The sequence below is a fragment of the Streptococcus sanguinis genome, from assembly GCF_019929145.1.
Lineage (GTDB): Bacteria > Bacillota > Bacilli > Lactobacillales > Streptococcaceae > Streptococcus > Streptococcus sanguinis_U.
In genome coordinates, this window is record NZ_JAHZOW010000003.1 from 173,015 (window position 1) to 216,594 (window position 43,580).

General features: G+C 43.1%; 45 protein-coding genes, 1 tRNA gene and 3 pseudogenes (1 of these 49 cut by a window edge). 9 read left to right on the forward strand and 40 right to left on the reverse strand.

Features of this window, described 5'->3' with window-relative positions:
- Nucleotides 1-2,621 carry the 5' portion of a Cna B-type domain-containing protein gene (locus K1I94_RS08360; protein WP_223315039.1) on the reverse strand. The gene continues 2,062 nt to the left of window position 1, outside the view, so the window shows 2,621 of its 4,683 coding nt (coding positions 1-2,621); its start codon is at nt 2,619-2,621; the stop codon falls past the left edge of the window.
- Nucleotides 2,622-2,815: 194 nt separating this feature from the next.
- Between K1I94_RS08360 and K1I94_RS08365 the strand changes: the two genes are divergently transcribed.
- Nucleotides 2,816-2,898, forward strand: a tRNA-Leu gene (locus K1I94_RS08365).
- Between the two features lie 15 nt (nt 2,899-2,913).
- On the opposite strand, the gene K1I94_RS08370 is transcribed toward K1I94_RS08365, so the two are convergent.
- The 5 genes and pseudogenes from K1I94_RS08370 to K1I94_RS08390 all read right to left on the reverse strand — a co-directional run bounded on the left by K1I94_RS08370 (nt 2,914) and on the right by K1I94_RS08390 (nt 6,469).
- Entirely contained in the window at nt 2,914-3,321 is a 408-nt protein-coding gene (locus K1I94_RS08370) for a hypothetical protein (protein WP_223315040.1), read from the reverse strand.
- A gap of 56 nt (nt 3,322-3,377) precedes the next feature.
- Nucleotides 3,378-4,250: a 16S rRNA (adenine(1518)-N(6)/adenine(1519)-N(6))-dimethyltransferase RsmA gene (gene rsmA / locus K1I94_RS08375; RefSeq protein WP_223315041.1), complete on the reverse strand. Its 873-nt coding sequence runs from the start codon at nt 4,248-4,250 to the stop codon at nt 3,378-3,380.
- Between the two features lie 20 nt (nt 4,251-4,270).
- Nucleotides 4,271-5,125 (reverse strand): annotated as a pseudogene (locus tag K1I94_RS08380) (SDR family NAD(P)-dependent oxidoreductase).
- An 11-nt stretch (nt 5,126-5,136) separates the two neighbouring features.
- Entirely contained in the window at nt 5,137-5,706 is a 570-nt protein-coding gene (gene rnmV, locus K1I94_RS08385) for a ribonuclease M5 (RefSeq protein WP_398578212.1), read from the reverse strand.
- Nucleotides 5,699-6,469 (reverse strand): TatD family hydrolase, encoded by a 771-nt coding sequence (locus tag K1I94_RS08390; protein ID WP_223315042.1) that lies wholly within the window; start codon nt 6,467-6,469, stop codon nt 5,699-5,701. Before K1I94_RS08390 ends, rnmV begins: the two co-directional genes overlap by 8 nt.
- A gap of 235 nt (nt 6,470-6,704) precedes the next feature.
- On the opposite strand from K1I94_RS08390, the gene K1I94_RS08395 reads away from it, so the two are divergent.
- Genes K1I94_RS08395 through K1I94_RS08405 form a run of 3 tightly spaced genes read left to right on the forward strand, consistent with a single transcriptional unit; the run spans nt 6,705 to nt 8,826 of the window.
- Nucleotides 6,705-7,181: a DUF2975 domain-containing protein gene (locus K1I94_RS08395; protein ID WP_223315043.1), complete on the forward strand. Its 477-nt coding sequence runs from the start codon at nt 6,705-6,707 to the stop codon at nt 7,179-7,181.
- A gap of 8 nt (nt 7,182-7,189) precedes the next feature.
- Nucleotides 7,190-7,408: a helix-turn-helix domain-containing protein gene (locus K1I94_RS08400; RefSeq protein WP_002899126.1), complete on the forward strand. Its 219-nt coding sequence runs from the start codon at nt 7,190-7,192 to the stop codon at nt 7,406-7,408.
- Between the two features lie 2 nt (nt 7,409-7,410).
- Nucleotides 7,411-8,826, forward strand: coding sequence for a DUF4153 domain-containing protein (locus tag K1I94_RS08405; RefSeq protein WP_223315044.1), 1,416 nt, complete (start codon nt 7,411-7,413; stop codon nt 8,824-8,826).
- 130 nt (nt 8,827-8,956) lie between these two features.
- Here K1I94_RS08405 and K1I94_RS08410 read toward each other — a convergent pair whose 3' ends face one another.
- Both K1I94_RS08410 and K1I94_RS08415 read right to left on the reverse strand, forming a co-directional pair.
- On the reverse strand, nt 8,957-9,517 hold the full coding sequence (locus K1I94_RS08410; RefSeq protein WP_002916579.1) for a DNA-3-methyladenine glycosylase I: 561 nt from the start codon (nt 9,515-9,517) through the stop codon (nt 8,957-8,959).
- 11 nt (nt 9,518-9,528) lie between these two features.
- Nucleotides 9,529-9,993 (reverse strand): pyridoxamine 5'-phosphate oxidase family protein, encoded by a 465-nt coding sequence (locus K1I94_RS08415; protein ID WP_223315045.1) that lies wholly within the window; start codon nt 9,991-9,993, stop codon nt 9,529-9,531.
- A 24-nt stretch (nt 9,994-10,017) separates the two neighbouring features.
- Here K1I94_RS08415 and K1I94_RS08420 point away from each other — a divergent pair, with 24 nt between their 5' ends.
- On the forward strand, nt 10,018-10,635 hold the full coding sequence (locus tag K1I94_RS08420) for a helix-turn-helix transcriptional regulator (RefSeq protein ID WP_223315066.1): 618 nt from the start codon (nt 10,018-10,020) through the stop codon (nt 10,633-10,635).
- A gap of 61 nt (nt 10,636-10,696) precedes the next feature.
- On the opposite strand, the gene rpmH is transcribed toward K1I94_RS08420, so the two are convergent.
- The 16 genes from rpmH to K1I94_RS08500 all read right to left on the reverse strand — a co-directional run bounded on the left by rpmH (nt 10,697) and on the right by K1I94_RS08500 (nt 24,305).
- Nucleotides 10,697-10,831: a 50S ribosomal protein L34 gene (gene rpmH / locus K1I94_RS08425; protein ID WP_002893904.1), complete on the reverse strand. Its 135-nt coding sequence runs from the start codon at nt 10,829-10,831 to the stop codon at nt 10,697-10,699.
- 138 nt (nt 10,832-10,969) lie between these two features.
- Complete coding sequence (locus K1I94_RS08430) at nt 10,970-11,602, reverse strand: ribonuclease P (protein ID WP_223315046.1); 633 nt, start codon at nt 11,600-11,602, stop codon at nt 10,970-10,972.
- 49 nt (nt 11,603-11,651) lie between these two features.
- Nucleotides 11,652-12,677, reverse strand: a complete 1,026-nt coding sequence (jag, locus tag K1I94_RS08435) for an RNA-binding cell elongation regulator Jag/EloR (RefSeq protein WP_223315047.1) — start codon at nt 12,675-12,677, stop codon at nt 11,652-11,654.
- Between the two features lie 21 nt (nt 12,678-12,698).
- Nucleotides 12,699-13,514 carry a YidC/Oxa1 family membrane protein insertase gene (locus K1I94_RS08440; protein ID WP_223315048.1) on the reverse strand — a complete coding sequence of 272 codons (816 nt, stop codon included), beginning with the start codon at nt 13,512-13,514 and terminating at the stop codon, nt 12,699-12,701.
- Nucleotides 13,498-13,857, reverse strand: coding sequence for a ribonuclease P protein component (rnpA, locus tag K1I94_RS08445; RefSeq protein WP_002917781.1), 360 nt, complete (start codon nt 13,855-13,857; stop codon nt 13,498-13,500). The genes K1I94_RS08440 and rnpA overlap by 17 nt, the downstream gene beginning before the upstream one ends.
- Before the next feature lie 148 nt (nt 13,858-14,005).
- Nucleotides 14,006-15,391 carry an argininosuccinate lyase gene (gene argH, locus K1I94_RS08450; RefSeq protein ID WP_223315049.1) on the reverse strand — a complete coding sequence of 462 codons (1,386 nt, stop codon included), beginning with the start codon at nt 15,389-15,391 and terminating at the stop codon, nt 14,006-14,008.
- A gap of 14 nt (nt 15,392-15,405) precedes the next feature.
- Nucleotides 15,406-16,605, reverse strand: coding sequence for an argininosuccinate synthase (locus K1I94_RS08455; RefSeq protein ID WP_223315050.1), 1,200 nt, complete (start codon nt 16,603-16,605; stop codon nt 15,406-15,408).
- 174 nt (nt 16,606-16,779) lie between these two features.
- Nucleotides 16,780-17,415: a DUF6287 domain-containing protein gene (locus K1I94_RS08460; RefSeq protein WP_011837576.1), complete on the reverse strand. Its 636-nt coding sequence runs from the start codon at nt 17,413-17,415 to the stop codon at nt 16,780-16,782.
- 89 nt (nt 17,416-17,504) lie between these two features.
- The gene (gene gltX / locus K1I94_RS08465) at nt 17,505-18,962 is read right to left on the reverse strand and encodes a glutamate--tRNA ligase (protein WP_002916599.1); all 1,458 of its coding nucleotides are present in this window, start codon (nt 18,960-18,962) and stop codon (nt 17,505-17,507) included.
- A gap of 106 nt (nt 18,963-19,068) precedes the next feature.
- Nucleotides 19,069-19,848, reverse strand: a complete 780-nt coding sequence (locus tag K1I94_RS08470; protein WP_002893923.1) for an alpha/beta hydrolase — start codon at nt 19,846-19,848, stop codon at nt 19,069-19,071.
- 73 nt (nt 19,849-19,921) lie between these two features.
- Complete coding sequence (locus K1I94_RS08475; RefSeq protein WP_223315051.1) at nt 19,922-21,589, reverse strand: ribonuclease J; 1,668 nt, start codon at nt 21,587-21,589, stop codon at nt 19,922-19,924.
- 769 nt (nt 21,590-22,358) lie between these two features.
- The gene (locus K1I94_RS08480; protein ID WP_002893927.1) at nt 22,359-22,562 is read right to left on the reverse strand and encodes a CsbD family protein; all 204 of its coding nucleotides are present in this window, start codon (nt 22,560-22,562) and stop codon (nt 22,359-22,361) included.
- 76 nt (nt 22,563-22,638) lie between these two features.
- On the reverse strand, nt 22,639-23,229 hold the full coding sequence (locus K1I94_RS08485) for an Asp23/Gls24 family envelope stress response protein (protein WP_002907890.1): 591 nt from the start codon (nt 23,227-23,229) through the stop codon (nt 22,639-22,641).
- A 17-nt stretch (nt 23,230-23,246) separates the two neighbouring features.
- Nucleotides 23,247-23,417, reverse strand: a complete 171-nt coding sequence (locus tag K1I94_RS08490; protein WP_223315052.1) for a DUF2273 domain-containing protein — start codon at nt 23,415-23,417, stop codon at nt 23,247-23,249.
- Between the two features lie 11 nt (nt 23,418-23,428).
- Nucleotides 23,429-24,010: an alkaline shock response membrane anchor protein AmaP gene (gene amaP / locus K1I94_RS08495; RefSeq protein WP_002926221.1), complete on the reverse strand. Its 582-nt coding sequence runs from the start codon at nt 24,008-24,010 to the stop codon at nt 23,429-23,431.
- A 55-nt stretch (nt 24,011-24,065) separates the two neighbouring features.
- Complete coding sequence (locus K1I94_RS08500; protein WP_002920347.1) at nt 24,066-24,305, reverse strand: GlsB/YeaQ/YmgE family stress response membrane protein; 240 nt, start codon at nt 24,303-24,305, stop codon at nt 24,066-24,068.
- 293 nt (nt 24,306-24,598) lie between these two features.
- Here K1I94_RS08500 and K1I94_RS08505 point away from each other — a divergent pair, with 293 nt between their 5' ends.
- Nucleotides 24,599-26,080: a M protein trans-acting positive regulator PRD domain-containing protein gene (locus K1I94_RS08505; protein WP_223315053.1), complete on the forward strand. Its 1,482-nt coding sequence runs from the start codon at nt 24,599-24,601 to the stop codon at nt 26,078-26,080.
- 150 nt (nt 26,081-26,230) lie between these two features.
- On the opposite strand, the gene K1I94_RS08510 is transcribed toward K1I94_RS08505, so the two are convergent.
- The 12 genes from K1I94_RS08510 to K1I94_RS08565 form a co-directional block, all read right to left on the reverse strand.
- Entirely contained in the window at nt 26,231-26,989 is a 759-nt protein-coding gene (locus K1I94_RS08510; RefSeq protein WP_002905458.1) for an ABC transporter ATP-binding protein, read from the reverse strand.
- Entirely contained in the window at nt 26,986-27,852 is an 867-nt protein-coding gene (locus K1I94_RS08515; protein ID WP_002899165.1) for an ABC transporter permease, read from the reverse strand. Before K1I94_RS08515 ends, K1I94_RS08510 begins: the two co-directional genes overlap by 4 nt.
- A gap of 97 nt (nt 27,853-27,949) precedes the next feature.
- On the reverse strand, nt 27,950-28,447 hold the full coding sequence (locus tag K1I94_RS08520; protein WP_002893938.1) for a beta-class carbonic anhydrase: 498 nt from the start codon (nt 28,445-28,447) through the stop codon (nt 27,950-27,952).
- Nucleotides 28,448-28,610: 163 nt separating this feature from the next.
- A complete protein-coding gene (locus K1I94_RS08525; protein ID WP_002893940.1) occupies nt 28,611-29,096 on the reverse strand; it encodes a GNAT family N-acetyltransferase in 486 nt (161 codons plus the stop codon).
- 290 nt (nt 29,097-29,386) lie between these two features.
- The gene (locus K1I94_RS08530) at nt 29,387-30,082 is read right to left on the reverse strand and encodes a TIGR00266 family protein (RefSeq protein WP_125401782.1); all 696 of its coding nucleotides are present in this window, start codon (nt 30,080-30,082) and stop codon (nt 29,387-29,389) included.
- A 113-nt stretch (nt 30,083-30,195) separates the two neighbouring features.
- Nucleotides 30,196-30,912 carry a TIGR00266 family protein gene (locus K1I94_RS08535; protein ID WP_002916623.1) on the reverse strand — a complete coding sequence of 239 codons (717 nt, stop codon included), beginning with the start codon at nt 30,910-30,912 and terminating at the stop codon, nt 30,196-30,198.
- A gap of 115 nt (nt 30,913-31,027) precedes the next feature.
- A complete protein-coding gene (gene radA, locus K1I94_RS08540; RefSeq protein ID WP_223315067.1) occupies nt 31,028-32,395 on the reverse strand; it encodes a DNA repair protein RadA in 1,368 nt (455 codons plus the stop codon).
- A gap of 5 nt (nt 32,396-32,400) precedes the next feature.
- Complete coding sequence (locus K1I94_RS08545; RefSeq protein ID WP_223315054.1) at nt 32,401-33,033, reverse strand: methyltransferase domain-containing protein; 633 nt, start codon at nt 33,031-33,033, stop codon at nt 32,401-32,403.
- Nucleotides 33,034-33,085: 52 nt separating this feature from the next.
- Nucleotides 33,086-33,601, reverse strand: coding sequence for a histidine phosphatase family protein (locus K1I94_RS08550; protein WP_223315055.1), 516 nt, complete (start codon nt 33,599-33,601; stop codon nt 33,086-33,088).
- Between the two features lies 1 nt (nt 33,602).
- A complete protein-coding gene (locus K1I94_RS08555; RefSeq protein ID WP_223315056.1) occupies nt 33,603-34,046 on the reverse strand; it encodes a dUTP diphosphatase in 444 nt (147 codons plus the stop codon).
- 84 nt (nt 34,047-34,130) lie between these two features.
- Complete coding sequence (locus K1I94_RS08560; protein WP_223315057.1) at nt 34,131-34,580, reverse strand: 8-oxo-dGTP diphosphatase; 450 nt, start codon at nt 34,578-34,580, stop codon at nt 34,131-34,133.
- Nucleotides 34,581-34,845: 265 nt separating this feature from the next.
- The gene (locus K1I94_RS08565) at nt 34,846-35,535 is read right to left on the reverse strand and encodes a gamma-glutamyl-gamma-aminobutyrate hydrolase family protein (protein ID WP_002893948.1); all 690 of its coding nucleotides are present in this window, start codon (nt 35,533-35,535) and stop codon (nt 34,846-34,848) included.
- 228 nt (nt 35,536-35,763) lie between these two features.
- On the opposite strand from K1I94_RS08565, the gene K1I94_RS08570 reads away from it, so the two are divergent.
- Nucleotides 35,764-37,737, forward strand: coding sequence for a peptide ABC transporter substrate-binding protein (locus tag K1I94_RS08570; protein ID WP_223315058.1), 1,974 nt, complete (start codon nt 35,764-35,766; stop codon nt 37,735-37,737).
- A 116-nt stretch (nt 37,738-37,853) separates the two neighbouring features.
- Here the strand turns inward: K1I94_RS08570 and K1I94_RS11405 are convergent, their stop codons facing one another.
- From K1I94_RS11405 to K1I94_RS08580, 4 genes and pseudogenes are all read right to left on the reverse strand, one after another.
- The gene (locus tag K1I94_RS11405) at nt 37,854-38,642 is read right to left on the reverse strand and encodes an ABC transporter ATP-binding protein (protein ID WP_398578214.1); all 789 of its coding nucleotides are present in this window, start codon (nt 38,640-38,642) and stop codon (nt 37,854-37,856) included.
- Between the two features lie 135 nt (nt 38,643-38,777).
- A pseudogene (locus tag K1I94_RS11410) lies at nt 38,778-39,509 on the reverse strand (ABC transporter permease); the annotation flags it as partial.
- A pseudogene (locus tag K1I94_RS11415) lies at nt 39,485-39,623 on the reverse strand (ABC transporter ATP-binding protein); the annotation flags it as partial. The pseudogenes K1I94_RS11415 and K1I94_RS11410, both read right to left, overlap by 25 nt.
- Nucleotide 39,624: 1 nt before the next feature.
- Complete coding sequence (locus tag K1I94_RS08580; protein WP_223315060.1) at nt 39,625-41,331, reverse strand: ABC transporter ATP-binding protein; 1,707 nt, start codon at nt 41,329-41,331, stop codon at nt 39,625-39,627.
- A gap of 159 nt (nt 41,332-41,490) precedes the next feature.
- Here K1I94_RS08580 and K1I94_RS08585 point away from each other — a divergent pair, with 159 nt between their 5' ends.
- The gene (locus K1I94_RS08585; protein WP_048773874.1) at nt 41,491-42,513 is read left to right on the forward strand and encodes an NAD(P)H-dependent glycerol-3-phosphate dehydrogenase; all 1,023 of its coding nucleotides are present in this window, start codon (nt 41,491-41,493) and stop codon (nt 42,511-42,513) included.
- 16 nt (nt 42,514-42,529) lie between these two features.
- Nucleotides 42,530-43,435, forward strand: a complete 906-nt coding sequence (galU, locus tag K1I94_RS08590) for a UTP--glucose-1-phosphate uridylyltransferase GalU (RefSeq protein ID WP_002893959.1) — start codon at nt 42,530-42,532, stop codon at nt 43,433-43,435.
- The last annotated feature ends 145 nt before the right edge of the window (nt 43,436-43,580 follow it).

Here is a 43,580-nt window from a genome sequence, read left to right on the forward strand (position 1 = left end):
TCAGCTAGCAGATTAACTGTGATAGAAGCTGGACGTTTGCCATCTTGGTTATCGCCATCTTCCCAAGTCTTGCTTCCAGACACAGTCGTTGTCTCTGGAGTGTAAGAATTAGTGATGTTGTAACCATCTACTTTACTAGTATAACCTGGTACAGCTTCCTCACTTACGGTATAAGTGATTTCTTGACCTGCTGCATACTTAGGCAGAGCCTTGGACTCATACTTCCATTCGTTAGCAGAAGTCACATTTTGCTCATCAACAACCGTATCACCATTCAGAATTTTAACCTTAACAGAAGCTGGACGCTTACCATCTTGGTTTTCCGCATCATCCCAGACTTTCTGACCAGAAATCTTGACCGTTTCTGGAGTGTAAGAGTTGGTGATGTTGTAGCCGTCCACCTTGCTCGTGTATCCTGAGACAGCTTCTTCGCTTACAGTGTAGGCAATTTCTTGGCCAGCTGCATATTTAGGAAGAGGATTGGATTCATATTTCCAACCGTTGGCAGCCGTCACTTCCTGTACATCGACAATATCTTGGCCTTTCAAGATCTTGACTCTAACAGCATTTGGACGCTTGCCGTCTTGGTTTTCCGCATCATCCCACTTCTTTTGACCGGAAATCTTGATGGTTTCTGGCTTGTAAGTGTTGGTCACCACAAAGCCGTCAGCAGCATTGCCAGTTACCTGAGATTGATAGTGAGGGACCGCGTCTTCTTCCAGAGAGTAAACGACTTCTTGTCCTTTTTCATACTTGTTCAAGTTAGTAAACTCAGTTGACCACTGATCAGCTTCGGTCAGAGTTCGATTCGCAACTTCTGATTTCTGACCACCAACTTCTTTATAAAGTTTTACAACAACATTGGCAGGACGTTTGCCGTCTTGATTTTCAGCGTCATCCCATTTCTTGCTAGCTTTGATAGCGATTTTCTCTGGCGTACGACTATTGGTAACAGTGAGATTTTCCTGATTTACTTCTGGAGCATCATATCCATCAAGCTGATCTTCACCGATTGTATAGGTGATTTTTTGACCGCTTGCATCAAAGATTGGTAAATCAGTTGTCTGAGCTGTCCACTCTGCATCTGTACTTCCACCAGTTACGGTCACTGTCTTATCAGCTAACTTTTGACCGTTAGCGTAGACATCTACAGCAATAGAAGCCGGACGCTTGCCATCCTGATTGTTTTCATCTTTCCAAACTTTCCTGACTGTCAGCTTTTTGCTGGCATTTGGATCCACCGTATTCTTGACTGTCTTAACCGCTCCATCAGCCTTGATAGTCACTTTCATCGGATTGCTGTCCAGTACATAGCCTTCCGGAGCTGTTACTTCTTCTACTGTGAATTGACCTTTCTTGATTTCTTCACTTGAAAAAGGCTGTGTAGAAACCCGACCGTTAGCATCTGTCGGCGGCAGAGTAATCTCTTCACCGCTAGGAGTTGTCACCTTAAAGACAGCACCTTCCAGCATTTTGCCAGTCTTAGAATCTTGCTTGTAGAGAACCAGACTGTTGCTGATATCCGCTGTAATGACACCGCCTTCTGTAATCCGGCTACTACGCTCTATTGTAGAACTCGTCTGACCAGGTCGATCATCTCTGAATGGCAGTTTTGTATTATCAACTTCCATCTCAGCCGTATTGGATACCAATGAACCATCAGCTGGTGAAGTTGTCATATAGTTCAACATAAAGGCACGATTGCCTGGGTTATTGATGGTTAGAGTAAACTCTGTATAAGTGTCATTATAGGCAACCGTATAATCTTGACCTTCTTTCAAGATGACAGAATTCGCAATACTTGATAAACTCTGCGTGTACTCCCCTTGGCGAAGGACAAATTGCTCCGGAACGAATTGCATTGGTGCACTGCTATCTGGAATGACATCCTTGATAACAATCGGAGAATTATAAGTCTTTTGCTGAGTATTGATACGAACAGTCCAGTTATGTGAGTAGTCACCGCTCTTGCCGAGAATAGCCGAATTATATGGCTTCTTAGCAATGACCCCTCCAATCTTAGCGTAGTTTTCACCGGCTGTTGAAAAACTGCTTTGTTTGCGCTCGTTAATGGTTACCTTATGGCTCATCGCGCCTTGAGTTTCCTCAGGCTTATAATTCCAGTCCTGATCAGCGCCTACTGTCGTCGCCTGAAAGTCAAAGAAGAAGCTCCCTCTAACTCCACTAGCAGTTGTCTTGGCCTTGTAATCTGCCAAATTCTGAATAGTAACCGTAATCAGACCGCCCTTACCCGAACCATTCGACGTCATCTTAGCCGCTCCAAGCTGGACCTGCGTTTCATTATCCGTCAGGGTAAAGGTTGTACCATTAGCAATGGTTGCACCGTTTGGTACTGTAAAGGTAAAGGTATCCCCATCCTTGAGCTTGTTATCGTAAGCAGACAAATCAAAAACTAGCTCATAGCGATAATTTCCCCCTTGAACCAAATTGTATGCACCGTTAACCTTGGTTGCTTCACGGCCATTAGAGTGGTCCCAGATCTTAATATCTGTGATTGCATTCTTCAAAGCATCAGCTTGAGCAGTTGCTGTAAATAGCTTCAAATCCAGCAAAAACAGAAGGGGCAGCATCAAAAATAGCAGCCATTTTTTCAGTTTCATAACATTCTCCTTTTTTATTTCGTTACCTAAATAAGTAATTAATCTAATTGTAACAAATACTTGCTATAATGGCAATATCATAGAACTATTTTAGTAAAGAAAAAATAGAAATTTTTCCGCTTTTTTTACTGTATGAAAAAAACTGATATTCTCTATTGGCATTTTCACAAAAATAAGTTATAATAGAATCTCAAGCGGAGGTGGTGGAACGGCAGACACGCATGCTTCAGGCGCATGTGCCCGTACGGGTGTGAGGGTTCAAATCCCTTCCTCCGCATAAAAAGCAATCCTATCATGATTGATAGGATTTTTTGTTGTTATGAAGTAGAATTACACTGCTGAGAAAAGCCAGAAAGGTCAGCCCCCCTGTTAAATACTTCTCTAATAGACTCGCGGTCACAAAGAAATTGAAAACTGTAGCCAAAAAGAGAAAAACAGTTCCACTTAAGATGTTTTTTCTCAAAACAAAAGACTCCAAGCTACTTCTTAGCCAGCCTCCAAACGATAAATAACTGAAACCAAAGAAACCCCACAGCAAGAAAAGCAGGAAGTTAACTGGCCGCAACCATAAAGGAAATACTATATAAGCTCCGCCAAATACCAAACGTCCCAGAGGAAGTCCTAGCAGGAGAAGGAAGTGGAGTAGAGACTGCGAAAACCAGAGTAGTCCAGAAAACAAAGACAAAAATTTTCCTTTCATATTTACCTCATTAGCAAAATAGAAGACCAGCTATATAGAGCGGATCTTCTATTTTTTTATAATCCTTCAGACTTCAAAGCGTCTGCCAAGCGCGCAAATTCCTCTAAACTCAGAGCTTCTCCCCGAACACTTGGAGATAAGTCAGCTCGTTCTAAAGCTGCTGTTAGTTTGCCTTTAGTCTCCTCTGACTTTCCAAAACAACTGGTCAGGTTATTCCATAGGGTCTTCCTGCGGTGGACAAAGCTGGCCTTGGAAACCTTGAAAAAGAATTTCTCGTCCTGTACCTCAACAGCTGGCTGGTCTCTGCGCACCATCTTGAGAATCGCCGAATCCACATTAGGGGCTGGCACAAAGACTGTCCGCGGCACGACAAAGGCAACCTTGGCCATCATATAATACTGCACCGCAATCGACAAACTACCGTAGGACTTGGTATTCGGCTGAGCTGATATCCGATCCGCTACTTCTCTCTGCATCATCACGACAAACTCACTAAAAGGAATCCCGCTCTCAATCAAATGCATGAGAATCGGCGTCGTGATGTAGTATGGCAAGTTCGCCACTACCTTGATAGGCAGGTCTGGATTTTTAAACTCTGCTATGTACTGAGCCAGATCAACCTTGAGAATATCCTGATTAACCACTATCACATTGTCAAAATCGCGCAGGGTATCCGCCAAAATCGGTACCAGCCGATCATCAATCTCAAAGGCCATGACTTCTGCAGCACTTTCCGCCAAAAATTCTGTCAATGCCCCAATTCCAGGACCAATCTCAATGACATTGACCTTTTTGTCAATCTCGGCTGTGTCCACAATCTTCTGGAGGATGTTGGTATCAGTCAGGAAATTCTGACCGAAAGATTTTTTAAAAGTGAAACCGTGACGCTCCAGAATGGCACGGGTCACACTATGGTCTGCAATACGCATGTTTTCTCTTTTCTAATTATTTATTCATTATCTTTTAAGGAGGTCATTTGCCCTAGCAAGGTGTAAAGTTTTTTCTGCTCTTCTTCCTCGTAAGCAAATGCGTTAGCCTCTACTTCTCTGCATTTCTCGTCATACAAAAAGCCCTCATAACCATCTTCTGTAGATAAGGCTGTATAAACTTTCGCCATTTCTTCAGGACTAATCGAAAATCTCGACTTAATTTTATACAGATTTTTCATAAAAACGCTGAGATGATCATAGCGACGCATATCTACTTTGACATTGGTTACACGGATGGCCTGAATTTTGATGCCTTTCCACTGTTTCCGCATATAAAGCGACAGCATCAACAAGGCCAGTTTGTTCTGATAATAGGTCTTAGCAGGACTGTAATGTTTTTAACCAGATAAATTTTCAAAATCAAGCTTCATGAAAGGATAAAGCATCAGTCCTTGGGAAGAAATATTAATAATTCGACCACTTTCTGACTTTTCCAACAAGTCTTTCAATAAGGAAGAAAGCAAGAAAGGAGCAACCACGTTGGTCGCAAACTGCTTTTCTAATCCATCTTTGGTTATCACAGGACTTTTGATTGATAAATCAAAATCAGCCGCATTGTTAATTAAAACATCTAAAGTCTCTTCTTTGTGGATATACTGTTCCACTGCTTTCCTGACACTTTTCATATCAGATAAATCAACCAAGATATAATCTACATGCGGATTTTCTGTTTGTTGACGGATTTTCTCACAGGCTTGCTCAGCAGCTGCTTTTCGCCGGCAAAATAAGGTCACTGACCAGCCCTTTTCAGCTAATTGTTTTGCAGCCTGATATCCAATACCACTATTGCCGCCCGTAATAATTACTTTTTTCATTCCTTACTCCGTTAGACTGAATACTTACGCATGGCTTCTTCCACTTCCGCCAAAGTCACCCCAAACAATTCCAAGCGCTTGAGCAGTTGCTTGCCATTGGAATAGCCGATACGGAGCTCTTCTCCCAGATACTCTCGACGCTGACGGCTGTCACTTCCCATAAGCAGACCTAGTCGTACGAGGTCGCCTTTGGTGATATCAAAATTATCCTCATCATCGAAATATCCGACCAGCCCAGCTAACGCCTGCTGTAAATCCTCAAATGAAGCGTGTTCCACCCCAAGTGATTTACCCTTGTTCTTAGACTTAGGGGTCGCCTCATCTCGACGGAGAAAGGCATGCTGAGCAGTTGGCACTGCCTCCATAATCATTCGACGGATACGCTCACCGTTGTAGTCTGGATCGGTAAAGACAATAACACCACGCAGCTGGTGCAGTTTCTCAATCCGCTCTAGGTCTTCTTCATTGATAGCGGAACCTCTCGTCTCGTAAGTGTCAACTTGGTAAAATCGCTGCAGATTGGCCGTATCATCCTTGCCCTCAACGACAATCACCTGGGGGATTTTTATCTTCTCAGTCAAGCCCAAACACCTTCTTTGCATTATCATAGGTCGCTTGCGCTACTTCTTCGACAGGCAACCCACGAAGCTCAGCAATTTTCTCTACAACATAGCGAGTATAGGCTGTTTTGTTTTCTCGGCCACGCTTGGGAACGGGCGCCAGATAAGGTGCATCAGTCTCAACGAGAATTTTGTCTAAAGGCAGGCTCTGCGCAGCCTCCTGAATATCCGTCGCTTTCTTAAAGGTGACGACCCCAGAAAAGGAAATCATCATTCCCAGCTCAATAAAGCGCTCTGCCATTTCCAAAGAACCCGAATAAGAGTGCATAATACCGCCTCGAGGGCCGACACCCTCACTCTTGATAATCTCATAGGTATCCTCCAATGCGTCACGTGTGTGAACGACAAAGGGCAGGTTCAGCTCTTTGGAGAGCTGGATTTGCCGGCGAAACACCCACTCCTGAACATCCTTGGGCGCAGTCATCCAGTGATAGTCCAGCCCAATCTCGCCTAGAGCCAGCACCTTGGGGTGACGAAGCTTGTCCAGTAGATAAGCTTCCACCGCCTCATCATACGTCCCAGCCTCAGTCGGGTGCCAGCCAATCGTAGCATAAAGCTGATCATAGCTGTCGGCCAACTCCAAGGCGCGCTCAATGGTTGGTCGGTCAAAACCGACAATATTTATTTTGCTGACGCCCGTTTCTGCAGCCAGCTGCAGCTCCTCTGCCTCTCGACCAGCAAATTCTTCCACATTTAAATGCGTGTGTGTATCAAAAATCTTCATGGTTTACTTCCTTGTATTTCCTGTCCTTTATTATACCAAAAATCAGGCGAAATATTCATCCTCTTCTGCTCCGTTATTCTCCAGACAAGAAATCCATATCTATAAAAAAGAAATTTTTATAAAATTCCATCTAGTCCTTAAGACCGATTTTATCTTTTTTCGATAGTTTTTTATTGATTATCGATAAGAGTCGTGTTATAGTTACTAAGAAATGAAACGTTAGTCGGAGGAAATTATGACAGACAAAGTGAAAAAGACTGCTGAAGATATGAGCATTACTCTTACAAAAATCAGTATCAGCCTTTTATTTATTGCTTCCATTATCCTGATTGCCCTAGGACCTTGGGTCGTCAATCTAGTTATCGAATTTCCCTCTCCTTTCTTTCAAGGAGAGACACGCTTTTGGACCTTGCTGCTGTTTGGCTATGTCCTAGGCTGCCTGGCTCTGGCCTGCATTGTCCATCTCTATCGACTCCTAAGCCGCATTGGTAAAAATCAGGTTTTTATCACACAAAATGTTCAGTACATGCGCTATCTTGGCTGGGAAGTGGGCACTGTTGCTCTTATCTCCCTCTTTATGGGACTGACAGCCTATTTGCCCATGCTCTTAGTCACTGTTTCCTGTAGCATCTTGACTCTGATTATCCGTGTCATCCGCAATGCCTTTGGCAAGGCCATTGAGCTACAGGATCAAGTGGACTACACTATTTAGGAGGTCTTATGATTCAGATAAATTTAGACCTTGTCATGGCACAAAAGCGCATCAGCGCTGGCCGTTTAGCAGAGTTGATTGACCTAACACCAGCCAATCTATCTATCCTAAAAAATAATCGAGCCAAGGCTGTCCGCTTTTCAACACTCAACGCTCTCTGCCGTGAATTAGACTGCCAGCCTGGCGATATTTTGGAGTATATCCCTGACGATGAGGAGGAGAAATAATTATGGAATATCCAGCACAAGAACAGATGAATGTCCAGACTTGTCTGCCCGCAGAAGCAGAACGACAGACCATCTTCACAGGCCTAGAGGACAAGCAACTGCGATTCTTTAAAATCAGCTATCCAATCCTCTATCTCTTAACCTACTTTTACTCTGCAGTATTTTTTAATTATCAAACGGCATCCTTTTTCCCTTTTGCAATCGGTCTTATATTGCTAAGCGAAGCCCTAATCAGGAAATTGGCCTATCCATCTCTACAGATAAAGAATCTTGACAGCAGATTAGAGGCTAGAAGCTTTCTGATCATGACGTTAGCTCAAGCCCTAGCTTTAAGTCTCTGGGGACTTCATCGCCAGCTAGAATTTTTTCAATTTCTGGCCATCCACATCTCATTCGCCTTCTATATTCTGTCCCGTACCGGCTGGTTAAGCCAGGGACGTTTGGGGATTCTGGTCTGGTTTGACACCATTCAAGCCTTCTGCATCCTGCCCTTTAAAAATTTCATTGCTGCTATTTTAGTCTTTATAGAAGGTAAGCAGCAGGACTCTTCCGCCAGCTCTGACAGTCTGTCTTCGAAGAAAGCCCAACAGCTCGCGATTATCGTCAGCAGCTTCTTTGTCGCAGGAATCTTGGTCTACTTTGTCTGGTCCCAGCTGAGTCAGGTTTCAGACAGCTTTGCCTCCTTCTTCAGCAATACCGCTGATTTCATTGAGAATCTCCTTGACTCCCTCTTTTCAAGTCTTGATAGCAGCATGATTCTCTTCAAGGCCTGCCTGGCTGTTCCTGTCAGTCTGTACTTGTACGGCTTCCTAGCCGGCAGTCTGTTAGGCAAAAAAGATACTAAACTTAGCTACAAAAAATTCCAAGCAAGTATCCACCCTTTGCGAGTAGCACCCGCTTTCGCAGCCTACATTATCATCGGCAGCCTTTGCCTGACCTATGCGCTCTTCTTCCTGACGGGTCTGGGTGAGCTCGGTCAGCTCCTAAGCGCCGGAACAGTAGCTCAGGCTATTTCTCCCCAGAATGCTTCGACTGTTGCCGTGGCTGGCTTCTGGCAGCTGGTTCGGGTGTCTATCCTTAACTTTGCAGTCCTAGGTGTCTTCTATCTGATTGCCAAAAAGCCACTCTGGGACCAGAAAGGGACGCGATTCGCAGCTACTATCCTCTTTATCTTTACGGGTCTGCTGGCCTTGCTAGCTGGCTGGAAATTATTTGGCATCTATATCTACCTTTACGGACCAACACCGCTGCGCTTGATTTCAGCTTGGTTCATCCTAGTTCTCTTAGTCTGGTGCCTACTGACCCTGATTCGTTTCTATAAACCTATCCAAGCTATCCGCATCGGTATCTTTTACGCCCTGATAAGCTTTACCTTACTCTGCTATCTGTATCCAATACTTTTACCAGTAGCAAAATAAGCAACTGTACTTAACTATACACAAAAAACCAGAAAGAAAATCAATTTCTTTCTGGTTTTATTCTCTTTTTATATCATTTACCAGCATTCGATAATAGACCGCTCATTCTTCTAATTCAAAGGAAAAATGATTATATTCTAAAATCACAGGTCAGCAAATGATCATTGACCATGCCAATTGACTGCATAAAGGCATATACAGTCGTAGAACCAACAAAAGAAAAACCTTTCTTTTTGAGTTCTTTGCTGATTTTATCGGATAGATCCGTTCGAGCGGGCACCTCTTCAATACTGGACCATGAATTGACAATCGGTCCATTCTTTACAAAAGACCAAATATAAGAATCCAAACTACCATATTCTTCTTTTAGTTTTAAATAGGCTTTAGCATTTTTTATAACTGCCTTTATTTTCAGCCTATTTCGTATCACTCTTTGATCACTAAGCAATTCTTCAATCTTCTGCTCGTCATAGTTGGAGAGTATTTCAGGATTGAAGTTTTCATAAGCCTCTGTCATAGCATCCATTTTTGACAAAATAGTTTGCCAGCTCAAGCCCGCCTGCTGGCCTTCTAAAATCAACATTTTAAAGAGTTTATGCTCGTCATGCACAGGTCGCCCCCATTCATGGTCATGATAATTTCTCTCAAGCTCACTATTTTCAGCCCAATCGCACCTTTTTATCTCAACCATCTATTTTCTCCTTATAGTTTGACTTTCTCAACTTGATTATTATCTAAAACCAAGAAAGCATCAGAAAAAGAGACTTCAAAAAGCTGCAAAGAGTTTATGTGTTGCTCAATAATATCTTGATAATAAGGATACTTCTGGATAAAAACGCTTTTTATATCCTCAATAGAAAGCTGGCTTTCTTTGACTCTCCCTTGAATCCGGACATACCTCCCATCACCTTTCGGGACTGTTGTAAGAGCAATACGATTATTGGTTGCCAACTCTTGAATTTTTTGACTATTTTTAAATGAGATAAAGAACAATTTCTTTGTATCCTCATCATAGTAAAAATTTACAATTCTTACATTTGGGATATCCTTTACAGAAGTTGCTAGGGCCATTTCTGTCTGTTCTGCCAATAAGGCCTTAAAATATTGATTCATATTTGACTCCTTTATTATTTTCTCTAAAACTAGTATAATATAAAAAGGTATCATTTTTTGAAACCATTTAATAAAAATATGGAGTTTAGCATGAATAAATCTCAAAGAATTAACGATATGCTTATTTTTCTCAATAAGAAAAGACGATTCAATCTAAAAGATATTATGAATCGATATCACATTTCAAAAAGCACTGCCCTTCGTGATATTGCCAGCCTTGAAACGTTAGGCATTCCAATTTATTCTGACTTAGGCCGGAATGGCAGTTATAAAATTCTTAGCAACGACTTGTTATCTCCTATTATTTTCTCCATAGATGAAATTTCTGCCTTGTATTTTTCCATGCTGACTCTGGAAAACTACAATATGTGCCCTTTTGATATTGACCTGCAAAAATTAAAAGAAAAATTTGAAAACTCGATTTCAGAACAGCAGTTAAGCAAGATCACAAAAATTGAGAAAATCCTTCAACCAGAAGTCAGAAAGACAATCAACAATTCTCAGTTGCGAATCATTCTTGATATTTTATTGCACAGGCAGGAAGAATTTTTTCCAATTAAGTATGAACAGCAGTCTCTTCAGGTTCAATTTATCAAACTATTTAGTCTCAAAGGGGACTGGTATGTGGAGGTCATAAATAAAGACACTGGCCAAAAAGAGGAACTGTACTGCCAGTCTATTGACTTTTACCCATAAATTAAATACAAAAAAACCAGCGGTCTCGAGTCTCCGCTGGTTTCTTGATAAATCGTTTGGATTAAGCAGCCAAAACTTTGCGTCCTTTACGACGGCGAGCTGCCAATACACGACGACCATTTTTAGTTGACATACGGTGGCGGAAACCATGTTTACGCGCACGACGGATTTTACTTGGTTGATAAGTACGTTTCACGATGAATACCTCCTCTTAGATTCTTGTATTCGTTTAGCCGGCTAGTTGTGATCAGTTACTAAACATACTTTACCATTCTATATGATTCTGGGGCTTTTGTCAATACTTACTTAAATAACTTTCTCTTTGTAAACGTAATCATATAACCCGAGTCGCTTCATAAAAGGGAATCAAGGCTGTCATGGCCTCCTGCAGCTGGGACAGCACTTGCTCTCTTGAAGCAGCCTGAGAAAGGGGAATATCGTATTTGACTAAGACCTTACGAACCTGACCGGCCGCTAGCTGCTGAATAAGAAGCTGGCGATTTTCCTCAGTGCCTTCAAAACGCTGACTCACACCATCTATCTGAGCAAAATAGTAAGCTGGCGGCTGAATGGGCAGTTCCAAGACCCGATTTTGCTTGCTGAGGCTGTACTCATCTTTCTTGCGCTCCATGAAGCTCACCTCCAGCGACACTCCAAAATCTTCTGCAGTTCCATACAAGCGCAGGGCAAACATTGGCTCTGTGATTTCCCCATAGCCTTTAAGATAATTCCAAAAATGGGGCCGCAGTATCTGCGCCTGATTCATCCACTGGCTGGTTCGCTCCAAGGTCAGCTTAGGATAGAGGCTCTGAAAATCCTTGACCAAATCCGCAAATTCCTTGCGTGCCGCCTGGCCCTTAGCTCTCAACTCCAACATAGACTCACGCAGCTGCCCTGCCTTGTCTGGAGATATATACTTAGCCCCTTGATGAGGCAGATAACTTTCAATAGCTGGAAAAAGTGACATAAAAAATCCTTTCTATATATAAAAACCAGCATCTCTGCTGGCTTTCTTTTTATTCGCTATCAATATCCACGACGACATAGCGGTTAGGCTCGTCGCCTTCGGAATAGCTAGTCACGCCATCGATGCGAGAGATGATGCGGTGGATAATTTTGCGCTCGCTGTTAGACATAGGGTCAGTGTGCTGACCGCGTCGGTCTTCCAAAGCCCGCTGAGCCAGTTTCTGCGCATAGCTTTGCAGCACTTCTGCCCGATGCTCAACATAATCATTGACATTAATAGAAATGTAGAAGCTCTTAGAATATTGGTTATAAAGATAGTTTTGTGCCAATAGCTGCAGAGCTTTCAAGACTTTTCCGTGGTAGCCAATCACGCGCCCCGGTTCATTGGTATCAATCTGCATGTTGATAGTTCGGCGGTTGTGGCTGCTGGAAATGCCCGCTTCCACATCCATCTCATCAACGATTTTCTGAACATAGTTCGTTACGTTTTCAACTACCTCTTCAATATCGTAGTCAGCTTCGACTTGGATGCCTAAGTCAGCAAAAGAGCTTTCTTCTGTTTCTGTCGGCTCAGCCTTGTCTTTAGCTGCTTGTTCAAAAGAGATAACCTTGCTATCGTCCGCTTCTGCTTGAGCAACTGCCTCATCAATAGCTTGGTTGGTCTTGAGAAGATCAATGGTGCCAGTCTCTTCTAAAATCGTATTGGCTTGCTTGTCATTTTTGAGAATTTCAGCCTTGACCTCATCCGAGATAACTTCGCCTTCTCCTTCAACCTTCTTGATGGCAGCTACCACACGGCCCAAATCAACCGTTGCTTCACTGACAGACTGCACAGGCTCATTCTGAGCATTAATCTCTTCGGGAACACCTTTCACAGCTTTTTGATTAGCCTTGACAACTGTCGTCTCAGCAATCAGCTCGACATCCACCTGAGCCGGCTTCTTGCCAAACAAGCCTAAAAAGCCTTTTTTCTCACGTGAAATAACAGTGATATGCGCTCTCATACGTGGAATATCCAACGTTTTCAAACCATTTTGAATGGCTTCTTCAACACTTGCTCCTGTAAAAATAACCATTGCAAGAGTCCTCCTTCTTACTTACTTTTTCTTTTTCTGTGCTTTTTTCAGGGCACGTTTCTTTTTCTGTTCCAATTGACGCTCGGACCGTTCCTTGGCTTCCCGCTCGGCAATGATTGTGAAAGGATTGCTCAGCAGCAAGGTCTGAACCACCTGATAAGCATTTGAGACCGCCCAGTAGAGGGCCACCCCGCTCGCTGCATAGAGGGCAAAAAAGAAAATCACAACTGGCATCAGGTACATCATGACTGTCATCCCACCATTTCTCTCAGGCAAGGCCTTGTTTGAAAGCCACGTACTGAGGAAAGTGAAGAGAGCCGCCAACAACGGAAGAATAAAGGTCGGATCTGTCGCTCCTAGATTGAGCCAGAGGAAGTGACCTGTCTTCATGAAATCAACCCGAGTTAGGGCTTGAAACAGAGCCAGGAGCACTGGCATCTGGATAAAGAGCGGAATGAATGAGGCATAGGGATTAACACCCTTTTCTTTGTAGAGCTTTTGAGTTTCCTCAGCCAAGGCCGTTCTGCTCTCCATATCCTTACCAGGATACTTTTCCTGTAGCTGCTTGATATGCGGCTGCACTTCCTGCAGCTTACGCGAAGAAGTCGTCTGGAATTGGAAGACCGGCAGGAGAACTGTCCGGATAATCAAGGTAAAGAGAATAATCCCAATCCCCTTGCTGCCACCAAAGGATAGAAAACGAATGGTGTCCGCAAAGAAATAGACCAACTTCTCCCAAAAGCCATGTGAATCGGCCGTTACTTGACTGGTTCCGCAGGCTGTGAGAAAGAGCAGCGAGGCAACCAGCAAAATCCCTAATTTACTTTTCTGTTTCACAAATGAATCCTTCCTGATAAAGTTTAGCAATCTTTAATACATGCAATAAATTTTGTTCAACTTGGTGGTAGTCCAACTCTTCCACTCCTTTGCGAGCGATAACTACGAAGTCTGCCTGGACTAACTGTTTCTGATGCTGCATCAAGACATGGCGAATTTTTCTTTTAATACGATTACGAACCACTGCGTTCCCCAGCTTTTTACTGACGGAAATTCCAACTCGAAAATGCTTTTGCTCTTTTTCTAACATGTAAACGACAAATTTTCGATTAGCAAAACTCTGTCCTCTTTTAAAAATCGCATTAAAATCTTTTTCGCTCTTGACGCGATAGTTTTTTCTCAAAACTCAACTCCATCCACCAAAATTATATCTATTATACCATATTTTTCGAAAATGCCAATAAGAGCCGCTATGACGCTGTTTTTGCAAATATTTAAAAGGTTGATTCACCAAAAAAACACCGCAATTTCCTTGCGATGTTCCCTATATCTTATTCCTTTTCCAGCTGTTTTTTCGCTCTTTCCAACTCCTGACGGATCTGTGCAAATCCCGTCCCGCCAAGGGAATCCCGTTTTTGTACAGCGGTCTGCGACTCAAGTGCTTGATAAATATCTTCCTCAATCATCGACGACACTTCCTGATAGCGGCTCAGTGGGATATCCTGTAGATAATAGCCTGCCTTGCTGCATTCCAGCACCAACTTTCCGACAATCTCATGGGCTTCCCGGAAAGGAAGTCCTTTCTTGGCCAGATAGTCAGCCAATTCTGTCGCATTGGAGAAGTCTTGCTGGGTTGAAACCAGCATTTTTTCTTTGTTTACTGTCATACTAGACAGCATACCCGCCATAATATCCAGCGATTTTTGGATGGTATCTACTGTATCGAACATACCTTCCTTGTCTTCCTGCAGGTCCTTATTATAGGCCAAGGGCAGGGATTTCATAACCGTCAGAAGGCTGAAGAGATGGCCATAGACCCGGCCGCTCTTACCCCGAATCAGCTCCGCCATGTCCGGATTTTTCTTTTGCGGCATAATGGAAGATCCAGTACTAAAGGTGTCTGACAGGCTGACAAAGCCATATTCATAGCTGCACCAGTTAATCAGCTCCTCACAGAGACGAGACAGATGCATGATGAGAATGCTGCTGTTAGATAGAAACTCCAAGATAAAATCTCGATCACTGACCGCATCCAAGGAATTGTGGTAAATGCCTTTGAAGCCCAACAAATCAGCTGTCAACTCCCGGTCAATCGGAAACGTTGTCCCCGCCAGAGCCGCCGCTCCTAAAGGAGACAAATCTGTATGCTCCAGATTAAAGGCAAAGCGCTGACTATCCCGGCTGAACATCTGATAATAGGCCAGCAGATGATGAGCAAAGCTAATCGGCTGAGCATGCTGCAGATGGGTATAGCCTGGCATGATAGTCTCTACATGCTCCTCAGCCAAGTCCAGCAGCACCTGGCGCAAATTCAAGAGTTTATCCGCAATCTGACCGAGCTGATCCTTGAGATAGAGGTGCATATCTGTCGCCACCTGGTCATTACGAGAGCGAGCCGTATGAAGCTTACCAGCCACTGGCCCAATCTCCTCGGTCAGAAGAGCCTCCATATTCATATGAATATCTTCATTACGGACATCAAACTCAAGCTCTCCAGACTCATAACGTGCCAACAGCTTTTCCAAACCTGCCTGAATAACAGCTGCTTCCTCTGGAGCAATGATTCCTGTCTGCCCCAGCATTTTGACATGGGCTAGGCTGCCTTGCAGATCATAAGGAGCCAGACGATAGTCAAAGCCAATGCTGGCACCAAATTCTTCTACCCAGCCTTCCAGAGAGGCTTCAAAACGTCCGCCCCACAGTTTATGATTCGCCATAGGAAAGCACCTTTCTATTTATCTTTGTGAGCCTGGACCTCTGCGTGAACCTTAGACGGAAGCCCCCATAGCTTGATAAAGCCAATTGCGGCATCCTGATCAAAAGTATCTGCACTGGTATAGGTAGCCAGACTTTCGTCGTAGAGAGAATTGTTAGATTTACGCGCTACGACTGTCGCAGACCCCTTATAAAGCTTCACCTTAGCTGTGCCATTGACCACCTGCTGGGTGGACTTAAGGTACGCAATCAAAGCTTCTGTCGCTGGATTAAACCAGAGGCCATTGTAGATGAGATTGGACAGCTCGTTTTCGATAATCGGCTTAAAATGAGCTAATTCTCTAACTAGAGTCAGATCCTCGATTTCCTTGTGGGCAGCCAAGAGAGTCACCGCCCCAGGGCATTCATAGATTTCCCGAGACTTAATCCCCACCAGACGATTTTCCACATGGTCAATCCGGCCAACACCGTGCTGTCCAGCTAGGTCATTCAGCTCAAGAATCAAGTCCGCCAGCTTCATCTTTTTACCATCTAAAGCAACTGGCACACCTGCCTCAAAGTCAATATTTACATAGACTGGGCTGTCTGGCGCTGCTTCTGGTGCAACTGTCAAATCATAAGCGTCTTCTGGTGCTTCATTCCAAGGGTTTTCCAAGACACCACACTCATTGGCCCGTCCCCAAAGGTTTTGATCGACTGAGTAAGGACTATCCAGATCTGCTGGAATTGGCACACCATTAGCTTTGGCGTAATTAATTTCTTCTTCCCGAGACCATTTCCACTCCCGAACCGGAGCAATGACCTTGAGACTGGGATCCAAGGATGCGATAGCCACTTCAAAACGTACCTGATCGTTTCCTTTTCCGGTACAGCCATGGGCAATGGTTGTCGCCCCCGTCTTGTGGGCAATTTCAACCAATTTCTTAGAAATCAAAGGTCGGCTCAGAGCGGACACTAGAGGATATTTTCGTTCGTAGAAGGTGTGTCCTTGCAGAGCAACCAAGACGTAGTCTTCTGCAAACTCGTCTTTAACATCAATAACATGTGATTCGATAGCGCCAACTTTCAGCGCCTTGTCATGAATGAAATCCAAATCATTTCCTTCACCTACGTCCATGCAGACCGCGATCACATCATAATCCTTGTCCAGCCAAGTAATGGCCACCGAAGTGTCCAAGCCGCCGGAATACGCTAAAATGACTTTCTCTTTAACCATATGATTACCTCTATCCTTCTACATTTTATTTTTAAACATTCTACTGTATGAAAATGCGAATGTCAAGAGAAATTTTAATATTTATTAAAATAAAAGCGTTTTATCGATTTTTATTCAAAATCAATATATTATATACTGGACTCAAAATAAGAAAAAAGAGTCCGTCAAGACTCCTTATTTTACACGGTAAAAAACATCGGGATGTTCGGAAACGCTCTGGGTGATGATGAAGCGATCTTGACTGGTATCAGTCGGATCCGTCCCATTGACAGTCTCCCCAGCTGGCAGACTCTTTCCTGCTGGAATGATAAGAAAGGCAGCACCGGTTTGGTTTTTCCAACGAATCCCTGCTCGGTAAATCCCATTTTCATCTGGCCCAGAGTAATCTCCTGTCTCAAGCTTGGCAACATCTGACTCGATACCAGACGCATCGAATGTATAACTGTTCCCTTTGGCATCCTGCCAAGTACCAATCATGCTGGAAAAATCTCCAGAAGCAATAGCCTTCATATCCAAACTAGAAGTTGATGCCGTCTCTTTCTCTCCTTTGCTAGTTTCTTTGGTAGACTTTTCAGCTTCAGTTTCCGAATTCTGCTGAGAGCCAGCATCAGAAATTTCTTGACCATCCGCTTGACCATCAAGTTCGCTCGAATTGCTCTCTCTTTCAGACTTTTTAGAAGATGCAGAGCTAGTCGAACTTGCTTTAGAATTGTTGGAAGTAGGAGTCGTCTGCTCTTTCTTTTGGTTACAGGTTACTAGCACGAGTAAAGCTACTAACCCTCCAACCAAGATAATGATCCATTTTTTCATTTTTCTCTCCTTAAAGGATTTTCTTATTACAAGTGTGACATAAAAACAAAAATTTGCAAAGTAAAAACCAGCTCGAAAGCTGGTTCATCTTATTGAATTTGATTCAGCATGTTTTCGATATGCTGGATGGATTTTTCGCGTCCAAGCAAGTAAATCGTATCTGGCAGCTCTGGTCCATGCATTTCACCCGAAACGGCAATCCGAATCGGCATAAAGAGGTTTTTGCCCTTGATTCCTGTCTCTTTTTGGACAGCCTTGATCTGCGGGAAGATATTCTCCGTCACAAAATCTGCATCCGACATAGCTTCTAGCTTTTCCTTGAATGCTGTCAACACAGTCGGTACCGTTTCACCAGCCATAACCTCACGCTCCGCATCTGTCAACTCTGGGAAGTCCGCAAAGAAGAGGTCTGTCAGCGGCACGATTTCATCCACAGACTTCATTTGTGGTTTGTAGAGCTCAACAAGCTTTTCTGCCTTATCTGTCAAACGGCCCGCTTCTTCCAAATATGGCTTAGCCAAAGCGAAGATTGTGTCGAAATCTGCATTCTTGATGTATTCGTTGTTCATCCAGTCCAGCTTCTTCTGGTCAAAGGCAGCTGGGGACTTGCTGAGACGTTTTTCATCAAAAAGCTCAATCAATTCTTGACGGGAGAAAATCTCATGCTCGCCGCCAGGATTCCAGCCCAGCAGTGCAATAAAGTTAAAAACTGCTTCTGGCAGGTAGCCCTTCTTGCGATAATCCTCGATAAACTGCAAGGTATTGGTATCGCGCTTGGACAGCTTCTTGCCAGTTTCAGAGTTGATAATTAAGGTCATGTGCCCAAATTCTGGCGCTTCCCAACCTAGAGCTTCATAAACCATGAGCTGCTTAGGTGTGTTGGCAATGTGGTCATCTCCCCGAATAACGTGCGAAATTTCCATCAGATGGTCATCAATAACCACAGCAAAGTTGTAAGTTGGGTAGCCATCTTTCTTCTGGATAACCCAGTCACCACCGATATTGCCACCCTCGAACTCAATTTCGCCCTTGACCATGTCAGTCCACTTGTAGACACCAGCTTCATTGACAGCCAGACGAACCGTCGGAATAATGCCCGCTGCTTCGCGCTCAGCAATATAGGCTGCCTTTTCTTCCTCAGACATACCTAGAAACTCATTGATATAACGCGGCGTTTCACCAGCTGCTTCCTGGCGTTCACGTTCAGCCGCTAATTCTTCCTCGGTCACATAGGACTTGTAAGCCAAGCCCTTGTCCAAGAGTTCATTAACGTATTTTTGGTAAATATCCAAGCGCTCAGACTGACGGTAGTTTTCGTGAGTCTCAGGACTCTCATCCCAGTCAATACCCAGCCAGCGTAAGTTTTCAAGCTGTGAGCGTTCTCCGTCTTCTACATGGCGCTTGCGGTCTGTATCCTCGATACGGATAATGAATGTTCCACCATAGTGACGAGCATAGAGATAGTTAAAGAGCGCAGTCCGCGCATTTCCGATGTGTAAAAGTCCAGTCGGACTTGGTGCATAACGCACTCGAATCGCTTTTGTCAAAGTTCCATTCTCCTATTTGTATTTCGGGGAATCATTCCCACTCCGATTTTCAAACGTAATCATTATATCATACTCTGAGGGCAGAATACGACTTTACAGTCTATTTTTACGACAGGCGCTCTTCCAGCTGGAAGTCGATAGGAAGCCAGGCCAGCACATTCTCCAGCTGCTTTTCCCAGTAATACCACTCATGCTTACCTGGACTGTGGCTGTAAGTAATCTCCAAACCTAAGTCTTGCAGGTTTTTCACTGCCTTCTGATTGGCCTTGTAGAGAAAATCTTCTTCGCCACACCAAGCCCAAAGCTTGGTTTTTTTATCAGATTGCTTGGCTATACTCTCCAGCGAATGGGGGCTGCTGGTCCAGTCCTTATAGTCTCCAAAAACTCCTCGCCAATAGGCTGGCGTTGCCATTTCAGCATTATCTGGACGAGCATCAAGAAAACTCAAAGCGCCTGAAAGACTAGCCGCGTATGAAAAGCGGTTAGACTTGAGAGCCAGCTTAAAGGCTCCATATCCGCCCATGGAAAGACCAGCGATAAAATTCTTCTCCCGCTTATCCGACATATTTGGGAAAAAGCGCTTGAGCACCCGAGGCAGCTCCTCAGCGATAGCTTCGTAATAGTTAAAGCCGTACTGAGTATCGGTGTACCAGCCATTGCTGGTATTAGGCATGACAACAATCAAGTTGGTCGAGCGAACCAGACGCTCAATATTTGAGCGCTTGAGCCAGCTATTGTGATTCCCGTTCATACCATGAAGCAAGTACAAAACAGGAATGTCCTTATCATCCGGCTTGTCCACACGAGCTGCGTCCGGATAGAGGACATTAACGCCCCATTCCATCTCCAAAGCCTCAGAATAATACTCTATTTTCATCACTGCCATTCGCATTTCTCCTTCTATCTTTCTGACAAGAAAAAGCCGAAGCCCGACTTTTCTTGTATTTGTGTTCAGATTTTTACCGCACTTCCATAACAACTGGCAAAATAGCTGGGCGACGCTTGGTTTGATCAAAGAGATATTTGGCCAGACTGTCACGGACAGCACCCTTCAGCTCACCCCAGTCAAAGCTATCCTGCGCCAGATAGTCTTCCACGGTTTTATTGATAATGTCAGAGCTTTCGCGCAAAATATCTCTGCTCTTCTTAACATAGACAAATCCACGGGTATGTACTTTAGCCTTGGAAATGATTTTCTTTTCCTTACGGTTAACTGTGAGTGCCACGATGAAAATACCATCTTCAGACAAGACCTTGCGGTCGCGGAGGACGATATTACCCACATCGCCAATCGCATTTCCATCAATCATGACATCTCCAGCTGATACTGCACCAGCTGGCACAAAATCACCATGGTCGTATTCCATGATGCTGCCACGCTTAGGAATGAAGATATTTTCCGGCAGCATGCCAACTTCCATGGCAGCCTTGGCATGAGCATCCAGTCCGCGGTACTCACCCTGAATAGGGAAGAGGTACTTAGGCTGCAGCAGGTTAATCATGAGCTGCAAATCACGCGCATTCCCGTGACCTGAAACCCGCAGGTTTTGGGTAATCAGCTTGACAATGCCCCCCGCCTGATAAATCATATTTTCCACGCGAGCCACGACCGCTTCCTTGGCAATAGAAGGCGTTGTTACGATGTAAATCAAATCACCTTCCTTGATTTCCACATAGCGGTGACGGCCAATTGACATCTTGCGCAGGCCATTGATAGGCTCACCCATCCGGCCAGTCTCCAAGATGATCAGCTCATGATCTTCAAACTTAGACATTTCCTTGGGCTTGATCAAAAGGCGTTCGTCCACCAAGGACAGCTTCTTGAGGCGGATAGCCGTACGAACGATATTTTCAACATCAAAGCCTGTCAAAACCACTCGGCGGCCAGTCTCTGCAGCTGCATCAAAGACCTGCTGGATACGAGACAAGTTGCTGGCAACCGCCGCAACAATCACGCGGCCATCCCAGTCAGCAATCGTATCTTCGATTTCCTTGCCGACCTCGCTCTCACTAGCTACCTGAACAGTGCTGTCTGCATTGGCTGAATCACTGAGCAAGGCTAGAACACCCTCGCGGCCAATCTCAGCCAGACGGCTAAAGTCTGTCGCGTAGGACGGACTGGCTGACTGGTCAAACTTGAAATCGCCTGTATAAACGATACTGCCCTTTCTGGTCTTGATGACAACTCCCAAACTCTCAGGAATCGAGTGGGTCGTCCGGAAGAAGGAAACCACGGTTTTGCCAAATTCAATCTCAGTATTTTCATCAATCACATGGAAATCATTGAACTTCTTAACTGCATCGTTGTTTTTGACAAACAGCTTGGCCAGCTCGATCGTCAACTCTGATCCGAAAACTGGCACCTTAGCATCTGCTAAAAGATTTGGCAGAGCACCAATCGCATCTGCGTGCCCGTGTGTCAGAAAGACACCCGCAATCCGCTTCTTGTTTTCAAACAAATAGTCCATATTGGGAACGACATAATCCACACCCAACTGCTCATTTTCTGGGTACTTCAGCCCAACATCCAATACAAAAATGGAATCATCCACTTCGGCAACGTAGAGATTTTTACCATTTTCACGCACGCCGCCCAAAGCAATCAGTTTAATATTGCTCTTGCTCATTTTTTCTCCTATTCAATTTTCAGAATCTCACTTTTATCAAAGATTCTTTATTTTATTACTAACGGTCCTTGGCTAGCCAAGTCGAATTACAGTCTTGCAAACCAAAGGTTCGCATATCCAACCTATTATAGCATTTTTTCATGTTTTTTCAAAGTCAAGTGTGTCTTCTTAGCGTACTTGACTACAAAAAACGACCTCTAGCTTTACTCGGCTAGAGGTCTGGTTTACTTCGCTGGTATGAGAGCAATCAGTTCATCCAAGGTGTAACTGAATAACAATTTTTTATTTATTGTTTTTATTATTTTTTATAAACTTTTAATTCCTTCAACCGCTAATGATTTTCTTTTTATCTTAGCATTGGAAATCTCTATAACATAATAAAGCACTATTGATTGAATTCTCGAAGTTTGAAAACCATCTAAAAGCTTCTACTTTCTATACTATCGTTACAATCAGACAAGCTAAGCAGGCCTGTCTGACAATTCAACCAATATGTCAAGTAAAGCAACTACTTATGTATTACAAACAACTATACCAACAAAGTAAACTTAAAAGCGAATGAATTTGGTTTCCTTTCTTTCTATTTCCTTAATTCTATTATAGTACTCTATCCAGATTTTTGCAAGCGTTTACAACTAAGAAATTAAAAAACTTTTTAGCTAAGAAAAAAGAAAGGAGACCTTAAAATGATCTCCTTTAAATTCTAGATAATTTTTATCCGTGACTATAGCTAACAAAGACTTTTTATAAGGAAAATCAACTATTGGTTTTATTTATCGTCTTTTTTAACCATATTTTTAACGCCTTCGATGGCGCCTTCAACAGCATCTTTGGCATCTTCTGCAACTTCTTTAACTTTAGAAACTACTTTTTCAGCAGCTCCTTCTTTTTCTGTTTTTTTATCACCAGTTAATTTGCCTAGTCCTTCTTTCACAGAACCTTTAGCTTGGTTGAATTTTTCTTCTGTAGACATATTTGATACCTCCGTTATTAGTTTCCATTTTTAAAGAAATGAAAGAATATAAGAATTCCTAAACTTAGTTAGAGAATTAACGAACACGAGCTTTTTCATTTGATGCAGCGTCTTTAACAGCCTCTACACCATCGCCAACTTTTTCTTGAACAGCTGAGAAACCACCGCTAATGCCAGATTTTGCTTTTTCGAACTGCTCTGAAGCAAATTCGCCTGTTGATTCAGCAACATCTGTCACTCGGTCTTGAAGGCTTACTGAATCCGCTTCGTGTTGTTCTTTCGTTTTAATATCAACGACATTGACATTTACTTCAACAACTTCCAAATCAGTCATCTTAGAAACTTCTTCTACAACAACTTTCTTGATTTCTTTGTATAAAGCAGGAACATTCTTTTGATATTCTGCAACCACATTCAGGTCAACAGCTACTTGTTCTTTACCAACTTCAACATTGACACCATGAGTGACATTGTCAGAGTTGACCAATTTATCTTTTATGTTAGAGAAGAAGCCACCGTCAACAGCCAGCAAACCTGAAACTTTCTCTAAAGAGAGACCGATAATTTTTTGAATGACCTTATCATCGTAAGTCAATTCACCTTTTACTTCATGAGCTGCTTGAGCAACTTCTTTTTTAGCAACATCTTTAACATCTTTATTTGACATGTTAAACTCCTTTATTTTTATTTTAATATATTATTTTTTTGAATATAATATCCAATTCCTGCCCCTAGAGTAGCGCAAATCAAGACAAATAAAGTCTTAAAGAAGCCAAAGGATAGGATAAAACACGCTAGAATAATGCCTGCTAATCCAGACAAGATTGGATATTGATATTTTTTAAACCATTCCATTTTTTACTTCCTTACTTTACACGACTAGTAGTTTTTTTAGCCGCTTCTTTTGGCTTGAAGTCTGAGACAGAGATTTTAAGCTTGACATTATGATTGATTCCGAAGAATTCTGTCAATCCAGACGCAATTTCTTCTTGAATCAACTGACTTCTCTTGATGATGTTTTCCGAAGGAACAATTGCCCCTTTAACGGAAACCATGCATTTGTTTTTACGGCTATTTACTGAAACTGTAGGATCTTTAATTAAACCGTGTTCTGTTAACAGACTACGAACAAACCCTTCAATGGCTGAATTTTTCAGCATCAGTTTCCCATCCGTATCAGCTAGCTGAATTTCCAAACGTCTCTTAGGATAAAAAACTATCACTAACATCAGTAGTAAGATTAAGCTTGCTAAAACCACAGTGCCCCAGAAAACATACCTAGAAAGATAGTAGCCCACAAAAGGAATCTGCTTCCAAGTGAATAACTTCCAGCTAAATAACTGGAGCCCCAGACCGCTGACTTTATGAAAGTCTAGCAAAACAGGAATCAAAATTGTCAAGATTAAAATACAGAAAATAAGGGAAAGTATTTTTCTTGATTTTGACATATTGAATCCTCACATCATTAAATTTTAAATTGTATTTTGAAAGTAAAAAGACAATTTATGCATTTTTACCTACAAAAAATGATACAACAGCTACTACAATAACTGCACCAATAATAGAAGGAAGCAAGGCCATACCAGCTAAACTAGGACCCCAAGTTCCCAAAAGTGACTGACCGACAGCAGAACCAACTAAACCTGCAACAACGTTTGCAATAACACCCATTGAGCCGCCTTTTTTAGTGATTGATCCAGCAATAAGACCAATAACACCTCCAACAATAATAGACCAAAGCATATTGATTCTCCTTTCTAATTTTTTCTAAATCAAAATTGTTTAATAATATTTTTTACTATTATTTTTTGATTAACATAATTATATAATTTTCCAACTTGGAAACATAATAATTCAACTTAGTTTTCTTTCCGTTTATCTGTACTATAGATACGCAAAGATAAGAATTCCTTGTTCTATAGGCTTTTATCAGCATTTTTAGATATATTTTAGAGTTGTTAAACGAGGTTAAACGCATAAAATATGGTATAATTGCCTGATAATAAAAACACTATATAAAGAAAGATAATATTTTAATGCGAGAATTACTATCTAAAAAGAGCCACAGGCAATTAGAACTACTAGAACTACTATTTAAAAACAAACGCTGGTTTCATATTTCTGAACTGGCTGAACTATTGAATTGTACAGAACGTTCAGTAAAAGATGATTTATCCCATGTCAAGTCTGCGTTTCCTCAATTGATTTTTCACTCGTCCACTAATGGTATACGTATCATTAATACCGATGATAGTGATATTGAGATGGTGTATCACCATTTTTTTAAGCACTCAATCCATTTTTCAATTTTAGAATTCATCTTCTTTAACGAAGGATATGAAACTGAGAGTCTTTGTAAAGAGTTTTATATAAGCTCTTCCTCACTCTATCGTATAATCAGTCATATTAACAAAATTATAAAAAAACAATATAATTTCAAAATTAGTCTCAATCCTGCTCGGATTATTGGAGATGAGATTGATATCCGTTATTTTTTTGCACAATATTTTTCGGAAAAATATTATTTTCTTGAATGGCCCTTTACAGATTTTTCAGTAGAACCTTTGTGTAAGCTGTTAGCACTGGTCTATAAAGAAACTGCATTTCCTGTCAATTTCGCAACTCAAAGAATGTTAAAATTGCTACTCGTTACGAATTTATATCGAATAAAGTTTGGTCATTTCTTAGAAGTTGAGAAAGATTCTTTTAACAATCAATTGTTAGAATCTTTCATGCAGGCAGAAGGAATTGAAGACATTGTAGCGAGCTTTGATTCTGAATATCATATCTCTCTGAATAAAGAAGTGATAGGTCAACTATTTGTCTCCTATTTTCAAAAAATGTTTTTCATTGATGAAAATCTATTTATGAGCTGCGCAAAAACAGACAGCTATGTAAAAAATTCGTATCAATTATTAAGTGATTTAATTGATCAGATAGAAAGCAAATATAATCTAAAAATAGACAATAATGACAATCTTATTTGGCATTTGCATAATACAGCACATCTGCACCGTCAGGAACTATCTACAGAATTTATTCTGTTTGATCAAAAAGGGAATACAATCAAGAACTTTCAAAATATTTTCCCTCAATTTGTTTCAGATATTAAAAAAGGGATTGAACATTATCTAGAGACTTTGGATATCTATAGCACACCAATGAAAGTCAACCATCTATCCTATACTCTTATCACTCACAGCAAACATTTAGTGCTGAATCTTTTACAAAATCAGCCTAAATTAAAGGTTTTAGTCATGAGTAATTTTGATCAGTATCATGCAAAATCAGTAGCAGAGACACTTTCTTATTATTGCAGCAACAATTTTGAACTTGAAGTTTGGAATAAATTAGAACTATCAATTGATTCTTTAAAAGAATCACCTTACGATATCATCATTTCTAATTTTATTATTCCACCCATTGAGAACAAGAGACTGATCTATTCCAATAATATTAATACGGTCGCACTCATCTCCTTACTTAACGCAATGATGTTTATTCGATTAGACGAGTGATTTGGACTATTTTTATAACAAAAAAACCGCATTCTAGCGGTTTTTATTAATCTATGAGAGCCTTTTGAACATTAATTGTCTAACTTTGTGGGAGCAGTACATTATTTAGTACATATTCTTTTTCTTGTTTTTACAAAACTCTGAGCAAGCCTATTCAAACAAGCCATAGTAGTCCGCGATGGTCATCTTGGCTTTCTCGTCTTTATTTAAGTCCTGAATAATCTGCCCGTCTTTCATAACGATTAGTCGGTTGCCGTATTTGAGGGCATCCTCCATGTGATGTGTAATCATAAGGGCTGTGAGGCGGTCACGATTGACAAATTCATTGGTCAGCTCCATCAAGGCTACACTGGTCTTGGGATCCAGTGCTGCAGTATGCTCATCCAGAAGCAAAAGCTCTGGTCGCTTGAGCGTTGCCATGAGCAGACTCAAAGCCTGTCTTTGCCCGCCAGAAAGAAATTCAATCGGCGTATCCAGATGCTTGTCCAGACCATTACCGATTTTCTCAATCGTCGCCTGAAACTCTTCCCTGTAGCTGTTGAGTCCACGGGGCACCAAGCCACGCTTTTCGCCTCGGAATTTGGCAATGAGAAGATTTTCCGCCACTGTCATCCGCGGAGCCGTTCCCATCTTAGGATCCTGAAAGACACGGGACAGGTACTTGGCCCGCTTTTCTGGTGAAAAATGAGTGACATTTTCCCCCAAGATATGAATGCTGCCGCTGGTTAGGGGGAGAGTTCCGGCAATGACATTGAACAGGGTTGACTTTCCTGCACCGTTTCCACCTAAAATTGTAATAAAATCATGCTCGTGAATGTCTAAAGAAACATCATTTAGGATGATTTTTTCTTCATCAAAGCCGCTCTTTACAAGCTTGGTTGCATTTCTTAATTCTACAATCGCTGTCATTTGCTTAACTTGGCTCCTTTAAAGAATTTATTTTTCAGGGTTGGAATCATGAGACAGACGGCCAGAATCACCGCGCTGTAGAGACGAAGATAGTTAGTATTAAAGCCGAGAGCAATGACGCCCCAGATCAAGAACTGATAGGCAATCGCACCAACGACAATGGTAATCAGACGCTCTGCCAAGGTCAGACTATGGAAGAGCACCTCGCCAATGATAAGACTGGCCAGACCGACAACAATCACTCCAATCCCACGGGACACATCTGCATAACCTTCCTGCTGGGCAATCAGTGCCCCAGCCAGAGCAATCAAGCCATTTGACAGAATCAGTCCCATCAACTCCATACGGCCAGTATTGATCCCAAAACTGCGAGCCATGTCTGGATTATCTCCAGTCGCGATATAGGCCTGCCCTAGCTTGGTATCCAAGAAAAAGAGCAGAGCTGCAATCACTAGACTGACAAAAATCAAACCAGTCAAGAGGTCATTGACTTCTCCTGAAAAGGGCAGAATATCCTGAATTTTACTGCTGCCTAAAAGCCCCAGATTGGCACGGCCCATCAGCATCAGCATGATAGAGTGGCAGGAGGTCATGACCAAAATCCCAGAAAGTAAGGTCGGAATTTTCCCCTTGGTATAGAGCAGACCTGTCACGGCACCCGCAGCACAGCCCGCTAAAACAGCCGCTGCTGTTGCTAGAAAAGGATTGACTCCTTTAGTAATCAAGGTAACAGCCACCGCCCCGCCCAAGGGGAAGGAGCCTTCTGTCGTCATATCAGGAAAGCCCAGAATCCGGAAGGTCATAAAAATACCTAGACCTAGGACGGCCCAAACCAATCCCTGAGAAATAATGGAAAGAATCATAACATTGTCCTAACTAATTAAAATCGTTTCTCTATTTTAACATAAAAAAGGAGCCAATTTCAATGCTGATGCGCAGACAAAGAAATTGACTTCCCAACTATTCCTCAACAACTGTCATTCGACCAGTATCTACATCATAAACCGCTCCAGAGATTTCTACATCAGCTGGAATCAGCGGTGACTGCCGCAGCAAGGCCATATCCTCACGCACACTTTCCTCTACATCTGTAAAAGGTAAAAAGTCCTGATCACTGACATCGACTCCCAGTTCTTTATGAAGATAGGCGGTAAAATCCTCATTCTTAAAGGTCTGTGCCCCGCAGTCTGTATGATGCAAAACCACGATTTCCCGCGTTCCTAGCTGCTGCTGGGAGATGACTAGCGAGCGAATCATGTCCTCTGTTACCCGACCGCCGGCATTGCGCAAGATATGAGCATCTCCTAGTGCTAGACCCAGAGCCTGAGCCACGTGGAGCCTAGAGTCCATGCAGGTCACGATAGCTACCTTGGTCTTGGGATTAATGGGCAGATGTGCCGTTCCATGCAGATCGACATAAGCTTTATTGGCCTTCATAAAGTTTTCAAAATATGACATTTTGACTCCTGACTAATTATATTATTTGATCTTCAAACGAATTAACCTTATCATACTAGATTTTGGCTTTAGAACTTCCCTAACTTCAAAAAAGAGAGAACCTATATGAACTGCTCTCTGTGCTAGCTTTTATCACCCACTACAGTTGACAAAGAGCCGTGAGTTATAACTTCTTAAAGTAGCGAGCAACGGGCCATTGTTCAAAACCAAAGTTCTCATAGGTTTTACGAGCCGGTGCATGACCTAGATCACCACCCGTCTCAACCATGACCATTTCCATTCCTTTTTGTTTAATCTGATCACAAGCATAGGTCATGAGCGCTTTTCCAATACCTTGACGCTGATATCTTGGAGCAACAGCTAGGATATAAATCTCACCCATCTTATCCTCAGGGTGCAAGCGAATGTGAATCCATCCGACTAATTCTTCCTCCAGAAAAGCTAACCAGGCAAACTGACTCTCTTCATTTAAGACTGCTGTTAGATCATTGATTTGCCTTTTTTCCCACCCTTGAGGATAAAAATTATCATAAACAAACTTAGGAACTCCTTTTTCCATTTTTGGAAAAACTGGAGACCAAGCTTGAATTGATAATTCTAAAACAGCCTCTTTATCCAATTTCTGATAAGGTTTTATAGTAATTGTCACTTTATTCTCCTAACGTTTCTTTAATCCGCCAAAAATGCCACGAACGAGTTCGCATCCGATGGTGCTAACAGCTAAATCATAAAGGCGGCCGTTGCCTTTTCAAGGCTTGATTGGCCTTCATAAAGTTTTCAAAATATGACATTCTTTCCCCTTGCTAATACTTTGACATTCAAATAATTTTATATTATCTTACCATCTTTTCTGCTATTTGTCAGTTCTCGGCTTTGTTACAAAAAAATAGGACAGTCAAATCCAGCATCTAATCTGATCTTCCGTCCTAGTTTTATTTATTATGAGCTTCTTGGAATAAACTTGCTGAGTGAGCCTGCAAAGGTTTGAAGATTGAGACTTTGCACATAGACTTCACCAGTACCTTGGAAGGTGTTGACCACTCCTTCACCCGTTCCGATAGACTGCCAGAAGCCATTTTCTAAATGAACATGATAATTCAAAGACTGGCTCCAAGCCACTACATGGGCATTGTCAATTGTTACTTCTTGGTTATGAAGCTCAAGTTTCTTAATAGAACCAAAAGCATTAGCCAAAAGAGTTCCCTGACCTTGGGTCGTCATGACGAAGAAACCGCCTTGCCCGCCAAAGAGGGCTTTCCCAACAGACTGGCGCTCCATAGTATAGTAAGCTGTACCATCAAGAGCTAGAAAGGCACCGTCATTCAGCCGATATTGCTTTTCGCCTAGCTGAAGGGGAATGACTTGACCAGGAGAATCTGGCGCTAAAGCAAGGTAGCCATTATCAGACTGGGCAACAGCCTGAGTAATAAAGGTACTTTCACCAGAAACCATTGACCGACCTACAGCCTTGACAAAACGTCCCAAGCCAGAACCGCTGGCATTGAGCTGGGTATTCAGAGTCACGTTAGGCGTGTGGTAGACCATGCTGCCACGCTGGATAAAGACGGTTTCTCCCTGATTGAGCGACAACTCAACCAAAGGAAACTGCATATTACTGTCCATAGAAAATCGCATTGAATCTGCCTCCTTCTTATTATGACTTGATTATAACATTTTCCTACATTTTGAACAAAGGAAAACTGAAGCATCAAAAAAGAAGAGACTGCCTGAGTCTCTCCTAGAAATTTTCAAGAATTATCAATATTCAGGTGTGGGCGAAGAACATTTGCAAAGGTTTCAATATTGAGACTTTGGATGTAAATTTCGCCAGTTCCATAGAAGGTATTAACCACTCCTTCACCAGTTCCCATGGACTGCCAGAAACCATTTTCTAAATGAATATCATATTCCAACTCTCGGCTCCATGCTACTACGTGGGCATTGTCAATCGTTATCCTATCATTATGCAGCTCGACCTTTTGAATCGAGCCAAAGGAATTTACCAAGAGTGTCCCCTGACCTTGGGTACTCATCACATAAAAGCCTCCTTGGCCACCAAAGAGAGCTCGACCTACCGACTGCCTCTCCAAAGTATAAGAGGCAGAACCATCCATAGCCAGAAAAGCTCCATCATTAAGGCGGTATTGCTTTTCGCCTAGTTCCAGAGCAACAATCTGACCAGGTACATTAGGCGCTAAGGCTAGACGACCGTTATTTGATTGAGCAGTTGCTTCAGTTATAAACACTCCTTCGCCAGAAGCCATAGAACGGCCCACAGCTTGGATTGCCATGCCAAAGATTGATTGAGACTCTGCATTCACTTTAGCATTTAAGACAACGTTGGGGGTGTGATATATCATGCTCCCAGTCTGAATACGAACAGACTCTGATGCATCTAAGGCAATCTCCGCCAAGGGAAATTGAGCATTGTTGGTAATAGAAACATTCATACGATGATCTACCATGGTTGATTAACCTCCTAAAAAATCTGGAAAAACAACTTATAGGAATTTCCAGACAAATCCTATTTTTCTAGCAATATTATAGCACGCACAACAACTTTTCGCAATACTACTTTAATCAAGAAAATACCTTCTTTAAAACTTCCCCAATCGTCGTCACACCAATGACTTGGATATTGTCTGGAACTTTGAGGCCGTTCAGAGAGTTTTTAGGAGCGTAGACTTTAGTGAAGCCCAGCTTTGCTGCTTCGTTGATGCGCTGCTCGATGCGATTAACCCGGCGAATTTCTCCAGTCAGGCCAATTTCACCGATAAAGCACTCTTGAGGATTGGTAGGCAGATCCTTGTAGCTGGAAGCAATGGCGACCGCTACTGCCAAATCAATCGCTGGCTCATCTAGCTTGACGCCACCAGCTGACTTGAGGTAGGCATCTTGATTTTGCAGGAGGAGTCCTGCTCTCTTTTCCAGAACTGCCATGATGAGGCTGGCTCGGTTAAAGTCCAGACCAGTCGTGGTTCGCTTGGCATTGCCAAACATGGTCGGTGTCACCAAAGCCTGCACCTCTGCCAAAATCGGCCGCGTCCCTTCCATGGTCACGACGATGGAAGAACCTGTCGCACCATCCAGACGCTCTTCTAGAAAGACTTCACTTGGATTGACAACCTCAACTAACCCACCAGACTGCATCTCAAAAATGCCAATCTCATTGGTAGAGCCAAAGCGGTTTTTAACTGCCCGTAAAATACGGAAAGTGTGCTGACGTTCGCCTTCAAAATAAAGCACGGTGTCCACCATGTGCTCCAAAGTTCGGGGGCCAGCTAAGGTTCCTTCCTTGGTCATGTGACCAACGATAAAGGTTGCAATATTATTGGTCTTGGCCAGCTGCATGAGCTCAGCTGTCACCTCTCGAACCTGAGAGACAGAACCTTGAACACTGGAAATTTCTGGCGACATCACCGTCTGTATAGAGTCGATAATCAGAAAATCTGGCTTGATTTTCTCAATCTCCGTGCGGATATTTTGCATATTGGTCTCGGCGTAGAGATAAAATTCACTGTCAATATCACCGAGCCGCTCCGCCCGCAGCTTAATCTGCTCAGCTGATTCTTCCCCGCTGACATAAAGGACGGTGCCCTGATGAGAAAGCTGGGTAGATACTTGCAGAAGCAGGGTGGACTTCCCGATACCGGGATCCCCGCCAATCAAGACCAGACTCCCAGGCACTACGCCACCACCCAGCACACGGTTGAACTCATCCATTTCCGTCTTGGTCCTATTGACATCAATAGAAGTGACCTCAGCCAGCTTCATGGGCCGAGTCTTTTCACCTGTCAAGGAAACACGGCCATGCTTGACCTCAGCAGCCTCTACTTCCTCAACAAAAGAAGACCAAGAGCCACAGTTAGGACAGCGACCTAGATACTTGGGCGAATGATATTCACAATTTTGACAGACAAAGGTCGTTTTTTTCTTAGCGATGGTGATTCTCCTTATTTTCTAATAATCCAAACAAAAGTAGATAAGACCTGACACACTTGCTCTATATTAGTAAAGCCAGCCTCTTCTAATAGGTTTGCAACTTCTTGAGGCGAGAAGGAATTCATCAAACTAGTTTGATTCTCATAAGTACGCTGAATTTGTTGCTGATTGGCTCCTAGCTCTGAAGCAAGTGTTTTCCAATAGCCTAGTTGTTGGTTGGAAAAAAAGCTAAGAATCAGAAAGCCACCTTCACTTAAAGACTCATAAATTTTTCGAAGAAAAAAGCGGGGATTTTCAACAAACTGCAACACTAGCAAGCAAGAACAAATCTGATAAGCAGAAAGCAGCACTGCTTCTTCAAACCGACTATTAAGATACTCCGCTTGAGGCAGATGAACCTGTCTTTTAAGCTCTTGTAGCATCGCCTCGCTTGGCTCCACAACCGTCAACCCTGCCTTAGGAAATAAGGATGCCAAACCATTTAACTCATCCGTCTGGCTTGCCAAAGCTAACACCTTATCGACTTTTAAACTGGGTGCTAACCTAAGCAATACTCCTCGGAAAATCACATCTAGCATCACATCATAGCCTGGAATTTTCTGACGAATTTCTGTTGCGTAGTCCTTGTTCTTAAATTCTTTCATATTTTCTTTTATCTTTAAATCCTTTTGTTAAGATTCTTTTTACAGCGAAAAATTAAAACTTCAGTTCACATTCAACAAACTGGCAAAAATCAATCTGCTGATCAGCTACAAACTGGCGGATGAGCATGCGATGGGCTACAAGAGCTACCGTCTCGTATTCTCTGTATTTACTTAGGGTACGCACAAAGCGGTCTTTCATCTGCTCAGCTGTCTCATACCGGACAGGACTTCCTGAAGGAAGTGAGCCTTTATTTTCAAAAAACAGCTTCCGAGCCTGCTCAAACTTTTCTGTCCCACTCTCATATACCTGCCATTCATGCAGCAAAGGCTCCACAAAAAGCGGGAGTTGGCGGTCTCGAATCAGATAGGAAGCCGTCTCCAAAGCCCGCGTCACAGAAGAAGAGATCAGAATTTCCGCCTGTTCCAGCAAAGGATTATCAGCGGCCTCTGTCGCCATCCGACGACCAGCAGCCGACAAGGGAGCCAAATCTAGTCCAAAGCCAGTATAACCAGCCTCTTCCAAAAGTGAATAATCTGGCTCTCCGTGGCGGATAAAAATGATTTTCATACTAATGTCCTGTCGACCCAAATCCACCGGTCCGCACACCTTCCGCTTCATCTCCATCAGCAATCAGAAATGGTGCAAAGACAGCCTGCACTACACGTTCGCCAACTTCAAGGACGACTTCCTGATCCGTGATATTCTTCATTTGGGCAAAGATATGGCCTTCGTTTCCAGGATTGCCATAGTAGTCGCCGTCAATGACCCCAACGGAGTTAATCAAGACTAGACCTTTTTTACGAGGATTGGACGAGCGGTCGTAAAGATAAAGCACCTCGCTCGGCTGCATATAGGCCTTGACACCAGTCGGAACCAGCTTAATCTCCCCTGGCGCAATGAGGGTGCGCTCTGCCACTTTCAAATCGTAGCCAGCTGCGTGAGCCGTCTCTCTCTTGGGCAGCAAATCTTCATTTGTAAAGCTGGAAACCAGCTCGAATCCGCGAATTTTCATGTATTTCTCTTTTCTATTTTTGCTGTCCCTATTATACTAAATTCGCAAAAAACAAGCAAAAAAACCGCCGATTGGCGATTCTCCCTAGTATAGATCTCTGATAATCTCTCCATTATCCAGATAGGTAAACTGCTCCGTCAAATCTGATGTGAAAACTTGATAAATTTCCTTAAAACTAACAGCCAGCGAGTAGCTGTCAAAATCTTCACGGTTAATCCAGAACACCTCGCCTTCGTCGGATGAAACTAGCTCTCCTTCAAAACGATTGGTCTTGTAAAGAAAAACGATGTAGCGCTCATCTTTTTCAGTATAAAACTGCTTGACACCACACAAGCGAGGCTCATAGATAGTCAAACCCGTTTCTTCCTTGACTTCCCGTATCACTGATTTGACAAAGGATTCACGATTTTCAACATGGCCACCTGGAAAGCAAAGGCCAGTCCAATCATCATTTACTTTATTTTGCACTAAAATGCGGTCTCCATCGTAAACCATACACATATTTGTTAAAATAACTCGCTCCGCTCTTGACATCTCTATTCCTCCATCTACCGACCGATTCGCTCGGCCTACTTGTGACTCATTATAACATAAAAGACATCAAATTGTTGAAAATCCAGATTTCTCAGCCTTTCCAGCAAAAAAACCGCCAATAGGGCGGTTCTTATAGGGAGATTATTATGAAAAAGAAAAGTTTTAGGATTTCTAAACAAAGTTAGGAGGTCTTTGTTTATGGTCTTAGTATAGAACACTTATCTTAAATTTTCCTAAAAGTAACTTAAAAAAATAAAATAATTTTTTACAGCTCTTGCAAGAGGTACTGAAATAGCTCCAAATTGCCCTTTTCTTCGTTTATTAAAAACTCCGGATGCCATTGAAGACCTATGATACGATGATTGTCAACCGATTCAATCGCTTCGATGGTATTGTCTCTGGGATCAAAAGCTGTCGCGCGGAAATTAGGCGCCAAGTCTTTGATGCTTTGGCGATGGACCGAATTAATCTGGCTAGCCTGACCAAACAAGCGCTCCACAACGCTATCTTTCTCCGTACGAATGGAGTGCGAAGTACCAAATGGCAATCCCTGCCAGTGATTTTCGATATGCTGATTGAGAGTTCCGCCAAAAGCAACATTTACCAACTGCAGACCGCGGCAGATGGCCATGACTGGCTTGTTTTGGCGCAGGGCTTCTTTCAAGAGTGCCAACTCAAACTCATCGCGAACAATATTGTAGTCGTCACTGTCAATGGTCTTTTCTTCCCCATAAAACTGCGGATGAACATTTTGCCCGCCTGACAAAATCAGCTTGTCAATCGTTTCTACATAATCTTGAACTAAACTTTTATCTCCAACGGGAATCACCATTGGCAGGCCACCAACCATTCGTACGCCGTCCACAAACTTGCGTGAAACAGAGGTGTGAATATTCTTTCCAGCTTCATCTACTGGACAAAGATTGGCTGAAATTCCAACAATTGTTCTGCACATACCGTGATTCCCCCTTATTTTGATATAGTATATCTTACCACTCCTCTGCGAAGCCGTCCAATAGATTTTTTTAATGCTGGTTATAAAAATTTTTTATCAGAATATGCAACAGTATAAATCTCTTTTTTAAAATTTAGAAAAACATTTCAGAATTATCAGAAAATTATTTACTTTTGACAGAAATTTGTTATAATAAGCAGTGTAAAAACTCATAATTTGGAGGTCCCTATGAGAAAATCAAATATTCTTCTTGCCGCAGGGCTCACTCTGCTCTCTGTCGGCTTACTTACAGCTTGCTCTGGAGGCGGAAATTCCCAATCCAGCAAAAAAATCTACAGCTATGTCTTTACGTCTGATCCAACGACTTTGGACTACATCCAGTCGGCAAAGGTGTCTACCCATGAGCTGACTACAAATGGTGTAGATGGCCTACTGGAAAATGATAAATATGGAAACTTAGCTCCGTCTATCGCAGAAGACTGGACAGTCTCTCCAGATGGTCTCATCTATACCTATAAGCTGCGCAAAGATGCCAAGTGGTATACCGCTGATGGTGAAGAATACGCAGATGTTACAGCTCAGGACTTTGTGGCAGGTATCAAACATGCTGCCGATATCAAATCTGACGCCCTCCCTCTTATCCAAGATTCCATCAAGGGACTGAGTGAATATGCAGCTGGTACCAACAAAGACTTTTCAGCTGTTGGAGTCAAGGCACTGGACGATCATACGGTTCAATATACACTCAACAAGCCTGAAACCTACTGGAACTCTAAAACAACATCAGGTGTTATGATGCCGGTCAACGAGGCCTTCCTAGAAAAGCAAGGCAAGGAATTCGGTCAGGCAACCAAAGCCGACTCCATTCTGTATAACGGTCCATTTATCATGAAATCCATTACTTCTAAATCCTCTGTCGAATTTGAGAAGAACCCTAACTACTGGGATAAGGACAAGGTCAAGATTGATGGTGTCAAACTGTCTTACTACGATGGTTCTGACCAAGATTCATTAGCGCGGACCTTCGGAGATGGCGGCTACAGTTTGGCAAGACTCTACCCAGCCACTTCCAGTTATTCCTCAATCGCTGAGAAATACAAAGATAATATCTTCATGACAGAAGCAGGAGCGGGTGTCGGTCTAATCAGCTTTAACATTGACCGTCAAAGTTATAACCATACTTCTAAAACCAGCGATGAACAAAAAGAAGCTACCAAAAAAGCTCTGCTGAACAAGGACTTCCGCCAAGCTCTAGCCTTTGCCCTTAACCGCGAAAGCTATTCGGCTCAGGTCAACGGAGAAGATGCAGCTAAGCCAGCTGTCCGTAATCTCTTTGTTCCGCCAACCTTCGTACAAGCCAATGGCAAGGAATTTGGCACTCTGGTCGAAGAATCACTGGCTTCCTATGGTGACGAGTGGAAAGGTATCAAGCTAGATGACGGTCAAGACGGTCTCCACAATACTGACAAAGCCAAGGCGGAATTTGCCAAAGCCAAGCAGGCTCTTGCAAATGAAGGCGTACAATTCCCAATTCACCTAGATGTTCCTGTCGCTCAGAATTCTACTAACTTCGTCAACCGTATGCAATCTCTGAAACAGTCATTAGAAGAGGCTTTAGGCAAGGACAATGTCTCTGTAGACCTGCAGATGCTGGCTGAGGACGAAGCACTAAACATCACCTTCAATGCTGAAGCTGCTAGCCAGGAAGACTGGGATATCAACGGTCTCGTTGCTTGGGATCCAGACTACCAAGATCCATCTACTTACCTGGACATTTTAGTGCCAGGTAACAGCACTCAGACCAGAACCTACCTTGGATTTGAAGACAAAGACAATGCTGCTGCTAAAGCTGTAGGACTAGATGAGTATAGCAAACTGGTCGAAGAGGCCGGAAACGAAACACAAGATGTTGACAAGCGTTATGAAAAATATGCTGCAGCTCAAGCATGGCTGACAGATAGCGCCCTCGTTGTGCCAACTATGAGCAGCAGAGGAGCAGCACCGTTCATTTCTCGGATTGTACCATTTACAAACTCTTATGCTCAGACAGGTACAAAAGATGCCAACTATCATAAATACGTGGAAATCAGTGATGAAATTGTCACGACTAAAGACTATCAGAAGGCCCAAGAAAAGTGGAAAAAAGAAAAAGAGGAATCCAATAAAAAGGCCCAAGAGGATCTGGCTAAACATGTGAAATAATCACTACTTTGATGTTAATTAAAAATCCAGCAGGAACAGAAACCTGCTGGATTTTTTTAATTTTCTATCTGATTCTTCAAAAGCCCGGCTGATTATACAGCTGCAAAACCAACCATCTACTCAAAGACAAACTGGTTGTGATAGAGCTCTGAGTAGAAGCCACCCAGTTTAAGGAGCTGGTGATGATCGCCCTGTTCAATGACCTCTCCGTCTTTGAGGACGATAATTTGGTCGGCATTAAGGATTGTCTTGAGGCGGTGAGCAATGACAAAGCTAGTTCGGCCAGCTACAACGGCTTCCATGGCTTGCTGAATCTTGCTTTCTGTTACCGTATCGACATTGGAAGTCGCTTCGTCCAAAATCAAGACTTGCGGATCAGTCAGCAGGGTTCTAGCAATGGAAATCAGCTGTTTCTGCCCAGTTGAGAAAATATTCTGATCATCATCTACCAGGGTATCGTATTTGTCTGGCAGACTTTCGATATAGTCATGGATATGAGTCGCACGCGCAGCCGTTTCTACCATCTCCTGACTAGCATCCGGCACACCGAAGCGGATATTGTCCCGAATCGTACCGCTAAATAGCACCGAATCCTGCAAGACAATCCCCACATGGCTCCGTAAGCTATCCAGATCATAGTGTCGAATGTCGCGACCGTCAAACTCGATACTACCATTATCCACATCATAAAAGCGATTAAGCAGGTTCATAATGGTCGTCTTACCTGATCCAGTCGGGCCAACAACAGCCGTCATCTTGCCCTTAGGGGCTAAAATAGATACGTCTTTGAGAATAGGCTTGCCTTCCACATAAGAGAAGTCCACATGCTTGATCTCCACGGAGTCTGTAAGCTCTGTGAAAGCAGGTGCATTCTCTGGCCGGACTTCCTCCGGCGCATCAAACATCTCCTGAATCCGGTCAGCCCCTGTAAAGGCCAACTGCAAACTGCCCCAGCTGGCTGCAATCTGGATGATAGGCTGATAGTACTGCTGGGAAAACTGAGTAAAGGTGGTAATCAGGCCAACTGCAACAGCCGTTTCAACATTAGGGTCGCTCAGTAAGACAGCCGAACCAACAAAAATAACGATGGCTGTATTAATCAAATTCATCCCGTTCATGATAGGGAAGAGAAGGCCTGAAAAGGTCCGGCCTTTAAAAGTTGCTGAGCGTACTCGGTCATTCTGCTCAATGAACCCTTTGATGACCTCCTCCTGCATTCCTTGAACGATAACGGCTTTCTGACCAGAAATGGTTTCATCCATATAAGCATTGAGGCGGCCGACTTCTTTTTGCTGAAGATTGGTGTATTTCCGAGCCAGCCTGACAATAACCACTAGGAGAAGAAAAGCAACCGGTGTGCTGGCTACCGTTATCCAGGCCAATCTAGCATTTTGGACAAACATGATAATCACGAGACCCAGATAGAGCAAGGCATTGCTCATAACCTGGATCATGCTCTCGTTTAGAGCTTGCAGGATATTGTCCAAGTCACTGGTAAAGCGAGATAAAATATCTCCATCCTGATGGCGGTCAAAGAAAGCGACAGTCATCTTGGACAGCTTGCCAAACAGGCCCTTGCGCATCTCATTGGTCGAATGGGCAATAACTCGGGTCATCAAAAGCATGTAAATCAGGCTAGAAACAGACAGGCAGACAAAGGATACCAATACACTGCCCATGACGCTGCCAAAAGTCGACAGAATCTGATCAGTCTCACCCTTCTCTGCAAAAGCACGTCCCAACTCAACCAAATGCTGAACAGCCTGACCGACATAAACCGGAAAAAGGACCTGAAAAACAGTCGCTGTTATCATCATCAAAAGGACAATGACAAAGGATAATTTGTAACGCTTAAAATATTGCCAGAAAAATGCAATCGTCCGCATCTCAGTCCTCCTTTCCTTTCTGAGTTTCGTAGATTTCACGGTAAACATCGTTAGTTGCGACCAATTCCGCATGCGTCCCTTGACCAATCAGCCGTCCTTGATCCAAGACCAAAATCTTATCTGCATGAACAACGGAGCTAATCTTTTGAGCAATGATAATTGTCGTCGTTCCTTGCAGCTCTTTGTTCAAGGCTTCTTGAACCAGCTTTTCTGACTTAGCATCCAAGGCTGAGGTCGAATCATCTAAAATCAAAATATTGGGATTGTTGACAACACCTCTGGCAATGGACATCCGCTGCTTCTGTCCGCCAGAGAAGTTGCTGCCACGCTCCTCCACTGCACTGTCAAAACTCTCTTCCATACGGCTGATAAATTCACTAGCTTGGGCAATACGAGCCGCCCGCTCCATTTCAGGCAGCGAAGCGTTGAGCTTGCCCTGACGGAGATTGTCCGCAATGGTCCCGCTAAATAGAATCGCCCGCTGGAGCACGATGGAAACATTTTTGCGAAGAGTTCCCTGACTAAGCTCTCGCAGATCTCGGCCGCCAATCTTGACAGAACCTTCCTGCGGGTCAAAAAGACGGGGAATCAGCTGGGCCAAGGTAGACTTACCAGCACCTGTCGCACCAACAACGCCAATCATTTGCCCCGACTCAACTTCAAAGCTAATGTCCTTTAGCATTGGCTCGTCATCGTTGGGATAGGAAAAAGTCACATGCTCAAAGCTAAGGCTGCCTTCTAGTTCTTCATCTGGTGAGTCTGGGAAAGTCATAGCTGGCTCCGTTGCCAATACTTCCTTGATCCGACGGATAGAAATGATCCCCCTCGTCACACCATTTCCCAAGAAGCCAACCATAATGATGGTGAAAATAATCTGGCTCAGGTAACCGATAAAAGAAGCGATGGAGCTGACCAGTCCTGGCTCCGCCTGAATCATGCCAGATAGAGTCCAGATAGCCAAGTAAACAGAGCTGTAGCCGACCAACATCATCATTGGCTCAATGATTGAAAAAGCATAGCCGATATAGAGATTCTCTGACAAAAGTTCATCAGACACCTGACTGAACTTATGAAACTGGTCTTCCTCCCGAACGAAGGACTTGACCACTCGCACACCACGAAGATTTTCCTTAGCAATGGCATTGATCTTATCCAAAAGAGTCTGGAATTTCTTAAAACGAGGCCCCATCATCCCCATCATGACAGCCGTTAGACCAGCTATGAGCACAATCAGCAAGAAGATAATCCACCAGAGAGAGGGCATGGTCACAATGGCCAAGATAACTGATCCGATAAAAAGAATGGGCAGTCGAAGAAGAATTTGAAAGAGCATCATGGTCACATTTAGAATCTGATTGATGTCATTCGTCATCCGCACGACTAGATTGCCGGCGTTGAATTCCTCGATATTGGCATAAGAAAAGGTCTGGATCTTGCGGAAAGTCTCCTCACGGAGATCTGATGAGACAGCCTGGGCAATGTAAGCCGCCAAGGTTACATTAATCCCTCCTGCCACCAGTCCGACAAAACCGATGCCAATCAGCCAACCACCCATACTGTAGATGGTCTGGCTATTTTGCTCCTGCAGAGCATCTAAGATGTGCTTTAAAAACCAGGGCAGTAAAAGAGAGCTGGCAATCATCAGCGAGGTCATCAAAAGCGAACTCAGGGCATACCATTTATACCGTAATAGACTTTTAAAAAACATGCTTCCTCCTACTTTTTTCATATTTGACTTAGTTTCCTTACTATATCATAGATAAAAACAATGTCAAGCAAGAAATTTCTTATATTATATGGTAAAATGAGATATAGACTCTAAAACTGATTTAAATTCAGACTCGGAATTTCATCATAAGGAGAAGATATGGATAAACAACGAGTTGCTGTGATTGGTCCTGGTTCTTGGGGAACAGCCTTATCACAAGTATTAAACGACAACGGACACGAGGTTCGTATTTGGGGAAATATCGCTGAGCAAATCAACGAAATCAACGACGAACACACCAATAAACGCTATTTCAAAGATATTGTACTGGACGAAAAGATCAAGGCTTATCATAATCTGGAAGAAGCTTTAAAAGATGCCGATGCCGTGCTTTTTGTCGTGCCTACCAAGGTAACCCGTCTGGTAGCCAAACAAGTAGCTCAAGCTCTGGACCACAAGGTAAAAATCATGCACGCCTCCAAGGGACTGGAGCCCAATACTCATGAACGGATTTCAACTATCCTGGAAGAAGAAATCCCTGCAGAGCTACGCAGCGAGATTGTCGTTGTCTCAGGTCCCAGCCATGCTGAGGAAACCATTGTACGCGATATTACCCTAATTACTGCTGCTTCTAAGGACCTAGAAACAGCTAAGTATGTGCAGGAGCTCTTCAGCAATCACTACTTCCGCCTATACACCAATACCGACGTTATCGGAGTGGAGACTGCCGGCGCTCTGAAAAACATCATCGCAGTCGGAGCCGGTGCTCTACACGGACTAGGCTATGGTGACAATGCCAAGGCAGCTATTATCACACGCGGTCTGGCCGAAATCACGCGTCTAGGTGTCAAGTTAGGAGCCAATCCTCTGACTTACAGCGGCCTATCTGGTGTCGGTGACCTGATTGTCACAGGGACCTCTGTCCACTCCCGCAACTGGCGGGCCGGCAATGCTCTAGGACGCGGGGAGAAGTTAGCTGATATTGAAGCCAATATGGGCATGGTTATCGAAGGAATTTCCACCACTAAGGCTGCCTATGAACTGGCCCAGGAGCTGGATGTTTATATGCCGATTACCCAGGCTATTTATAAGGTTATTTATCAAAACTGTAATATCAAAGAAGCCATTTATGAAATCATGAACAATGAATTCAAGGCTGAGAACGAATGGACTTCGTTCTAATAGAAAGGAAATAATTATGTCAAAAGTTAAGAAAGCCGTCATCCCTGCAGCTGGTCTCGGAACCCGCTTCCTGCCAGCTACTAAAGCACTAGCCAAAGAAATGTTGCCAATCGTTGACAAGCCAACCATCCAGTTTATCGTTGAGGAAGCTCTCAAATCTGGAATTGAAGATATTCTAGTTGTCACAGGTAAGTCAAAACGCTCCATCGAAGACCACTTTGACTCAAACTTTGAATTAGAATATAACCTCAAAGAAAAGGGTAAAGACGACTTGCTCAAATTGGTTGATGAAACCACTGGTATCGGTCTGCACTTCATCCGTCAAAGCCATCCGCGCGGACTGGGAGATGCTGTCCTTCAGGCTAAGGCTTTCGTAGGAAACGAGCCTTTCGTTGTCATGCTGGGCGATGACCTTATGGACATCACCAATGATAAGGCTGTGCCGCTGACCAAGCAATTGATTGATGACTACGAGGCTACTCACGCTTCTACCATCGCTGTCATGCAGGTCCCTCATGATGAAGTTTCCTCTTATGGTGTGATTGCCCCTCAAGGCGAAGGTGTCAAAGGTCTCTACAGCGTGGAAACTTTTGTCGAAAAGCCAAAACCTGAAGATGCACCGAGTGATTTGGCTATTATCGGCCGCTACCTGCTGACACCAGAAATTTTTGAAATCTTGGAAAAGCAAGCGCCAGGTGCTGGAAATGAGATTCAGCTGACCGATGCGATTGATACTCTTAACAAGACGCAGCGCGTGTTCGCTCGCGAATTCAAAGGTGATCGCTATGATGTCGGTGACAAGTTCGGCTTTATGAAGACTTCAATCGACTACGCCCTCAAGCATCCGCAGGTCAAAGACTCCTTGAAGCAGTATATCATTGACTTGGGTCATACATTAGAGAAAAAACAAAGTAAAAAATAATTGATTCAAACAACTAGCCTTGAAAATAAAATTTTAGCTATAAAAAAGAGGTTAAAAATGAACCGCACCCCCAAAAGTTAGACAGAAAAAATCTAACTTTTGGGGTGTTTTTAAATGAAACTAACTTATGAGGATAAAGTTCGAA

Excerpts from the sequence above, each read along its gene's own strand:
- K1I94_RS08430 (WP_223315046.1), bottom strand. The coding sequence starts at position 11,602 with ATGTCACTTTTTCCAGCTATTGAAAGTTATCTGCCTCATCAAGGGGCT.
- K1I94_RS08420 (WP_223315066.1), top strand. The coding sequence starts at position 10,018 with ATGGAGTTTAGCATGAATAAATCTCAAAGAATTAACGATATGCTTATT.
- K1I94_RS08500 (WP_002920347.1), bottom strand. The coding sequence starts at position 24,305 with ATGCTTTGGTCTATTATTGTTGGAGGTGTTATTGGTCTTATTGCTGGA.
- K1I94_RS08485 (WP_002907890.1), bottom strand. The coding sequence starts at position 23,229 with ATGTCAAATAAAGATGTTAAAGATGTTGCTAAAAAAGAAGTTGCTCAA.
- K1I94_RS08530 (WP_125401782.1), bottom strand. The coding sequence starts at position 30,082 with ATGCGATTTTCTATGGACAGTAATATGCAGTTTCCTTTGGTTGAGTTG.
- K1I94_RS08410 (WP_002916579.1), bottom strand. The coding sequence starts at position 9,517 with ATGGTTGAGATAAAAAGGTGCGATTGGGCTGAAAATAGTGAGCTTGAG.
- K1I94_RS08565 (WP_002893948.1), bottom strand. The coding sequence starts at position 35,535 with ATGTGCAGAACAATTGTTGGAATTTCAGCCAATCTTTGTCCAGTAGAT.
- K1I94_RS08550 (WP_223315055.1), bottom strand. The coding sequence starts at position 33,601 with ATGAAAATCATTTTTATCCGCCACGGAGAGCCAGATTATTCACTTTTG.
- K1I94_RS08490 (WP_223315052.1), bottom strand. The coding sequence starts at position 23,417 with ATGGAATGGTTTAAAAAATATCAATATCCAATCTTGTCTGGATTAGCA.
- K1I94_RS08555 (WP_223315056.1), bottom strand. The coding sequence starts at position 34,046 with ATGAAAATTCGCGGATTCGAGCTGGTTTCCAGCTTTACAAATGAAGAT.
- K1I94_RS08400 (WP_002899126.1), top strand. The coding sequence starts at position 7,190 with ATGATTCAGATAAATTTAGACCTTGTCATGGCACAAAAGCGCATCAGC.
- K1I94_RS08545 (WP_223315054.1), bottom strand. The coding sequence starts at position 33,033 with ATGAAAGAATTTAAGAACAAGGACTACGCAACAGAAATTCGTCAGAAA.
- K1I94_RS08535 (WP_002916623.1), bottom strand. The coding sequence starts at position 30,912 with ATGGTAGATCATCGTATGAATGTTTCTATTACCAACAATGCTCAATTT.
- K1I94_RS08455 (WP_223315050.1), bottom strand. The coding sequence starts at position 16,605 with ATGGTTAAAGAGAAAGTCATTTTAGCGTATTCCGGCGGCTTGGACACT.
- K1I94_RS08405 (WP_223315044.1), top strand. The coding sequence starts at position 7,411 with ATGGAATATCCAGCACAAGAACAGATGAATGTCCAGACTTGTCTGCCC.
- argH (WP_223315049.1), bottom strand. The coding sequence starts at position 15,391 with ATGGCGAATCATAAACTGTGGGGCGGACGTTTTGAAGCCTCTCTGGAA.
- K1I94_RS08505 (WP_223315053.1), top strand. The coding sequence starts at position 24,599 with ATGCGAGAATTACTATCTAAAAAGAGCCACAGGCAATTAGAACTACTA.
- K1I94_RS08475 (WP_223315051.1), bottom strand. The coding sequence starts at position 21,589 with ATGAGCAAGAGCAATATTAAACTGATTGCTTTGGGCGGCGTGCGTGAA.
- K1I94_RS08510 (WP_002905458.1), bottom strand. The coding sequence starts at position 26,989 with ATGACAGCGATTGTAGAATTAAGAAATGCAACCAAGCTTGTAAAGAGC.
- K1I94_RS08390 (WP_223315042.1), bottom strand. The coding sequence starts at position 6,469 with ATGAAGATTTTTGATACACACACGCATTTAAATGTGGAAGAATTTGCT.
- K1I94_RS08395 (WP_223315043.1), top strand. The coding sequence starts at position 6,705 with ATGACAGACAAAGTGAAAAAGACTGCTGAAGATATGAGCATTACTCTT.
- K1I94_RS11405 (WP_398578214.1), bottom strand. The coding sequence starts at position 38,642 with ATGTTTGATGCGCCGGAGGAAGTCCGGCCAGAGAATGCACCTGCTTTC.
- K1I94_RS08460 (WP_011837576.1), bottom strand. The coding sequence starts at position 17,415 with ATGAAAAAATGGATCATTATCTTGGTTGGAGGGTTAGTAGCTTTACTC.
- galU (WP_002893959.1), top strand. The coding sequence starts at position 42,530 with ATGTCAAAAGTTAAGAAAGCCGTCATCCCTGCAGCTGGTCTCGGAACC.
- K1I94_RS08415 (WP_223315045.1), bottom strand. The coding sequence starts at position 9,993 with ATGATACCTTTTTATATTATACTAGTTTTAGAGAAAATAATAAAGGAG.
- K1I94_RS08580 (WP_223315060.1), bottom strand. The coding sequence starts at position 41,331 with ATGTTTTTTAAAAGTCTATTACGGTATAAATGGTATGCCCTGAGTTCG.
- K1I94_RS08480 (WP_002893927.1), bottom strand. The coding sequence starts at position 22,562 with ATGTCTACAGAAGAAAAATTCAACCAAGCTAAAGGTTCTGTGAAAGAA.
- amaP (WP_002926221.1), bottom strand. The coding sequence starts at position 24,010 with ATGTCAAAATCAAGAAAAATACTTTCCCTTATTTTCTGTATTTTAATC.
- rsmA (WP_223315041.1), bottom strand. The coding sequence starts at position 4,250 with ATGCGTATTGCAGACCATAGTGTGACCCGTGCCATTCTGGAGCGTCAC.
- K1I94_RS08570 (WP_223315058.1), top strand. The coding sequence starts at position 35,764 with ATGAGAAAATCAAATATTCTTCTTGCCGCAGGGCTCACTCTGCTCTCT.
- K1I94_RS08585 (WP_048773874.1), top strand. The coding sequence starts at position 41,491 with ATGGATAAACAACGAGTTGCTGTGATTGGTCCTGGTTCTTGGGGAACA.
- K1I94_RS08520 (WP_002893938.1), bottom strand. The coding sequence starts at position 28,447 with ATGTCATATTTTGAAAACTTTATGAAGGCCAATAAAGCTTATGTCGAT.
- K1I94_RS08370 (WP_223315040.1), bottom strand. The coding sequence starts at position 3,321 with ATGAAAGGAAAATTTTTGTCTTTGTTTTCTGGACTACTCTGGTTTTCG.
- K1I94_RS08470 (WP_002893923.1), bottom strand. The coding sequence starts at position 19,848 with ATGGCAGTGATGAAAATAGAGTATTATTCTGAGGCTTTGGAGATGGAA.
- K1I94_RS08515 (WP_002899165.1), bottom strand. The coding sequence starts at position 27,852 with ATGATTCTTTCCATTATTTCTCAGGGATTGGTTTGGGCCGTCCTAGGT.
- K1I94_RS08560 (WP_223315057.1), bottom strand. The coding sequence starts at position 34,580 with ATGTCAAGAGCGGAGCGAGTTATTTTAACAAATATGTGTATGGTTTAC.
- jag (WP_223315047.1), bottom strand. The coding sequence starts at position 12,677 with ATGGTTATTTTTACAGGAGCAAGTGTTGAAGAAGCCATTCAAAATGGT.